The organism is Saccharopolyspora shandongensis, assembly GCF_900106995.1.
Lineage (GTDB): Bacteria > Actinomycetota > Actinomycetes > Mycobacteriales > Pseudonocardiaceae > Saccharopolyspora > Saccharopolyspora shandongensis.
This window is the reverse complement of sequence record NZ_FNOK01000031.1, coordinates 55,588-107,806: the sequence shown is the minus strand read 5'-3', so window position 1 is coordinate 107,806 and position 52,219 is coordinate 55,588. Positions and strand designations below refer to the sequence as shown.

Sequence of the window (52,219 nt, the reverse complement as noted above, 5' to 3'; positions counted from 1 at the left end):
ACCGCACGCCGCGCCAGATAACCGATACCCAGCACAAAAACGAAGTACAACGCCAACAACGCAAAATCCACCGCGTTGGCGTCCAGCAGCTGACCCCGGGCTAGCAACACCGCCACGCCACCTCCAGACCCAACAAAGTCAAACGACAACCACCACACTCGCGACAGCAGCCGGACAGTACCGCACAGCGGGGCGGATCACATTGCTCCGATATCATTTCGTTGGAACTCGACACTAAATCGATCAGGCGACTCCCGCCGGACGGGCAGCCCGTTCGCACGCCGCGCGACACACGGGGCGTGACGAGCGGCGCGACCCGGCAGGGCCATGCGAGTGATATGCGAAAATCCGCTCCCCACAACGGAATGTGACCGGTACCGTCACTGTTGGCACATGCGCAGCGACGGGGGTGGAGCTGTGAACGCCCGGATCGATCTGGCGATCATCGACGGACTGGCGACGGACCCGAACGACCGGCCCGAGAAGGACGCGCAGCGCGTCCGCGACCGATCGGACCAGTTCTGGCGGAACCTGGCCCGGCTGCTGACGCCGTGGACCACCACGCGGCTGCGGCCGTGCTGCCACGGCAAGTCGGACCGCGGCTGACGCGAATCCGCTACGCGCCAACGCCTTTCAGCAGGGTGTCGACGACGAGTGCGGCCATCTCGTCGGTGCCGGCGCCCGCCTTGCCCTCCTCAGCGGCCTCGTGGATCAGCGCGTAGTAGACCCGCCGCACCCACTCCAGGTCGACGTCCGCGCGCAGCACGCCGGCGTCCCTGGCGCGTTCCATCAGCCCGATGCAAGCCTGCCGCACCTCTCCGTGGATGCGCTCGACCTCGCCGGTGACCGCCCGGCTCATCGCGAATCCCCAGTCCACCTTCACCCGCAACACGTTCGCGGTGACCTGGTGCAGCGCGACCAGCGGCGGCGCGGCGGCCGGGCGCGAGGCCTCGACCGCGTCGCGGAACTGCTCGGCCGCCCAGGTGGCCATCGCCTCCACCAGCGCCTCCCGGCTGGCGAAGCGCCGGTGCACCGTCGTGCGCGCGACCCCGGCCGCCTCGGCGATCTGCCCCATCGACGCCGCCGGGTCCTCGCGGAGCACGCGCTGTGCCGCCTCCAGGATCCCCCGCGCGGTCCGCTCGGAGTCCGCACGCATCGCTTGTGCCACAGCCACCTCCCAGAACCACCGAAACACTACACGGGAGTACTAGTTCAGAAGTTACTTGCGACAGTTATGTCGCATCTATATGGTCTGTTGCGTCACCAATGACGCAACAGGGAGTCAGGGCTATGGACCTGCAGTTGACCGGGAAGACCGCGCTCGTGACGGGCGCCAGCCGCGGCATCGGGCTGGCGGTCGTGTCCGCGCTCGCCGCCGAAGGCGTGCGGGTCGTCGCCGCGGCGCGCACGATCACGCCGGAACTCGCGGCGACCGGCGCGATCGGCCGCACCGCCGACCTGTCCACACCGGACGGCCCGGCTAGCCTCGTCGAACAGGCCCTCGCCGACGTGGGCGACCTGGACCTGCTCGTCAACAACGTCGGCGGCGGCGACGGCGGACTGGTCGCCGGCTTCGCCGACCTCACCGAAGACGAGTGGCAGCGGACCTTCGACCTGAACTTCTTCAGCGCGGTCCACACCACCCGCGCGGCGCTGCCGAGCCTGCTGCGCCGCCGCGGCTCGATCATCAACATCTCGTCGATCGGCGCCCGGGTGCCGCACTCCGGACCGATGCCCTACACCACCGCCAAGGCGGCGCTGACCGCCTTCGGCAAGGCGCTCGCCGCAGAGATCGGGCCGCAGGGCGTGCGGGTCAACACCGTCTCCCCCGGACTGACGCGCACGGCGATGTGGGAAGCGGCGGACGGGCACGGCGCGGCGATGGCCGAAGCGCTAGGCGTCCCCCTCGACCAACTGCTCGCCCAGCTCCCCGCCGAAGCGGGCATGGCCACCGGCCGGTTCGTCGAACCGGCGGAGGTCGCCGCGCTGGTCGCCTTCCTGGCCTCCCCGCACGCGGCGAGCACCGCGGGCGCCGACCACTTCGTCGACGGCAACGCGATCAAAACCGCCTGATCAAGGCCGCCTCGCGCCGGGTGAGCATGGGAACCTTCCTGTCACCCGCGGGCCAAGAACGCCCGCGGGTGACCCGAAAGATGCAGATCAGAACAGCCGGTACTCGTCCGGCTCGATGCCGCGCAGCTGGTCGTAGTCCAGCACCACGCAGCGGATCCCGCGGTCCTCGGCCAGGGTGCGGGCCTGCGGCTTGATCTGCTGCGCCGCGAACACCCCGGCCACCGGCGCCAGCAGCGGATCCCGGTTCAGCAGCTCCAGGTAGCGGGTCAGCTGCTCGACGCCGTCGATCTCGCCGCGCCGCTTGATCTCGACCGCCACGCTCGCCCCGGCGGCGTCCCGGCACATCAGGTCCACCGGGCCGATCGCGGTCGGGAACTCGCGGCGCACCAGCGACCAACCGTCACCGAGGGTCGTGACGTGCGCGGCGAGCAGCTCCTGCAGGTGCGCCTCGACGCCGTCCTTGACCAGGCCCGGCTCCACGCCCAGCTCGTGCTTGGAGTCGTGCAGCACCTCTTCGATGCTGATCACCAGCTTCTCGCCGGCCTTGTTCTGCACGGTCCACACGCCGGGATCCTCGATCAGCCAGCACGGCGGGCTCATCCAGTTCAACGGCTTGTAGGCGCGGTCGTCGGAGTGGACCGACACCGACCCATCGGCCTTCACCAGCAGCAGGCGCTGCGCCATGGGCAGGTGCGCGGTGAGCCGGCCGACGTAATCCACCTGGCAGCGGGCAATGACAAGTCGCACCCGGCACAGAGTACGGGCGTCGATCCAGAAGTCGAGCACCCCCGGGGCGGACCGGGCCGGACCTCGATCTTCCCACTGAGCGAGATACCGTTACGCCCCGTGTCATTCGCCCGAACCCTGCTGCGCGTCAAACCCGCCGAGCAACTCGCCGACGACGGCTCGCACTCCCAGCTGCGCCGGACCCTCGGCCTGGTACCGCTCGTGGCGCTGTCGGTCGGCGCGACCCTCGGCACCGGGATCTTCGTGGTGCTCGCCGAAGCCGCGCCCGCCGCAGGTCCCGCCGTGGTCGTCTCGTTCGTGCTGGCCGGTGTGGCCGCGCTCTGCTCCGCGCTGTCCTATGCCGAGCTCGCGGGCAGCGTGCCGGTGTCCGGTTCGGCCTACTCCTACACCTACGCCACGCTCGGCGAGCTCGTCGCCTGGATCTGCGGCTGGTGCCTGCTGCTGGAGTACGGGGTGTCGGTCGCCGCGGTCGCGGTCGGCTGGGGCGGCTACCTGAACGAGTTCCTGCAGGGCACCATCGGCGTCACCATCCCCGAGATCTTCGCCGCGCCGCCCGGCGACGGCGGCGTGTTCAACTTCCCGGCGGCGCTGGTCGTGCTGCTCGCCATGGGCGTCCTGCTGCTGGGCGTGCGGGAGAGCGCCCGAGCCACCACGATCACCACCCTGCTGAAGATCGCGGTGCTGGTGTTCTTCTTCGCCGTGGCGATCACGGCGTTCCGCTCCGAGAACATGACGCCGTTCGCCCCGGCCGGATTCGCCGGCATCTCCGTGGGCGCCTCGGCGGTGTTCTTCTCGTTCATCGGCTTCGACGCGGCGTCCACCGCCGGCGAGGAAGCCCGCAACCCGGCCCGCGACCTGCCCCGCGCGATCATCCTGTCACTGGCCATCGTCACCGCCATCTACGTGCTGGTCGCCTTCGCCGCCGTCGGCGCGGTGGGCGTCGGCGCGCTCGGCGAATCCGACGCCTCGCTGGCCGCCGCGCTGCGCATCGTGACCGGCCAGGGCTGGCCCTCGGTGGTGCTCGCGTTCGGCGCGGTCGTCGCCATCGCCTCGGTCGTGCTGACCGTGCTGTACGGGCAGACCCGGATCCTGGTGGCGATGTCCCGCGACGGCCTGATGCCGGGAACGCTGTCCAAGGTGAACCGGCGCGCGGTGCCCGCCCGCAACACCGTGGTGGTCGGCACCGTGGTGGCGCTGCTCGCCGCCGTCGTGCCGCTCAACCAGCTCGCCGAGGCCACCAGCATCGGCACCCTGGTCGCATTCGGGCTGGTCAACATCGGCGTGCTGGTGCTCCGCCGCACCCGGCCCGACCTGCCGCGCAGCTTCCGCACCCCGCTGATGCCGGTGGTGCCGCTGCTCGGCCTCGCCCTGTGCGTGTACCTGATCTTCGGCCTCGACGCGGTCACCTGGGTGACCTTCGCGATCTGGTCGGCCATCGGCCTGGCGGTGTACTTCGGCTACGGCCGCCGCAGGTCCCGGCTCAACGAGAGCGACACCGAACCCGCGAAGTGAGCAGCCATGCTCTCGTCAGGGCAGGCGTAGCCAGGCGGTGGTGTCGGCGGGGAGGAAGCCCGCTTCGAGCGGGGCGCTCGACAGCAGGCCCTCACCCGGCGGGAGCGGGACGGCCGTGGGGCCGGTGTTGACCAGGACCAGGACGTCGCCGCCCCGCCGGAACGCCAGTACGTCGCCGGCGTCGTGGCGGTCGTCCCAGCCGAACCTCTCATCGCCGCTGAACCCGCGCCGAAGCCGCAGCGCGGCGCGGTAGAGCTCCAGCATCGAGCCGGGGTCACCGCGCTGCGCCTCCACCGAGTAGCCGCCCCAGTCTGCGGGTTGCGGAAGCCACGGCGGCGCGTCACCGAACCCGAAGGAAACCCCGCCGCGGGTCCACGGCAGCGGCACCCGGCAGCCATCGCGCCCCTTCACCTTGTGCCGGGAATGCGCCCACTTCGGGTCCCGCAAGACCTCCGCGGGCAAGTCCGCGACCTCCGGCAGCCCGAGCTCCTCGCCCTGGTACAGGAACGCGGAACCGGGCAAGGCGAGCGCGAACAAGATCGCCGCACGGGCCCGTCTGGTGCCCAACTCCAGGTCCGCGGGCGGTTCGGTGCCGCCCGACGCCAGCCAGACCCGCGGGTCGACGTCGGCGGGCAGCCCCAGCGCGGACACCTGCCGCACCACGTCGTGGTTGGCCAGCACCCAGGTCGCCACGGCTCCCACCGACGATGCACCCGCGATCGACCCCGACACGATCCGCCGGTACTCCGACGCCCGCCAGCGCACCCGCAGGAACTCGAAGTCGAAGGCCTGCTGCAGTTCGCCAGGCCGGATGTAGCGGATCCGCCGGTCGCTGCGCGCCCACACCTCGGCCACCCCGACCAGCGGCGGGTCGAACTCGTGGAACACCCGGTTCCACTCGCGATACACGTCGTGCACCTCGGGCCGGTCCAGGAACGGGTGGTCGGGGTTGGCGGCGAAGTCGTCCAGCCCGGTGCTGCCCTCCCCGCCGACGACCTCCCGCAACGGCTCGCGCAGGTCCTTGACCAGCGCCGCGGCCACGTCCACCCGGAAACCGTCGACACCGCGGCGCCCCCAGAACCGCAGGATGTCCAGGAACTCGGCGCGCACCTCCGGGTTCGCCCAGTTGAGGTCGGGCTGCTCGGGGGCGAACAGATGCAGGTACCACTGGCCGTCCGCCACCCGCGTCCAGGCGCTGCCGCCGAACCGCGACTCCCAGCCGCTCGGCGGACGCGTTCCGCCCGGTCCCCTGCCGTTGCGGAAGACGTACCGGTCGCGCTCCGGGGAACCGGGCCCGGCGGCCAGGGCTCGCCGGAACCACTCGTGTCGGTCCGAGGTGTGGTTCGGCACGAGGTCGATCAGCACCCGGATGCCGAGCTCGTGCGCGGCGGCCACCATCCGATCGAAGTCCCGCAGGCTGCCCAGGCTCGGATCGATGTCGCGGTGGTCGGTGATGTCGTAGCCGCCGTCGACCCACCGCGACGGGTAGCAGGGGGTCAACCAGATCGCGTCCACGCCCAGCCAGGCGAGGTGGTCCAACCTGGACGTCAGCCCCGGGAGATCGCCGATCCCGTCGGCGTTCGAGTCGGCGAAGCTGCGGGGGTAGATCTGGTAGGTCACCGCGCTTCGCCACCAGGAGTGGGGCACTCGGGCTCCTCTTGGCTCGGGTCGTGGTCCGAGGTTCTCAGCTCGTCGTTCGGTTCGCCGGGTTTGGGGTGGGGTGGGGACCTTTGGAGGTTCGGCGTGTTCTGGGGCCATCCCCGCGATCGGTGGAGGGTGGGGGCTGCGTTCCGGAGGTCAAGCCCGGCCTGGCGGCCGCCCCTTCGGGGTTTCAGGCTTGACATCCGGCCCGCAGCCCCGGTTCGGCTTTTTATCGCGGGGATGGCCCAGAGTGGGCTGGCTCGTTCGCGGCTTGCGCTGCCGGACGGGTTTTTCGGAGCGGCTGGGGCTGGTGGGGTTTGGCTTCGGGTTGATCCGTTGCTGGGCTCGGGCCGCGCGGGGATGGCGCGATTTCGTTGGGAACTGGCCCCTGGTCGTCGGGTATGGCGCGCATGGTCGGGGTTTGGTGGTGGCTGTGGTGGCCTTCGGCGTGTCGTGACCCTTTTCCTTGACATGGCGCGGCTTTCGCTTCCTGTGGCCGTGGGTTTCACCTGATCAAGCGACCTTAAAAAACGTGCGAACGCGTGTTCGAGTTCGGGACAATGGAGGCATGACACCGCTGACTCATATCCAGGATTCGACCGGGGACCTTGCTGGTCCGTGGTCGGCGGTGTCCTGCACCGACGCCGAACTCGCTGCCCGCATCCAAGAACTGGAGAAGGAGATGCGGGTGCTGATGTGGGAACAGCTGCAATGCATCGCCGAAGCCGACCACCGCGCCATCCACACCGACACCACCGCCCGATCACTTCAGGTCTGGTTGCAGGGGCTGCTCAACATCGATCCGCGTGACGCGAAAACCCGCGTCACGGTCGCCCGGAACGTTGAAGACCGGCGGAGTTTGTATGGCGAGACCATGCCGCCCGACATGCCCGAGACGGCTCACGCCATGTCTGAGGGTGCGATCGGGCTGGAGCACGCGCGTGTCATCGTCAACGGCATCCGGCGCCTACCCGAGTACGCCCGCTGTCACCAGGTCGCCGAGGTCGAGGCGACTCTCGCCGGGTATGCGCGGACGATGTCGCCGAGGGAGCTGGAGAAACTCGCCGAACGCATCCGTTACCTCCTCGACCAAGACGGCGCCTACCGCAACGAGGAAAACCAGCACGAAGCACGCGAACTTCACTACGCGACCGCCCGGGATGGCATGACCGTCATCAAAGCCAAACTGGACCGCGAAACCGGAGCGAAGTTCGCCGCACTGATCGAGCCCCTTGCCGCACCCCGCCCTGAGATCGACGGGGAGAAAGACCCCCGCACTGCGGGGCAGCGGAACGCCGACGGCTTCGCCGCACTGCTGGACCTCGCGCTGGACCACGACGGGACGCCGCGTACTGGTGGGCAGCGTCCGCAGATGACCATCTCTATCGACTTCGACGACCTCAAACAGAGCCTCGGGTTCATCAACGAAGATGGCATGCCCGGCACGCTGAACACCGAACGTGCCATCACCGCGCAGAACGCACGCCGCATCGCCTGCGACGCCGAGGTACTGCCGATCGTCCTCGACGGCGACAGCCTCCCACTGGACGTCGGCAGGGCGAAACGCACCGCACCCACCCACATCCGCACCGCACTACTCCGACGCGACGGCGTGTGCGCATTCCCCGGATGCGACCGGCCGCCGGGAACACCCGAGGCGCACCACGTCCAGCACTGGGCCGACGGCGGCGCCACTGATCTGGACAACATGGTCATGCTCTGCGGTCACCACCACCGCACGCTCCACAACCAGCGATGGGACATCACCATGCACGACGGGAGACCCGAATTCATCCCACCACCCACAGTGGACCCTAGACGAACACCCAGACCAGGCGGCAGAGCACTACCCGCCCAGCACCGCGCGATCGTTGACCGGCACCTGGCGTCGTCGCGTGGTCATGCGAGCGCGCCCTCAGGTTGATCCGGGCTGCCGGGATCCTGCGTGGGGCATCATGGGCTCATGCAGCAGACGAGCAGCCGCGAGGTTTACGCCAACTCGTGGATGACCGTTCGCGAGGACGGCATTCGCCGGGCCGACGGCTCGGACGGGATCTACGGCGTGGTCGACAAGCCCAACTACGCCTTGGTGATCCCGCTCGACGGCGATCGGCTCCACCTCGTGGAGCAGTTCCGCTACCCGTTGGGTTTGCGGCGTTGGGAATTCCCGCAGGGCACCGCTCCGGACCGGCTCGACGTCGCGCCCACCGAGCTGGCCGCGCGGGAGCTGCGCGAGGAAACCGGCCTGCGGGCCGAGACGCTCGTCGACATCGGCGTCCTCGATGTGGCTCCCGGGCTCACCAGCCAGCGAGGCCGGGCGTTCCTGGCCACCGGGCTCACCTCCGGCGAGCACGAGCGCGAACTGGAGGAGCAGGACATGCGCGCCGCCTGGTTCTCCCGGACCGAGTTCGAGGCGATGATCGCCGCAGGCGAGATCACCGATGCGCAGTCGATCGCCGCCTACACCCTGCTTCTCCTGCACGAACGCCGGAACCAAGCCTGACCGTCACAACCCCACGCCGCCGAGCGTGGTCAGGTCGATGCGCTCCGGTGGCTTCGCCAGCATTCCCAGCACCGCTTCGATGCTGACCGGGCCGGTGGTGTTGGCCGCTGCCGCCAGCGCGGCGTCCGCGCTGGCCTCGTCCGCCCACGCCTCGACCACCCGGACAGTGTCCGGGTCGCCGGAATCCTGGCTGATGACGTAGAGCTCGCAGCCGGGCACCTGCCGGAGAGCCTCCGCTACCTGCAGCATCGCAGCCGCGAGGTCGCCGCCCTTGCCCGGCTTCGCGGTGAAGGCCATCAATCGGCCGACCTTCGTCGACGTGGTCATCGGCGTCCTCCCGACTGCTCCGGAACCTGCCGCGGACCTTAACCACCGGCTCCGGCAAGGACCGGTCAGGCCTCGTCGAGCACCGACCGCAGGAACGCTCGGGTTCGCTCCTGCTCCGGATTCTCGAACAGCTCGGCGGGCGGCTTGTCCTCGACGATCTTGCCCGCGTCGAACATCAGCACCCGGTGCGAGACGTCTCGGGCGAACTTCATCGCGTGCGTCACGCACAGCATCGTGATGTCGCTGGTGCGCGCCAGATCCCGCAGCACGTCCAGCACCTCGGCGGCCAGCTCCGGGTCCAGGGCCGAGGTGATCTCGTCGAGCAGCAGCACGTCCGGGCTCATCGCCAGCGCCCGCGCGATCGCCACCCGCTGCTGCTGGCCGCCGGAAAGCTGCGTGGGATAGGCGTCGATCTTGTCCGCCAGGCCCACCACGTCCAGCAGTTCCCGCGCTCGCCGCTCCGCGTCCTCAGTGGACCGGCCCAGCACGTGGACCGGTGCTTCGGTGATGTTGCGGAGCACCCGCATGTTCGGGAACAGGTTGAACTGCTGGAACACCATGCCGATCCGCCTCCGCACCTTCCTCAGGTGCTTCTCGTCGGCGGGCACCAGCCGTCCGCCCCGGCGCACGTGCGTCAGGCAGTCCTCGCCGACGTGGATGGTGCCGCCGTCGACCCGTTCCAGCGTCATCAGCAGCCGCAGGATCGTCGTCTTGCCCGAACCGCTGGGCCCGATCAGCGTGACCCGCTCGCCCGGGCGCACCGCGAAGTCCAGCTCGTCCAGCACCACGTTGTCGCCGAACCGCTTGACCACTCGGTCGAACCGGATCATGTCGTGGCCCGCATCAGATCCCGACACGGCTCTCCAACCTCCGCACCAGCAGCGACGACGGGTAGCTGAGCAGCAGGAAGCAGATGCCAGCCAGGGTCAGCGGCTCGACGTACCGGTAGGCCTCCGCCCCGGCTTCCTGCGCCGCCCCCACCAGGTCGAGTACCCCGATCGCCAGCAGCAGCGGCGTTTCCTTGAACATCGAGATCGTGCAGTTGCCCAGCGCAGGCAGCACCCGTGGGATCGCTTGCGGCAGGATCACGCTCGTCCACACCCGGCGGGTGGGCAGGCTCAACGCCGTCGCCGCCTCCCACTGGCCTCTCGGCACGCCCTCGATCCCGGCTCGGTAGACCTCCGCGGTGTAGCAGGCGTAGTGCACGCCTAGGCCGATCACGCCGGTGGTCAGCGAGGAGAACCTCAGGCCGATTCCGGGCAGCACGTTGAACAGGAAGTACAGCTGCACCAGCAGCGGCGTGCTTCGGACGAACTCGATGAACGCCCAGACTGCCCCGCTGACCAGCCGGATCCGGGATCGCCGCAGCAGCGCCAGGGCGAGGCCGAGCGCGAAGGCCACGATCGAACCCAGCAACGTCGCCTCGAACGTCACCACCAGGCCGCCCAGGATGTCCGGGATGATCCGTCCGGTGAACTCCCAGTCCCAGATCACCTAGACCGCCCCGCCTTCGGCTCGGCCGAGCGCCTTCGAGGGTGCGACGGGCTCGCGGCCGACGGCCGCCGCGGCCCGCTTCTCCAGCACCCGCATCACCGCCGTGATCAGCAGCGACAGCACCAGGTACAGCGCCAGCATCAGCAGGTAGATCAGCGCGGTCTGGCCGGTGAAGTTCGGTTCGAGGACGTCCCGACCCTGGTAGGTGATGTCGTGCACGAAGATCAGCGACAGCAGCGCGCTGCCCTTCAGCAGCTGGATGAACAGGTTGTTGAACGGCGGGATCATCTCCACCACCGCCTGCGGCAGGATCACCCGCCACATCCGCTGCGCCGGGCCGAAGCTCAGCGCGACCGCGCACTCGTGCTGTTCCTTCGGCACCGCCCGCACCGCGCCGCGCACGATCTCGCCGCCGTACGCGCCGTGGTTCAGGCCGAGCACGAGGATTCCCGCCCACAGCGGGAGGAGCTCGAAGCCGACCAGCAGCGGCAGCGCGAAGAAGATCCAGAACAGCTGCACCACTTCGGATGTGCCGCGCCAGACTTCGACGTAGCTGCGGGCGATGACGCGCACCCACCGCCAAGGCGACAGCATGCCGAGGCCCGCCGCGAACGACAGCACGACGCACAGCGCGATGCCGCACAGCGTCGCGATCACTGTCGCCGGCACACCTTGCAGCAGGACCGAGAGGAAGTGCGAGACGTTCCCGGACATGTCGCCTCCCGTCGCCGGGATCAGCTACCGGCGCACAGCGCCTCCGTGGTCACATCGGCCGGCGGCAGGTTGTCGCGGGTGAAGCCGAACGGCTCGGTGATGCGCAGCCATTCGCCGCTGTCGTGCAGCTTCTTCAACTCGGTGTTGAACGCGTCTCGCAGCGCGGTGTCCGGCGAGCGGAACACGAACGCACCAGCCTGCACCTCGGCCTTGCCGTTGATCACCGGCGTGAAGCCCTTGGTGACCTCGACCTGCGCGCCCGGGTTCTTCTTCACCACGTCGTTGAGCGAGATGTTGGTCAACGCGGCGCAGTAGGCGCGCTTGTTGAGGACCGCCTGCAGCAGCGCGTTCTGCGTGTCGAAGACCTGCACCTGCGAGTCGGGCACGCCCAGCCGCTGCGCGTAGTCCTTCTCCACCGCTCCGCTGAGCACCGCGAGCTGGAGCTTCTTCCTCGCCACGTCTTCGAACGTGGCGACGCCCTCCGGGTTTCCCCGCGGCACCAGGAACGCCGTCGGCGCCAGGTAGTCCGGGATCGAGAACGCCGCGTTCTTGCAGCGTTCCGGGGTGATGAACATGCCCGCCGCGACCACGCTGAACTTGCCCGCGTTCAGCGCCGGGATCAGCTGGTTGAAGTCGACCTGCGACGCCTGCACGTCGTTGACGCCCAGGCTCCGGAACGCCGCGCGCGCCACCTCCGGCGCCTCGCCGGTGACCCGGCCCGATGCGTCGGTGAAGCCGTAGGGCGCCTCGCCGGCGATGCCGACCTGGATGGTGCCGGAGCTGCGGGCCGCTTCGAGCGGATCACCGCCGGCCCCTCCTCCGCCGGTGCGCGCGCACCCGCCCAGCACGAGTGCGCCCACCGCGGCGCAGGAGCCCTTCAGGAAATCTCTTCGCGTCCACCCGCTGCTCGCCATGACCATCGCCCCTTCAACGCGGGAGCAGGGTCCTCGCCCATGGTCACGCCCGAACGGGTGAACTGCAGCTCAGTCGGTCACGCGTTCGATCTCGGCGCCGAGACCGCGCAGGTTCTCCACGAAATTCGGGTATCCGCGATCGATGTGGAACACGTCCCACACCTCGGTCGAACCGTCCGCGCACAGCCCGGCGAGCACCAGGCCCACCCCGGCACGGATGTCGGTCGCCCAAACCGGGGCGCTGGACAGCCGCTCCAGGCCGCGCACCACCGCGTGGTGTCCGTCGGTGCGGGCGTCGGCGCCCATCCGGACCAGCTCCTCGATGAACCGGAACCGGGACTCGAACAGGTTCTCGGTGATCATCGACGTGCCGTCGGCGACCGCCGACAACGCGAGCGCCATCGGCTGCAGGTCTGTCGGGAAGCCCGGGTAGGGCAGCGTCACGAAGTCCACCGCGTGCGGGCGGCCGTCCATCACCACGCGGAAGCTCTCCTCGGACGTGGTGACCTCCGCCCCGGCGCTGCGCAGCTTCTCCAGCACCAGGTTCACGTGCCGCGGATCGACGCCGCGCACCGTGATGTCGCCACGGGTCGCAGCGGCGGCGAACGCCCAGGTCGCGCCGACGATCCGGTCCCCGATCACGCGGTGCTCGACCGCCTTGAGCGAGGACACCCCGTGCACCGTCAGCGTGGAGGTGCCCGCGCCTTCGATCTTGGCGCCCATCTGCTGCAGCATCACGCAGAGGTCGATGATCTCCGGCTCCCGCGCCGCGTTGTCGATCACGGTGGTGCCTTCGGCCAGCACTGCGGCCATCAGGATGTTCTCGGTCGCGCCCACGCTGGGGAAGTCCAGCCAGATCTGGGCGCCGCGCAGGTTCTCCGCCTCGGCCACCACAGCGCCGTGCTCGATGTGGCTGGTCGCACCGAGCTGCCGCAGCCCGTTCTGGTGCATGTCCAGCGGGCGGGAACCGATCGCGTCGCCGCCGGGCAGCGTCACGACGGCACGACGACACCGGGCGACCAGCGGCCCCAGCACGCACACCGATGCGCGCAGCTTGCCCATCGACGGGGACACGGCCTCGTGGCTGATCGCCGCCGGAGTCGTGATGTGCACGGTGCCGCCGTCGATCGACACCTCGCAGCCGAGGCTGCGCAGCACGTCGGCCATCAGCGGAACGTCGAGGATCTCCGGGCAGTTGACGATTGTCGTCGTGCCCTCCGCCAGCAGCGCCGCGGCCATCAGCTTCAGCACGCTGTTCTTCGCCCCGACGACGTCGACCTCGCCGACGAGGCGCGCCCCGCCGTGTACCCGGAAGTGCTCACTCACGAGCATCGAGGTTACGGCCCACCCCCCACCGCCATCGGAGCGGGTTGCATCGGAGCGAGCATGGGAACCTTCCTGTCACGCCCGACCGGGCCCCACCGGCTCCGCCTAGGCTGACGGCATGGCTGTCCACCTGACGAAGATCTACACGCGGGCCGGCGACTCGGGCACGACACGGTTGTCGGACAACTCCAAGGTGCACAAGACCGATCCGCGGCTCATCGCCTACGCGGACGTGGACGAGACGAACTCCGTGCTCGGCGTGGCGTTGGCCACCGCGCAGCTCGCCGACGACGTCGTCGAGGTGCTGCGGGCGGTGCAGAACGACCTGTTCGACGTGGGCGCGGACCTGTCCACCCCGGTGGTCGAGAGCCCGAAGTACCCGCCGCTGCGCATCACCCAGGCCTACGTCGACCGCCTCGAAGGCTGGTGCGACGAGTTCAACGCGCGCCTGGGCAAGCTGGACTCCTTCATCCTCCCGGGCGGCACCCCCGGCGGCGCGGTGCTGCACCAGGCCCGGTGCGTGGCCCGGCGCGCCGAGCGGTCCGCGTGGGCGCTGCAGGAGGCCGACGGCGAGCGCACCTCGCCGCTGCCCGCCAAGTACCTGAACCGGCTTTCGGACCTGCTGTTCATCCTCGCCCGGGTGGCGAACCCGGATGGCGACGTGCTCTGGCGCCCGGGCGGCAACGCCTAGAGGTCCTTGCCGAAGCACCTGCTCAGCGGGTCGTCGCGGTACACCCCGAACTTCTCGATCTCGGTGTAGCCGGAGGAGGCGTAGAGGCCGATCGCCTCCGGCTGCTGGATGCCGGTCTCCAGCACGATGCGCTTGCGGCCCGCCAGCGCGGCGGTGTTCTCCAGTTCGGCGAGCATCCGCCGCGCCAACCCGTTCCCGCGCGCATCGGGCGCGATGTACATCCGCTTGAGCTCGGCGTCCCCGTCCCGGAAACCGGGCCCGTCGCCGTCCTGGGCCCGCCACCCGCCGGAGGCGACCGCGCGGGCGTCGACGTAGCCGAGCAGGAACAGGCCACCGGGCGACCGGAACTCGGCGGGGTCCACCGGCGTCAGGTCTTCCTCGCCGTAGCGCACGACGTGCTCCTGTTGGAGCTCGTCGATCAACCGCTTGGCGTCGGGGTGGTCGTACGCGACCGGCTCGATGCGCATTCCCGCAGCTTAGAGTCCTGGTCAGCGCACCTGTTTCGCGAACCAGTGCTTGGCGTACTGGTTGTCGTTGTACGCCGGGATCTCGCGGTAGCCGGCCGAGTCGTAGAGCGTGCGGTCTTCGTGCAGCTCGGCGGCGGTATCCAGGCGGATCAGCGAGCATCCAAGCAGTCGCGCGCGCTCCTCCAGCGCCGCGAGCAAGGCCCGTCCCGCGCCCCTGCCGCGCAGCTCCGGCGCGATCCACATCCGCCGGATCTCGGCGATGCCGTCCCCGCTGCGCAGCGCGCCGCACCCGAGCACCCGGCCCTCGGCGCGCACCACCAGGAAGTCCCCCGCCGGCGGCGTGAAGTCGTCCTTCGCGGGCGGGGCGGCGCGGCTGGTGTCGAACCCGTCCGGGAACCGGCCGTTGAGCTCCTCGATGTAGCGGCCCAGGGCCAGCTGGGCCTCGGGGCTGTCGATGGGTTCGGGTTCGATCGTGAAACTGGCTTGCTCGGTCACGCCGCCAAGTCTTCTCCGCGCACTGATTCACTTCCAGTTACCGAACTTCGGTGCGCGTAAAGTAAAACTTCATGCTCGACCCGTCGCGTCTGCTGGTGCTGCTGGCCCTCCGGGAGCAGGGCAGCGTCACCCGCGCCGCCGAACAGCTCCGCCGGACTCCCCCGGCCGTGTCGCAGCAGCTGGCCCGGCTGGAGAACGAGGTCGGCGCACAGCTCGTCGAGCGGCACGCCCACGGCGTCCGCCTGACACCGCTGGGCACCCGTCTCGCCGAACAGGCCGAGCGCATCGCCGCGGCGCTCGACGACGCAACGGCCGACGCCGCGCGATTCCGCGACGAACACCGCAACCGGCTGCGCCTCGGCGCCTTCCCCACCGCCGGGCTAGCGCTGCTGCCGGAGACGCTCGCCGCGCTGCGCCACCGGCATCCGGGGGCGGAGCTCTCCGTGGTGGACCTGGGCCCCGCGGAAGGCATCGATCGGGTCGCCGCGCACCAGCTCGACCTGGCGCTGGTCGGCGAGTACGACGAGGCGCTCGACGTCCCGCCCGGTGTGCGCCTCGTGCACCTCCTGGACGATCCCGTCCACGCCGTGCTGCCCAGCGACCACCCACTCGCCGAGAGGGCCGAGCCGCGGCTCCACGACTTCCGCGACGACACCTGGGCCTGCGCCCCGCGCAGCCTGCCGAACCGGCGACAGCTGGAGGCCGCCGCCCGAGCCGAGGGCTTCAGCCCGAAGGTGGCCTTCGAGTTCGAGTCCTACGCCGTCGCCGAAGCGGTGGTCTCGGCCGGGGTCGCGGTCTCGTTCATCCCCCGCCTCGCCATCGGCGAGGCTGCGGGCACCGTGCACCGACCGCTCGCGTCCGGACTGCACCGCCGCATCCACGCCGCCGTGCCCACCAGCACCCGGCACGCCCCGCTCACCGACGTCTTCCAACAGCTCCTGCACGACATCTGCGCCGACCTAGGTCGCCGGATGTGAGCATGGGAACCTTCCTGCCACCCAGATGACAGGAAAGTTCCCATGCTGTCAGCGCACGAAAAAGCGGGGCCCGATGTCGGACCCCGCTGGTCGTTTCAGGATGCCCAGGGCACCGACCGGCCCGGTGGGGCCGATTCGAGCCAGGACAGGAAGCCGGTCAGGGCGTCGGTGCTCATCGCCAGCTCCAGCTCCGGACCGGTCAGGTCGAGGACCGTCGATCCGGTCGGCATCGCATAGGCCTCGGCCACCGACGGCTCGCGGCGCCGCGCGATCTCCACGTTCCGGCGGTTGATCACCCAGTTCGGCCCGGATCGCAGGCTCAGCACGCGGTACCAGGCGAACTCCTCGCCCCGGTAGTGCGCGACGCCCAGGTGCCAGCCGCGGCCACCGCCGTCCTTGCTGGCGCGCAACGCCACGTCGATGCCCCCGACGCGCAGTTCCCGCAGCCGCCGCCACGCGAGCGCCCCGATTACCAGGGCAGCGATCAGCAGCAGCCCGAAGGCCACTGCCAGCAACAAGACCGGGGAACCCATGCGCGGCCCGGATCAGGCCGAGTGGCCGGCTGCTCGCAATCGGCTCAAGGCCCGTGCTCGGGCCTGTTCGTCGGCGCTCTTGACGTCCGCGCGGGCCTGCTCCACGTCGATCTCGGAGGCGAGCTCCGCGGTCTCCGCCAGCACGCTCACCCCGTCCGAGGTGACCGACAGGAAACCACCGTGCACCGCGGCCGTGACGGTCTCCTTCTCGGTGGTGGTGATGCGCACCACACCACCCTCGATCAGCTCGCCGAGCAGCGGCTCGTGCCCGGGAAGGATGCCGATCTCTCCCTCGGTGGTCTGCGCGACCACCGCGGTCGCCTCCCCGGACCACAGGCGGCGCTCGACGGCGACCAGTTGGACGGACATGTTGGCCACGCGCGTCTCCTTTGTCGGGTGTGTTCCCGCAGTCTATCCGGTGCCACCAGGGCGATCGTGACTGGCCGGGCTGATAATGCCTTGTCGGGGTGCTTTCGCAAGCGGGGTCGGGGTCCGCGCGGACCCCGACCCCGTTGCCGGTCTGCCGACCCCTTCAGCGGGGCCCGGCGCTCACTTCTCGGTGAGCTTCTTGTACGCCTGCTCCAGGTCGTCGAGACCACCGATGGAGAGGAACGCCTGCTCCGGGTAGTGGTCGAAGTCGCCCTTGCAGAGCTTGTCGAACGCCTCGATGGTCTCCTTCAGCGGAACGAAGGAGCCCTCCTGGCCGGTGAACTGCTTGGCCACGAAGAAGTTCTGCGACAGGTAGCGCTCGATGCGACGCGCCCGCTGCACCGTCACCTTGTCCTCTTCGGACAGTTCGTCCATACCGAGGATGGCGATGATGTCCTGCAGTTCCTTGTACTTCTGCAGGATCCGCTTGACCTCGTGCGCCACCCGGTAGTGCTCCTCGCCGACGATGGTCGCGTCGAGGATGGTGGACGTCGAGGACAGCGGGTCCACCGCCGGGTAGATGCCCTTCTGCGAGATCGCACGGGAGAGCTCCGTGGTCGCGTCCAGGTGGGCGAACGTGGTCGCCGGGGCCGGGTCGGTGTAGTCGTCCGCGGGCACGTAGATCGCCTGCATCGAGGTGATCGAACGACCCCGGGTCGAGGTGATCCGCTCCTGCAGCTCACCCATCTCGTCGGCCAGCGTCGGCTGGTAACCCACCGCGGAGGGCATGCGGCCCAGCAGGGTCGAGACCTCCTGGCCGGCCTGGGTGAACCGGAAGATGTTGTCGATGAACAGCAGCACGTCCTGGTTCTGCACGTCGCGGAAGTACTCCGCCATCGTCAGCGCGGACAGCGCCACCCGCATACGGGTGCCCGGCGGCTCGTCCATCTGACCGAACACCAGCGCGGTGTCGGCGAGCACGCCCGACTCGTCCATCTCGACCCAGAGGTCGTTGCCCTCACGGGTGCGCTCACCGACGCCGGCGAACACCGAGGTGCCACCGAAGTTCTTGGCGACCCGTCGGATCATCTCCTGGATCAGAACGGTCTTGCCGACACCGGCACCACCGAACAGACCGATCTTGCCACCCTGCACGTACGGGGTGAGCAGGTCGATCACCTTGATGCCGGTCTCCAGCATCTCGGTCTTGCCCTCGAGCTGGTCGAAGTTCGGCGCCTTGCGGTGGATCTCCCACTTCTCGGCGTCCGAGGCGTAGCCCGGCTCGTCGAGGCAGTGGCCCAGCGCGTTGAACACGTGGCCCTTGACGACGTCGCCGACCGGCACCGAGATGCCGCCGCCGCTGTCGGTGACCACGACACCGCGGACCAGGCCCTGGGTGGGCTGCATCGAGATCGTGCGCACGACGCTGTCACCCAGGTGCTGGGCGACCTCCAGCGTCAGCGTCTTGGCCATGCCCTCGGCGGTGATGTCCACCGTGAGGGCGTTGAACAGGTCCGGCACCTGGCCGCGCGGGAACTCGACGTCCACGACCGGGCCGAGCACCCGGACGACGCGGCCCGTGCCAGTTGTGGTGGCAGTAGCAGCAGTCATGTCACTCACTTCCTGCGGACGAGAGCGCCTCGACACCGCCGACGATCTCGCTGATTTCCTGGGTGATCTGGGCCTGGCGGGCCTGGTTGGCCTCACGGCTGAGGTTGCGGATCAGCTCGTCGGCGTTGTCGGTGGCCGACTTCATCGCCGTCCGGCGGGCCGCGTGCTCCGAGGCGGCCGAGTCCAGCAGACCCGCGAACAGGCGGGTCTTGATGTACTTCGGCAGCAGTGCGGCGAACAACGTCTCGGCGTCCGGTTCGAACTCGTACGTGGACTTGAGCGTCTTCACCGGCTCGTCGGAGTACTCGACCTCCAGCGGAGCGACCCGGCGGACCTCCGGGCGCTGGGTGAGCATCGAGACGAACTCGGTGTGCACCAGGTGCAGCTCGTCCACGCCCAGCTTACCGTCCGGCCCCCCATCGTCGAGGTAGTCGTCGGCGCCGGCCAGGAACGCCTTGACCAACATGTCGCCGATCTCGGCCGCGTTGGCGTAGTCGGGGCGGTCGCTGAACCCGGTCCAGCTCGCCTCGATCTTGCGCTGCCGGAACCGGTAGTACGTCTCGCCCTTGCGGCCGATGACGTACAGCACCGGTTCCTTGCCCTGCTCGCGGAGCAGGGCCTGCAGCTCCTCGGCCGCTTTGATCACGTTCGCGTTGTAGCCGCCGCAGAAACCCCGGTCGCTGGTCACGACCAGTACACCGGCGCGCTTCGGATTCGTGCGCTCGGTCAGCAGCGGGTGGTCCAACGTGCTCACGTCGGCCAGCGCGGACAGGACGTTGGTGATCTCCTCGGCGTACGGCCGCGAAGCCTCCACCCTGGCCTGCGCCTTCATGATGCGCGAGGTAGCGATCAGCTCCTGCGCCTTGGTGATCTTCCGGGTCGATTTGACCGACCGGATGCGGTTCCGGAGTTCCCGAAGTTGAGCCATAACGTCACTTCTTCGGCGCGGGGCGGTTGATCTTCACGGTCTCCTGCCCCACCTCATCGGCGGCCAGCGCCTCGGCGTCGGGCTCGCTCGGGACCACGGAGACACCGCCAGAAGCCGTGAACTGCTTCTTGAAGTCCTCGACCGAGTCCACGATCGCCCTCTCGCCGTCCTCGGACAACTTGCCGGTCTGGGCGATGTCCTTGAGCGTGGTCTCGTGGGTGCGCCGCAGGTGCCCGAGGAACTCGCTCTCGAAGCGGCGCACGTCGGCGACCGGCACCGAGTCCAGGTGACCCTTGGTGGCGATGTAGAGGGACACAGCCTCTTCCTCGACCGGAAGCGGCTCGCCCTGGCCCTGCTTGAGGACCTCCATCAGGCGGGCACCGCGGTCCAGCTGGGCCTTCGACGCGGCGTCCAGGTCCGAGGCGAAGGCCGAGAAGGCCTCCAGCTCCCGGTACTGGGCCAGGTCCAGACGCAGCGAACCGGTCACCGACCGCATCGCCTTGATCTGCGCGGAACCACCGACGCGCGACACCGAGATACCGACGTCGATGGCGGGGCGCTGACCCGAGTTGAACAGGTCCGACTGCAGGAAGCACTGCCCGTCGGTGATGGAGATGACGTTCGTCGGGATGTAGGCCGACACGTCGTTCGCCTTGGTCTCGATGATCGGCAGACCCGTCATCGAGCCGGCGCCCATCTCGTCGGAGAGCTTCGCGCAGCGCTCCAGCAGGCGCGAGTGCAGGTAGAACACGTCGCCCGGGTAGGCCTCGCGGCCCGGCGGGCGGCGCAGCAGCAGCGAGATCGCGCGGTACGCCTCGGCCTGCTTGGTCAGGTCGTCGAAGATGATCAGGACGTGCTTGCCCTGGTACATCCAGTGCTGGCCGATGGCCGAACCGGCGTACGGGGCCAGCCACTTCAGACCCGGCGAGTCGGAGGCCGGCGCGGCGACGATGGTGGTGTACTCCATCGCCCCGGCGGCCTCGAGGGACCGCTTCACGCCGGCGATCGTGGAGCCCTTCTGGCCGATCGCGACGTAGATGCAGCGGACCTGCTTGTCCGGGTCACCGCTGGCCCAGGCCTGCTTCTGGTTGATGATCGTGTCGACCGCGACCGTGGTCTTGCCGGTCTTGCGGTCGCCGATGATCAGCTGGCGCTGGCCGCGGCCGATCGGGGTCATCGAGTCGATGGCCTTGATGCCGGTCTGCATCGGCTCGTGCACGCCCTTGCGCTGCACGACCGTGGCGGCCTGCAGCTCCAGGGGACGCTGCTCCTCGGCGACGATCTCGCCGAGGCCGTCGATCGGCTCACCCAGCGGGTTCACCACGCGGCCGAGGAAGCCGTCGCCGACCGGGACCGAGAGGACCTTGCCGGTCCGCTTGACCTCCTGGCCTTCCTCGATCTTCTCGGATTCACCCAGGATGACCGCACCGATCTCCTGAGCTTCCAGGTTCATCGCGACACCGTAGATGCCGCCCGGGAACTCCAGCAGCTCCTCGGTCATCACCGAAGGCAGACCCTCGACATGGGCGATGCCGTCACCGGTATCAGTGACGACCCCGACCTCCTCGCGGCTGACCTCCGGGGAGTAGCTGGAGACGTACTTCTCGATCGCACTGCGGATCTCGTCCGACGAGATCGTCAGCTCCGCCATGTCTCGTTCCTGCCCTCGGTTAGTTCTTGGAAGGGAGTTGGTTTCGGCGCCGCGCCGGTTGCCCGGGCCGACGGCCCGTGGTCTTAGTCGGCGAGGTCGCGCCGCAGGGACTGCAGGCGTCCCGTGATGCTGCCGTCGATGACCTCGTCGCCGATCCGGATCAGCAGCCCGCCCTCGACCGCGGAGTCGACCTCCAGGTGCAGGGCGATCGGCCGCGAGTAGATCCGCTGCAGCGTGCGCGACAGCCGCTGCTGCTGCTCATCGCTGAGCGGGATCGCGGACCGGACGTGCGCCACCGAGCGCTCGCGGCGCTTCGCCGACAGCTCGGCCAGCTCTTCCAGCCCCTCGCTGACCCGCCGGCCGCGCGGCCGGGCCACCAGCTGGCGGACCAGGTTCAGGGTCACCGGCTCGACCTTGCCCTCGATGAGCTGGTCGACGACGGCGTACTTGCCCGCCTCGTCGCCGGTCGGGTCCGACAGCAACCGCTCCAGGTCCACCTGGGAGCCGATGATGCGGCCCAGCCGGAACAGCTCGTCCTCGACGGCGTCGAGCCGGCCGGCCCGCTCGGCCTGCACCAGCAGCGCGGTGCGGGCCAACCGCTCCAGCCCGTCGACCAGGTCCTTCGGGCTGGACCAACGGGCCCGGACGGCCTCGGCGACGACCGGCAGCGCCCGCGCGCCGAGCTTGTCCGCCAACAGCCCGCGGGCCAGGTCTTCCCTGGACCGCGGGTCGGTGGAGGCGTCGGCGAGCGCCCGCCGCAGCGTGGACTCGCGGCCCAGCAGGGCGGCCACGCCGAACAGCTCGTCGGCGAGCCCGGTGATCTCCGCGGCCTGGGCCCCATCGGTGGCCTGCAGCAGCTGCAGCTCGGTGGCTGCCAGCGCCTCACGGCTCGCGGCGTTCACGAGGGTGCTCAACTCTCAGCGCCTTTCACTCGGTTAGGCCTTGGCCGATTCGGACGACGCCGGGGCCGAGGTGGCCTCCAGCTCGTCGAGGAACCGGTCGACGGTGCCCCGCCGACGGGCCTCGTCCTCCAGGGACTCGCCGACGATCCGGCCGGCCAGGTCGACCGCCTGACGGCCGAGGTCCGACCGCAGCTCGGCGACGATCTGAGCCCGCTGGTGCGCCAACTGGGTCTGGCCCTGGTTGATGATCCGCTCGGACTCGGTCTGCGCCTGGGCGCGCATCTCTTCCAGGATCTGCTGGCCTTCGGCGCGGGCGTCATCGCGAATCCGGGCCGCTTCCGCGCGGGCCTCGGCCAGCTGCGACTTGTACTGCTCCAGCGTCCGCTGGGCCTCGGCCTGCGCGGCCTCGGCCTTGCGGATACCGCCTTCGATCCGCTCGCTGCGCTCCGCGTAGATCTTCTCGAAGCGCGGGACCGCGTACTTCCACAGCACGAACAGCAGCAGCAGGAACGCGATCAGACCGACCACGATCTCCGAGGGTTCCGGAATGATCGGGTTGTGCTCGCCTTCGGCGGCAAGCAGCATCTGCGTCTTCACCACAACGTCTCCCAACGCGTTGAGCCGTTACTGAGCAGCCGACGCGATGAAGTAGACGACCAGGCCGATCAGCGCCAGCACCTCGACCAGAACGAAGGAGATCCAGGCGATGCCCTGCAGCTGGCCCTGGGCCTCCGGCTGGCGGGCGGTGCCGTTGATGACGGCGGCCCAGATCAGGCCGACACCGATACCGGGGCCGATGGCGCCCAGGCCGTAACCGATCGCGGCCAGACCGGGGTTGATGCTGCCCGCGGCTTCGGCGGCCTGCGCGAGAACGATGTTGCTCACTGTCACTACCTTTCACTCGGTCCGCTTCTCGGCGCGGATCGACAGGTCCTTTGTTGGGAACGAAGTCTCTTGTTCAGTGGCCTTCGGACAACGCCGCGCCGATGAAGCTCGCCGTCAGCAGCGCGAAGATGTACGCCTGCAGCACCTGGATCAGGGCCTCGACGAAGGTCAGCGCGATGGCGAAGGCGAACCCGACGAGCGAGATCGGCTTCAGCGCGGCGCCGGCCTCCATCAGCAGGAACTCGCCACCGAGCGTGAACACCAGCAGGATCAGGTGACCGGCGAACATCGCGGCGAACACTCGGATCGCCAGCGCCGCCGGCTGCGCGATGAACTTCTGGAAGAGCTCGATCGGCGACAGCAGGATGTAGATCGGCTTCGGCACCCCGGGCGGGAACATGATGTGCTTGAAGTAGCCCAGGAATCCGTGCCGCGCGAAGCCGACACCGTGGAACACCAGGTACACCACGGCGGCCAGCGCGAGCGGGAATCCGATCCGCGACATCGTGGGGAACTGGATGATCGGGATGATGCCGAAGATGTTGTTCACCAGGATGAACGTGAACAGCGCGAAGATCAGCGGCACGAACGGACGGAAATCCTTGGCCCCGATGTGTTCCCGCGCGATCTTGTTGCGGCTGAACTCGTAGACGAACTCCGCGACGAACTGCCCCTTGCCCGGAACGAGCTTCAGGTTCCGGGTGGCGATCACGAAGTACGCGGCCACGATGATCGCCGAGAGAACGACGAGGACCATCGGCTTGGTGACTCCGCCGAAGATCGGCGGAAGGATAAAGCTATCGGCACCCGGCGGTTGGAATGTTCCGCCCTCGGCCAGCATCAGCGCGCCCAACTGGGCTCCTTCCGGTTCTCCCGGTGAACTTCACTCTGCCGGGGGAATCGTCACGTTTTGCACTTAACGTACCTGATACGCGATCTGGCACGCGGAGGGGCCCTCCCCACCCGGTGGGACCTAGGGGCCTCGGTGCACCCCTTGGACCCGCGCTGCGCAGGGAAGGCTTCTGCGGCGGGACGATACCAGCGGGTAGGTAGTCTCCCGACATGTGGTCCGCTTCCACTCGTCCGGCGCAGCGGCCGGGTGCCTGGAAACCGCGTCGAGGCGAATCAGCTTCCCGGCACGATCGTGGGAATCTTGGTGCGCTTGAACGCAACCACCTCGGCGCCCGCCCACACCATCACGGTGGCCAGCATGGTGAACGCCAACGATTCCCGGTGGATCGCCTCGACGCCGCCGAGCAGCGTCATCACCACCAGCAGCACGATCATCTTCCCGACGTAGCCGCCGAGCGCGGCCACCATCACGAAGTGCGGGCTCATGCCGCCGGTGAACCGCATCAGCCAGATCGTCAGCAGCGACGAGGCGAACGCCACAACGCCGCCGATCAGCGCCCCGACCAGGCCGGGCACACCGACCAGCACGGTCGCCACGACCGCCCCGATGGCCACCGTCGCCACACCCGGCCACAAGGCGGTGCGAAGCATCGCCGCGGCGAGCCGGCGCACGATTTCGGCGTGCGGGTTCACAGCGGGCTCGGCCGGCTCGGCGGGGTTCGGCGTGTCGGTCGCTTCGCTCATCGGGACTCTCGATCGGCTCGGGTGCGCATACGCGGAATCACCGAAATGATAGCCGCCAGCAGCACCCCCAGGCCTACGACCCATGCCACAACGACCGCGTTGAACAGCGTCAACGACACCGCGCCGAAGGCTATGACGGACGCCCACAAGTAGATCAGCAGCACCGCGCGGCGCTGCGAATGCCCGATTTCCAGCAGCCGGTGGTGCAGGTGCATCTTGTCGGCGTGGAACGGGCTCTTGCCCGCCCGGGTGCGGCGCACCACGGCCATGATGAGGTCCAGCAGCGGCACGAACAGCACCGCCGCGACGACCAGCAGCGGCGACAACAGCGCGATGCTGTCGGTCGGGTTCAGGCGGGTGTAGTCCATCCGGCCGGACGCGGACGTGCTCGCGGTGGCCAGCATCAGGCCGATCAGCATCGAACCCGAGTCGCCCATGAAGATCTTCGCCGGCTGGAAGTTGTGCGGCAGGAAGCCCAGGCAGGCGCCCGCGATCGCGGCCGCGATCAGCGCCGGCGGGTAGGCCTGGACGTCGCCGTTCTGCCGGTCCAGCACGCCGAGGCAGAACACGAACGTCGCGGTGGCCGACACCAGGCCGATGCCGGAGGCCAGGCCGTCCAGCCCGTCCACGAAGTTCATCGCGTTGATCATCGCCACGACCAGCAGCACCGTCAGCAGCTGCCCCTGGTTGCTGCCCAGCACCATGAGCTGCCCCAGGTGCCCCTCGGCGCCGCCCCACGGCACCCAGAACACGAACCACTGGACGCCGAAGAGGACCAGTATCCCGGCCGCGGTGACCTGGCCGGCGAGCTTCGTCAGGGAATCCAGCTCGAAGCGGTCGTCCAGCGCGCCGACGAGGACGATCAGCCCGCCGGCGATGACCACCGCCAGGATGTCGTTGGAGTAGGTGAACCCGCGCGACAGCGCCGGCAGGTTGGCGGCCAGGAACATGGCCACCAGCACCCCGCCGTACATCGCGACCCCGCCCATCCGCGGCATCGGCTTGACGTGCACGTCGCGCTGCCGCGGGTACGCGACGGCGCCGACGCGGAAGGCCAGCAGCCGGACCAGTCCGGTCAGCAGGAAGGTCGCCGCCGCGGCGGTGAGCATGACGAGCAGGTACTCACGGGCGGGAAGCCCGGCCGGGGCCCAAGGTGCGTTGTCCATACCGGTGGCTCACCCGCGCGGGGCCGAGGCCCGCGTGATTTCGAACTTCAGCCCCCAGAACGGATTGCTCAAACCCCGGCGCTCCTCATCGCTGTTCACGTTGCGGCTGGCGGAGTCAACGCTATCGGCCCCCGCCCGGACGGATTTCACCGGTCCGCTTCGAGGTCCTCCCCGAGCACCTCGGACAGGTCGGCGAGGCTCACCGCGCCCTCCCGCAGCACCCGCGGCGTGCCCTGGGTGAGGTCGACGATGGTGGAGGCCACCGGTTCCCCGGACGGGCCGCCGTCCAGGTAGACCTGCACCGAGTCGCCGAGCTGCTCGCGCGCCTGGCCGGCGCTGGCGGCCGGCGGCTGGCCGGTGCGATTGGCGCTGGAGACGGCCATCGGGCCGACCTCGCGCAGCAGGTCCAGGGCCACCGGGTGCAGCGGCATCCGCAGGTTCACCGTGCCCCGGGTGTTGCCGAGGTCCCAGGACAACGACGGCGCCTGCGGCAGCACCAGCGACAGCCCGCCGGGCCAGAACGCCTCGATCAGCGCCCGCGCCTGCTGCGGGACCGACATCACCAGCCCATCCACAGTGGACCAGGAGCCGACCAGCACCGGCACCGGCATGTCCGGGCCGCGCCCCTTGGCGGCGAGCAGGGCGTGCACTGCGTTGGCGTCGAAGGCGTCCGCGCCGATGCCGTAGACGGTGTCGGTGGGCAGCACGACCAGTCCGCCCGCGCGAACCGTGTTGGCCGCGGCGGCCAGGCCCTCTTCGCGGCTGTCCGGACTGGTGCAGTCATAGACGGTGCTCACACCCGAATCCTGGCACGCCCCCCGTTCGACCCGTTCGAGTGGTGCCGTCGATCCCCGTCCGGGAATATTCGACCCCAGTAACACCGGGTCGCTCGACCAAGATCCGTTGGGTGTGCCCGCACCGGGCAACGCCGGTGGCGTTCGGGCGCCTGCCGGAAGCGGGCACGGAACTGCGACGAAATGCGAGGAGAGCGAATGACCGCCCCACCCCAGGGTGTCGAGGTCGACCAGATCGAGTTCCCGGCCGGGAAGATCCGCTTCTACCGGGCGGGTTCCAGCGGCCCGGCGATCGTCCTGCTGCACGGCGGCGGGCCGGACAACGCGATGCTGGCCTGGCGGCACGCGATCGGCGTGCTGGCCGCCGACCACCGGGTGTTCGCGCCGGATCTGCCCGGCCAGGGCGGCAGCATGCCGTGGCGCGGCAGCGCCAACCAGCGCACCTTCGAAGAGGTGCTGCGCTGGCTGCTGGACGCCTGGCGGGTGCCGGACGCCGTTCTGGTGGGCCTGTCGATGGGCGGCAGCATCGCGGCCGGCTTCGCGCTGCGCAATCCGCAGCGGGTGCGCGGACTGGTGCTTGTGGACAGCACCGGCATGCAGCACAAGATGCCGCACCACTTCCTGACCTACGCGCTGCTGCGCACCCGGTTCGCCGGGCCGCTGGCCGCGAAGTTGTTGCGGCTCAACCGATCCTTCGCCCGGCTGGCGCTGACGCGGGGTTTCTTCGCGGGCGCGCAGGCCGTGCCGGACCTGGAGTCCATTGTCGACGAGGTCGTCGCCGAGGCCGGCGCGCGGGGCTCGGTGTTCGCCGACTGGCACGCCGACGCCGTCGACCGGCGGGCGATGCGGATCAACCACCTCCCGCACCTGGACCGCATCCAGTGCCCGGTGATGGTGATCCACGGCGAGCGGGACGCCATCGTGCCGGTGTCGGCGGCCCGCGACGCCGCGGACGCGATCCCGGGCTCGTCGCTGCGGGTAATCTCCGGCGCCGGCCACTGGCCGAACCGCGAGAAGCCCAACGAGTTCAACGCCCTGCTCCGCGAGTTCGTCAACGCCCACTGACCCCTGCGGGGTGGCGGGAGCATGGGAACCTTCCTGTCAAACCGCAGGTCAGGACGTCGGCGGCGGGGTGCGGCGGGCGGTGGCGAAGCGGGGGCGACCGGCCAGGTCGGTGTGCTCCTGCACGTCTTCGAGGACGCGGCGGGCGCGCAGCAGGGCGGGCACCGAACCGCCGTGGGTGTCGTCGTGCTCGATCGCCACCCCACCGCCGGGCCGCAGCAGCCGCGCCGCGCAGCCGACGACGTGCCGGACCACGTCGAGGCCGTCGCGGCCGCCGAACACCGCCTCGTGCGGGTCGTGGTTGCGGACCTCCGGCGGCACCGGCGTGCCCTCCGGCACGTAGGGCGGATTGCAGAGGACCAGGTCGACCAGGCCCTCCAGCTCCATGAACACCATCGGGTCGGTGACATCGCCCGCGTACAGGCGGATCGGGGTGTCACCGGCCTGCGCCTGCTGGTCGGCGTTGCGACGCGCCCAGGCCAGCGCGGCGGGTTCCTTCTCCACCGCGTGCACGGTGGCGTCCGGGCGGGCGTTGGCCATCGCCAGCGCCAGCGCCCCGGACCCGGTGCAGAGGTCCACCACGACCGGCCGGTCCACGCCCTCCAGCGTCGCCAGGCCCCACGCGAGCAGCAGCTCGGTCTCCGGCCTGGGCACGAACACCCCGGGCCCGACGCTGAGCGTCACGTTGCCGAGCGAGGCGTCGCCGGTGAGGTGCTGCAGCGGCACCCGCGCCGCCCGGCGGCGCACCAGCTCGTGCAGCGCCTGGACCACCGGTGGATCCACCAGCGGCACCATCATCAGCTTGGTGCGTTCGACGCCGAGCAGGTGCGCGGCCAGCAGCTCCGCATCGGTGCGCGGGCTCGCCACGCCCGCAGCGGCGAGGATGCGTTCCGCCTCGAGGATGGCCAGGCGCAGGGGCTGTCGCGTCACGCGTTCAGCTTAGAGCGCGAGTCGCTCTTTCCTGTCGGCGGCGAGGAGGGCGGTCACGACCGCCTCCAGGTCGCCGTCCAGGACCTGGTCCAGGTTGTAGGCCTTGTAGTTCACCCGGTGGTCGGAGATGCGGTTCTCCGGGAAGTTGTAGGTGCGGATGCGCTCCGAACGGTCCACTGTGCGCACCTGGCTGCGCCGGGCCTCCGCGGCCTCCCGCTCGGCCTCCTCCTCGGCGTGGGCCTGCAGCCGGGCCTTGAGCACCTGGATGGCGCGGTGCTTGTTCTGCAGCTGCGACTTCTCGTTCTGGCAGGACACCACGATGCCGGTCGGCAGGTGGGTGATCCGCACCGCCGAGTCGGTGGTGTTCACGCTCTGCCCGCCGGGCCCGGACGACCGGTAGACGTCGATGCGCAGGTCCTTCTCGTCGACCTCGACCTCGACCTCCTCCGGCTCGGGGTAGACGAGGACGCCCGCAGCAGAGGTGTGCACCCGGCCCTGCGACTCGGTGACCGGCACCCGCTGCACGCGGTGCACGCCACCCTCGAACTTCAGCCGCGACCACACGCCGTCGGGGCTGGTGTCGCCGGCCTTGGCCTTGATCGCGACCGTGGCGTCCTTGTAGCCGCCGAGGTCGGACTCGGTCTTGTCCAGCACCTCGGCCCGCCAGCCCTGGCGCTCCGCGAACCGCAGGTACATGCGCAGCAGGTCGCCCGCGAACAGCGCGGACTCCTCGCCGCCCTCGCCGGATTTGACCTCCAGCAGCACGTCGGAGCCGTCGTGCGGGTCGCGGGGCAGCAGCAGTTCGGTGAGCTTCTCCTCAAGCGGCGGGATCGCCTCGGCGAGCCGGTCGGCCTCCTCCGCGAAGGTGGCGTCCTCGGCGGCGAACTCGCGAGCGGTGTCCAGGTCGGACCGCGTCTGGTCGAGTTCCCGCGCGGTGCGCACGACCGGGGTGAGCTCGGCGTAGCGGCGACCGAGCTTGCGGGCGTTCGCCTGATCGGCGTGCACGCCGGGATCGGCCAGCCGCTGCTCCAGCTCCACGTACTCGGCGAGCAGCCCCTCGAGCTTCGATGTCTCCACTGGCGACCCTCTTCACTTGCTGCGGACGTTCGGACACCAAACGCGGCGACGGCGCCCGTCCCGCGCTGTTCGCGTGGGACGGGCGCCGTCGGTGCAGCTACTTCTGCGTCTTCTGGCGCTTGCCGTAGCGGGCCTCGAAGCGAGCCACGCGACCGCCGGTGTCCAGGATCTTCTGCTTGCCCGTGTAGAACGGGTGGCAGTTCGAGCAGACCTCGACGGTGATCTGGCCGGTCTTGCGGGTGCTGCGGGTCGTGAAGCTGTTACCGCAACCGCAGTTGACCTGCGTCACCACGTACTCGGGGTGGATGCCACTCTTCAACGGCTTGTCCTCTCTAGTTGGCCGCCGGGTCCACGCGGCCGCTGCCGCGCGGTGAACCGGTGCCGGATCAACCCTGCATTCTGCCAGACCAGGGCTCGTGACCTGCAACGCAGGGTGCCCGTCCGGTATTCCGGCGGGCCCCGGGCAACCGTCCAACGCACCAGAGGAACCGCCTGGCGAGCAGCCCCGAGCCGGGGGTGCAACCGGGGCGGTCCGCCGTTCATCCTCTACGCGTGCTGCTCTGTTCGGTCCTGGGAAAGCTCACGCTGCGGACGTGGGTTTCCCTCCCCCTGCTCTTCCTCTGCAGCGCAGCCGGCGTCGCCGCCCTGCTCGACGTGCTGCTCGTGCAGCACGTGAGCTTCGACCAGGACCTGGACCTCTCCGCTCCACTGCTGTTCGGCTCCGCCGCCGCGCTGACCGTGCTCAGCGCCAACCACGTCCGCTGGACCTCCGGGTGGCGGCGCAGCCTGCGGTTCGGCTACCCGCTGCTGATGGTGGCCGGCGCCCTCGCCCTGGACGGGCTGCGGATGCCGGTCTTCGCCGCGCTCGCCATCGGCCCGGCCGCCGCCGCGCTGCTGGCCACCCTGCTGGTCCGCGCCCACCGCGACCGCGACGCCCCGGAGTGCGCCCGGGCCTGACGCTCCGCAGGTGCGAGCATGGGAACTTTCCTGTCAAAGCGGTGACAGGAAAGTTCCCATGCTCGCGTCCCGCGCCCGGAAATGCGGCAGGGCCCGCACCGGGGTCGGTGCGGGCCCTGCCGTCGGTCGAGGAACCGGGCTGGCGGTCGGAACCGTCAGTCGTCGTCCTTGCCCGGGGTGGTCTTGGCGACCTGCATCAGGAACTCGATGTTGGTGCGCGTCTTGCGCAGCCGGTCCTGCAGGAGTTCCAGTGCCTGCTGCGCGTCGAGCGCGGCGAGCACCCGGCGCAGCTTGTGCGTGACGGCCAGCTCGTCGGGCGAGAGCAGGATCTCGTCCTTGCGGGTGCTGGAGGAGTCCACGTCCACCGCCGGGAACAGCCGCTTGTCCGCGAGCTTGCGGTCCAGCTTCAGCTCCGCGTTACCGGTGCCCTTGAACTCCTCGAAGATGACCGTGTCCATCGTGGATCCGGTCTCCACCAGCGCCGTGGCGAAGATGGTCAGCGAGCCGCCGTTCTCGATGTTGCGGGCCGCGCCGAGGAACCGCTTCGGCGGGTACAGCGCCGTGGAGTCCACACCACCGGACAGGATTCGCCCGGACGCCGGGGCCGCCAGGTTGTAGGCGCGGCCCAGCCGGGTGATCGAGTCCAGCAGGACGACCACGTCGTGGCCCATCTCGACGAGCCGCTTGGCCCGCTCGATGGACAGCTCGGCGACCGTGGTGTGGTCCGACGGCGGCCGGTCGAAGGTGGAGGCGATGACCTCACCCTTGACCGAGCGCTGCATGTCGGTGACCTCTTCCGGACGCTCGTCGGCGAGGACGACCATCAGGTGGCACTCGGGGTTGTTGGTGGTGATCGCGTTGGCGATCGCCTGCAGCACCATCGTCTTACCGGCCTTCGGCGGCGAGACGATCAGCGCGCGCTGCCCCTTGCCGACGGGCATCACCAGGTCGATGATCCGGCCGGTCAGGTTGTGCGGCTCGGTTTCGAGGCGCAGCCGCTCGTTGGGGTAGAGCGGGGTCAGCTTGTGGAACTCGGGACGGTTCTTCGACGCGTCCGGCTCCAGGCCGTTGATGGAGTCCACCCGCACCAGCGGGTTGAACTTCTGCCGCTGCTGCTCGCCCTCCCGCGGCTGCCGGATGGCGCCCTTGATGGCGTCGCCGCGGCGCAGCCCGTACTTGCGGACCAGCGACAGCGACACGTAGACGTCGTTCGGGCCGGCCAGGTAGCCGGAGGTGCGCACGAAGGCGTAGTTCTCCAGCACGTCCAGGATGCCGGCCACCGGCAGCAGCACGTCGTCCTCGCGGACCTCCGGCTCGCCACCGCCGCCCTCGCCGCGGCCGCGGTTGCGGCGGCGGTCGCGGAACCGGCGGCCACGACCCCGACGACCACCCTCGTCGTCATCGTCGTCCTGCTGCCGGTTGTCGCGGTCCCGGTCCTGCCGGTTGTCCCGGTCCTGCCGGTTGTCCCGGTCCTGCCGGTTGTCGCGGTCCTGCCGGTTGCCGCGCTGCTCCTGGCGGTTGTCCCGCTCCTGGCGCTCCCCCCGGTCCTGCCGGCTGTCGCGCTCCTGGCGGCTGTCCGACTTGCGCTCGCGCTGCTCTTCACCGCCCGACTCGGCGGCCGTGCCGGCCCGCCCGGACGAGCGGCGGCGGCGGTTGCCGCTGCGACGGCTGTCGTCCTCGCCGCCGGCGGCCGGCTCGGCGGCCTGCGCGCGGCGGCCGCGGCCGCGGGTGGGAGCGCCGTTGGTGCCGGACTCGGCCGCGGTCTCGCGCGGGGCGGCCTCGGTCTCGGTCTCGTCCAGCGCCGGCTGGTGGGCCTTGGCGGCCGGGGCCTCCTCGGCGCGGGCCGGGCTCTTCTTGGTGGCGCGGGTCTTCGGCGCCGTGGTGCCGCCCTGCTTCTCCTTGATGGCGGCGATCAGGTCACCCTTGCGCAGGCCACCAGTCTCGATCCCCAGTTCCCCCGCGAGTTGGCGCAGTTCGGCAAGGACCATGCCGGAGAGTCCGCCGCGTCGCCGCGGGGTTCCGTTGGCCTCGGATTCCTGCTGGCCAGCCGAAGAGGCGTTGGTCGCCTCGCTGCTCAACAGTTCGGTGTTGCTCACGAATGTCCTTCCTGACCGGACCGCGCCTCCTACGCGACCCAGCGGATTGCCCGCCCGCTCTGGAGTGCGGGCGGCCGGTGTGTGCTACCAGCCCTCTGTGCCGGTGTGGTCAGCTCCGCGCACGCGGCGCGACCGATTTCGGCGATGGCTCGGGGACCCAGCAGCACCGGGCGGTGGGAGGTACCCGGCGCGCGTGGTCCATGTGTGACGCATCCACTCCGATCCACACGTGCCGATGCACGCCCTGCTGCCGCCTCATTCCAGGAGCCCCCCGGCTCAACTTCGTGCCCCGGTGGTGAACCGGGAAGCTACGGGACATCGAGTCGGCGTCATGGTCACCTTGGGGGCCACACCGTGGAACTTAAAGCCCCCACCCCGACATCGGCAACGGATGCGCACCGCCGATCGTCCCGAAGCGAACTCGATTGAGTTGAGAACTCCTGCCTCGGTCACCGCGTTCGCCGACCCGCTAAGTTGATCTTCACCCGTGGCGGGTGGAGTTCAATTCACAGCGGGAGATGCGTCCCGGAAAACGATGTTCCGGGCACGGCACCGGCGCTCTGAGCGCGGTGACTGATTGACCTTGAGGGTAGACGCCCCGTAGTTCGGGTGCAACAACCCCCCTGGGCGTGTGGCACGCCCGCTCCGATCACGTCCTCGGTAGCCGGCCAGCTGCTGTCGCTGTTGGCGACCGGTGACACTTCCTTTGTACCACTCTGCGCGAATGCGCTTGCTCCGGGGCCGTGAACAGGGTTTTTCCGGCCCCGTTCACGGCCTCGGGTCATGCCTGCGGCTCGACCCGCACGCCGGCTCGATCGACCGGAAGGCGCAGCTCGTCGAAGCCGTTCGGCGCAATGTCGGCGGGGAGCTCGCCGCCCGGCGGAAACGCCAGTACGGTCGGTCCCGCACCGGACACGGCGGCGGCGACGCCGGCCGAGCGCAACCGGCGGACCAGCGCGATGGTCTCCGGCCACGCCGACTCGCGGTAGTCCTGGTGCAGCCGGTCGTCGGTGGCGGCCAGCAGCAACGCAGGATCGCTGGTGACGGCGTGCACCGCCAGCGCCGCACGCCCGGCCGCGAACGCCGCGTCGGCGTGCGGAACCCGTTCCGGCAGCAGGCCGCGGGTGGTGTGCGTCGACGACTCCTCTTGGGGGACAAGGACGATCGGTGACACGTCCGGGTGCGGATCCATCCGGACCGCTTGGAAGCGCCCGGAATCCTGCCAGGCGACGACGAAACCGCCGAGCAGGCTCGCTGCGGCGTTGTCCGCGTGCCCCTCGCGGACCGCGGCCATCTGCAGCACGCGGTCGGCGTTTTCCTTGTCCCGCAAGTCGAATCCGGCGAGCCCGAAGGCGGCGGCGACCCCGGCGACGATGGCCGCCGCCGAGGAGCCCAGCCCGCGGGAGTGCGGAATCGCGTTCTGGCAGTGCAACCGCAGCGCGGGCGCCGGGAAACCCAGTTCGGCCAACGCCTTGTGGATGACCCGCACCACCAGGTGACGCTCGTCGGCGGGCAGGGCGGCGGCGCCCTGCCCCTCCACCGCCACCTCGGCCGTGCCCGCGGCGCCGTCTACGACCTGAACGGAAACCTTGTCGTACAACGACAAGGCCATGCCCAGGGCGTCGAACCCGGAGCCGAGGTTCGCGGTCGAGGCGGGCACCGTCACCCGGACGGCCGATACCGGCAGTGCGGTCATGCCAGTTCCAGCGCGGTGGCGACCGCGCCCGGGTCCACCGGCAGCGGCTCCACCTCGACCATGCCGGACAGCGCGGTGTCCGGGTCCTTCAGGCCGTGGCCGGTGACCGTGCACACCACGACCGAGCCCGCCGGGAGGCGGCCGTCGGCGGCGGTGGCCAGCAGCCCGGCGACGCTCGACGCCGAGGCGGGCTCGACGAAAACGCCTTCCCTGGAGGCCAGCGTCCGGTAGGCGGCGAGGATCTGCTCGTCGGTCACCGCTTCGAACAGCCCACCGGACTCGTCCTTCGCGCGCACCGCGCCCGCCCACGACGCCGGGCTGCCGACCCGGATGGCGGTCGCGATGGTCTCCGGCTGCGCGATCGGCTGGCCGTGCACCAGCGGCGCGGCACCGGCGGCCTGGAAGCCGAACATGCGGGGCGTCCGCTCGATGACGCCGTCACCGGCGTACTCGGTGTAGCCCTTCCAGTAGGCGGTAATGTTGCCGGCGTTGCCGACCGGCAGGCAGTGCACGTCGGGCGCCCGGCCGAGCACGTCGCAGATCTCGAACGACGCGGTCTTCTGGCCCTCCAGCCGGACCGGGTTCACCGAGTTGACCAGGGTCACCGGGTGCTCGGCGGAGGTCTTGCGGGCCAGCTCCAGGCAGTCGTCGAAGTTGCCCTGGACCTGCAGGATCTTCGCGCCGTGCACCACCGCCTGGGCGAGCTTGCCCAGCGCGATCTTGCCCTGCGGCACGAGCACCGCCGAGGTCAGCCCGGCGCGGGCGGCGTAGGCCGCGGCCGAGGCCGAGGTGTTGCCGGTGGAGGCGCAGATGACGGCCTTGCTGCCCTCGGCCAGGGCGTGCGTGATGGCCATGGTCATGCCGCGGTCCTTGAACGACCCGGTGGGGTTGGCGCCCTCGACCTTCAGGTAGACGGTGCAGCCGGTGAGCTCGGAGAGGTGGTGGGCGGGCACCAGCGGGGTGTTGCCCTCCTGGAGCGTCACGATGCGCGCCCCGTCCGGGACCGGAACCCGGTCCCGGTACGCCTCGATCAGGCCGGGCCATCCGGCGCCGGACCGCACCGGCGCACCCTGGATGTTCGTCACGACGATTCACCTTCCACGCGCATCACGCTGACCACCTCGCGCACCACCGGTAGCTGCGCGATCTTGTCCACTGTGGACCTTAGTGCCGCGTCGGGGGCCGTGTGGGTGACCACCACGAGGCTGGCCTCCGCGCCCCGGCCCTGCTGACGCACCACCGAAATGCTCACATCGTGCTCGTTGAACATGGCCGCGACCTGCGAGAGCACGCCAGGTTTGTCGGCCACGTCGAGGCTGATGTGGTAGCGGGTGGGGGTCTTGCCCATCGGGCGCATCGGCAGCTGCGCGTGCGCCGACTCCCGGGGCCCCCGGCCCGCCACGACCAGGTTGCGCGCGACCGCGACGAGGTCGCCGAGCACCGCGCTGGCGGTCGGCGCGCCACCGGCGCCCTGACCGTAGAACATCAACTGCCCTGCGGCCTCCGCCTCGACGAACACCGCGTTGAAGGCGTCGCCGACACCGGCAAGCGGGTGGCTGCGCGGAATCATCGCCGGGTGCACGCGGGCGGACACCGATTCGGCGCCGTTCTCGTCGACCACCCGCTCGCAGATCGCCAGCAGCTTCACCGTGCGGTCCAGGGTGCGGGCGGCGGCGATGTCGCCGGGCGTCACCGCCGAGATGCCCTCCCGGTGGACGTCGCTGGCGGTCACCCGGGTGTGGAACGCCAGCGACGCCAGGATCGCGGCCTTCGCCGCCGCGTCGAAGCCGTCCACGTCCGCGGTCGGATCCGCCTCCGCGTAGCCCAGCCGCCCGGCCTCGTCCAGCGTCTCGGAGTAACCGGCGCCGGTGGAGTCCATCGCGGACAGGATGTAGTTCGTGGTGCCGTTGACGATGCCCATGACCCGGTTGATCCGGTCCCCGGCCAGCGACTCGCGCAGCGGGCGCAGCAGCGGGATCGCGCCCGCCACGGCCGCCTCGAAGTAGATGTCGGCGCCCGAGGCGTCCGCCGCCGCGTACAGCTCGGAGCCGTGCTCGGCGAGCAGCGCCTTGTTCGCGGTCACCACCGACTTGCCGGACTTCAGCGCGGTCAGCAGCAGCGAGCGCGCCGGCTCGATGCCGCCGATGAGCTCCACGATGACGTCGACATCGCCCTCCACCAGCGCGTGCGCGTCGGTGGTCAGCAGGTGCTGGGGCACGTCAGGGTGCTTGTGCGGGCGGCGCACCGCCACCCCGGTGACCAGCATCGGCGCGCCGGTGCGCGCGGCGAATTCATCCGGTTGGTCCTGCAACAGGCGCAGCACCTCGGTTCCGACGGTCCCGCACCCCAAGAGTGCGACCCTGATCGGTTCACGGTCCTGGCTCACTCACACCTCCAGCCGGAGCAGGTCGTCCTCGGTCTCCCTGCGCAGCAGCAACCGCGCCTGACCATCGCGAACCGCAACGACGGGCGGCTTGGGCAGGCGGTTGTAGTTGCTGGCCATCACGTAGCAGTAGGCGCCGGTGGCGGCGACTGCCAGCAGGTCTCCTGGAGCAATGTCCTCCGGCAACCAGCAGTCGCGCACCACTACGTCACCGGACTCACAGTGCTTGCCCACGATGCGGGACAGCACGGCGGGCGCCTCGGCGGTGCGGGACACCAGCCGGCAGTCGTAGACGGCGTCGTAGAGCGAGGTGCGGATGTTGTCGCTCATGCCGCCGTCCACGCTGACGTACTTGCGGTGCGCGTCACCGCCGAGCGCCACGTCCTTGATGGTGCCGACCTCGTAGACGGTCACCATGCCGGGGCCGACGATCGCGCGGCCGGGCTCGACGGCGATCTTGGGCACGGGGATGCCCGCGTTGTCGGCTTCCTTGCCGACGATCTCGTGCAGCCGGATCGCCAGCTGCTCGGGCGGCAGCGGATCGTCGTCGGAGGTGTAGGCGATGCCCAGCCCGCCGCCGAGATCCACGGTGGAGGCGCTGGCCAGCGCCTCGGCGCCGTGCTCCTCGCGCAGCTCGGCGAGCAGCCGGACCACCCGGTGCGCGGCCAGCTCGAAGCCGTCCACGTCGAAGATCTGCGAGCCGATGTGGCTGTGCAGGCCGGCCAGCACCAGCGAATCGGCCTTGAGCACCCGGTGCACCGCCTCGGCGGCCTGCCCGTTGGCCAGCGAGAAGCCGAACTTCTGATCCTCGTGAGCGGTCGCGATGAACTCGTGGGTGTGCGCCTCGACGCCGACGGTGACGCGCACCAGCACGTGCTGGCGGACGCCGCGCTCGGTGGCGATGTGGTCCAGCCGGGCGATCTCGTGGAACGAGTCCAGCACTACGGAGCCGACCCCGGCCTCGACGGCGGCGGTCAGCTCGGCGACGGACTTGTTGTTGCCGTGGAAGGTGATCCGCTCGGCGGGGAACCCGGCGCGCAGCGCCACGGCCAGCTCGCCGCCGCTGCACACGTCCAGGCTCAAGCCCTCTTCGGCGACCCACTTGGCGACCTCGGTGCACAGGAACGCCTTCGACGCGTAGTGCACGGTGGCCGGGTCTCCGAACGCCTCGGCGTAGTCGCGGCAACGCGACCGGAAGTCGTCCTCGTCGAGCACGAACAGCGGTGTGCCGAAGCGTTCGACGAGCTCTCGGACGTCAATGCCGGCGAGCCGGACGACTCCGTCGACGCCGCGCTCGCAGTTGCGCGGCCAGACGTTCGGGTGCAGCAGGTCGACTTCGTCCGCGGTCGCCGGGAGGGGTCCCGCGGTGTTGCCGGGCAGCACGACATCGGCGTGCCGCGGCCCGGCGGGATGGGCGCGCATTTACAGCTCCTTCGCGCGGCCTGCCGATGGGCAGGCCGTTGTTGCATTCATCTGCCCCGCGTGCGCCCTACATCTTGTCCGGGGCGCTGACCCCGAGCAGGCCGAGGCCGTTGGCGAGGACCTGGCGGGTCGCCTCGCACAGCTGCAGCCGGGCGATGGTCAACGGGCTCGCCTGGTCGTCACCGGGCTGCAGCACGCGGCACGCGTCGTAGAACTTGTGGTACGCGGCGGCCACGTCCTCCAGGTAGCGGGCCACCCGGTGCGGTTCACGCAGCTGGGCGGCCGACAGCACCACGCGCGGGAACTCGCCCAGGGTGCGGATCAGGTCGCCCTCACGTTCGTGGGTGAGCAGCGACAGGTCGGCTTCGTCCACCGGCCCGCGCTCGATGCCGAGCGAGGCGGCGTTGCGCTGCAACGAGGCCAGCCGGGCGTGCGCGTACTGCACGTAGAAGACCGGGTTCTCGTTGGTGCGCTTGCTGATCAGGTCCAGGTCGATGTCCACCGCGGAGTCCGCGGAGGACCGGATCAGCGAGTAGCGGGCCGCGTCCACGCCCACGGCGTCGACGAGGTCCTCCATTCTCACGACGGTGCCCGCGCGCTTGCTCATCCGCACCGGCTTGCCGTCGCGCACCAGGTTCACCATCTGCCCGATGAGCACCTCGACGACGGCCGGGTCGTCGCCCAGCGCCGCGGCGGCGGCCTTCAGCCGGGCGATGTAGCCGTGGTGGTCGGCGCCCAGCATGTAGATGCACAGGTCGAAGCCGCGGCCGCGCTTGTCCCGCAGGTAGGCGACGTCGCCGGCGATGTAGGCGGGCGCGCCGTCGCTCTTGATCAGCACCCGGTCCTTGTCGTCGCCGTACTCGGTGGAGCGCAGCCACCAGGCGCCGTCGGCGAAGTACACGTGGCCGGACTGCTTCATCTCCTCGACGCACGCGGCGACCGCGCCAGAGGTGTGCAGCGAGTCCTCGTGGAAGAACACGTCGAAGTCGGTGCCGAACTCGTGCAGGCTCTGCTTGATCTCGTCGAACATCAGCCCGACGCCGATGCGGCGGAACGCCTCGTTCCGCTCCGCCTCGGGCAGTTCCAGGGCGTTCGGCTCGGCCTTGAGCACGGCCGCGGCGATGTCGGCGATGTAGTCGCCGCCGTAGCCGTCCTCCGGCGCGGGCTCGCCCGTGGCGGCGGCGACCAGCGACCGCACGAACCGGTCGATCTGCGCGCCCGCGTCGTTGAAGTAGTACTCGCGGGTCACCTCGGCGCCCTGCGCGGCCAGCACCCGGCCGAGCGCGTCGCCGACCGCGGCCCACCGGGTGCCGCCCAGGTGGATCGGGCCGGTCGGGTTGGCGGAGACGAACTCGAGGTTGACCTTCAGCGCCGAGTACAGCTCGCCGCGGCCGTAGCCGGCGGACTTGGTGAGCGCCTCGCGCACGATCTGGCCCTGCGCGTCGGCGGCGAGCCGGAGGTTCAGGAAGCCGGGCCCGGCGACGTCGACCGATTCGATGGCGTCCTGCCCGGTCAGCGCCTCGGCGAGCCAGCCCGCGAGATCCCGCGGCGACACGCCGACCTTCTTGGCGACCTGCATGGCCACGTTCGTGGCGTAGTCACCGTGCTCGGGGTTGCGGGGTCGCTCGACCGTCACCGCCTCGGGCAGCACTGAAGTGTCCAGGTCCCTTGCGGAGAGGACCTCGACGGCGGTGTTGCGTACCAGTTCTGCGAGCGCGGCGGGAGTCACCTTATGCAGTCTAAGGAAGCGTCCGCGCTGCTCAGCCAACGGGTTGGAGACGAGCGAACAGGCGATAACACGCCGCGTGATCGACTCGTCACTCTGGTGTGAGAACGTGGTGGCGAGCATTGGACGCACGGCCACCCGCGGCGCCCGCAATCTCTACACTGGCGGGCCGGATCCCCCGGTGGTTCTCGGCGAGACGAGGTTTGCGAAGAGCATGGCGAACAGGAAGAGCAAAGCGGTGCGCGGCGCCGTGGTGCACCAGCGGTCGATCCCCTGGATGCTGATCTCCGGCGTCACCGTCGTGGTGGTTTTCGCGGCCGTGATCTTCGGGTACGCGTACAGCCGGTGGTCGGGGCAGGAGACGATCCGGCAAGCCCAGGCCGAGGCTGAGAAGGCCACCGAGGCGTTCAAGCCGTCGCCGCAGAACCCGGACCCGTCCAAGACCATCCCCGGCGTCACCGTCGTCGACTACCCGGGCCAGATCCACGTCCGCCCGGACCAGCGGGTGGCCTACGACCACGCGCCGTCGTTCGGCGGCCCGCACGACGGCATCTGGGCCGACTGCACCGGCGTGGTCTACCCGGAGGCGGTGCGCACCGAGAACATGGTGCACTCGCTGGAGCACGGCGCGGTGTGGATCGCCTACAACCCGGATCGGGTCGACGAGCCCGGCCTGGAGCGACTCAAGGCCCGCGTCGACGGCAAGCCCTACTCGATGATGTCGCCGTTCCCGGGCCTGGACAGCGCGATCTCGCTGCAGTCCTGGGGCCACCAGCTCAAGGTCGACAAGGCCGACGACCAGCGCATCGACCAGTTCATCACCGCGCTGCGGCTGAACAACAACGGCGTCTACCCGGAGATCGGCGGCTCCTGCCAGGCCTACCCGGGGGCGTTCGACACGAACAACCCGCCGAAGTTCGACCCGACCCCGCCCGGCCCGGACGCGATCCCGATGGACGGCCGCGGCGCCAGCGCCGCCACCGGCGAGATGGGTCAGTGACCCGTGTCGGTTGAGGCACGGCGGCCGCTGCCGGTCCGCATCTTCGTGGCCGTTGCGGCGGCGGTCGTCATGCTGCTGCTGGGGGCGGCGCTCGGTCTGCTCATCCGGGTGCCGTCCTTCGACAGCGCCGAACCGCAGCCGGCGGCGGTGGACGTCGGCTTCGCGCAGGACATGTCCGTGCACCACCAGCAGGCGGTGACGATGGCGACGCTCGCGCGGGAGCACGCCGCCGACGTCGCGGTGCGCCAGCTGGCGTTCGACATCGAGACCAACCAGCGCGACCAGATCGGCCGCATGCAGGGCTGGCTCAGCCTGTGGGGCCAGCCCGCGCAGGCCGTCGGCCCGCTGATGACGTGGATGACGGAGGATGGCGGCCACCAGCACAGCGCCCCGGCGGCCGCGCAGTCGGAGTCGGGCGGGCTGATGCCCGGCATGGCCACCAGCGCGGAGATGTCGCGGCTGCAGTCGCTGCGCGGGCCGGACTTCGACGTCTACTTCCTGCAGCTGATGCTGCGCCACCACGAGGGCGGCGCGCCAATGGCGGACTACGGGGCGACGCACGCGGGGGTCCCGGCGGTCCGCGAGCTGGCGAAGAACATGCTCGGCTCCCAGCGCAGCGAGAGCGATCTCATGCGCTCGATGCTCGCCGAACGAGGCGCCCAGCCGCTGCGCTGAGGCGCGAGCATGGGAACCTTCCTGTCACCCGGCGGCCCTCACCAGGTCAAAGCCTGGCAGCGCTTGGCGCATTCGGCGGGCTCGACCTGCAGGGTCGCGTGGTCGATCTGGTAGCGCTCGGCCAGGACTCGCTGGGCCGCCACCAGCACGCCGCCGTGGTCGGCGCCGGCCTGGGTGGTGAGGTGGGCGGAGGCGACCTCCATGCCGGAGGTGAGGGTCCACACGTGCAGGTCGTGCACCTCGGTGACCGACGGCAGCGCGGCGAGATCGTCCCGTAGCTCCTGCACGTCCACCCCCTCCGGCGCCTGCTGGACGAGGATCCGCAGCGCCTGCCGCGCCAGCTTCCAGGTGCGCGGTAGCACGAAGAGGCCGACGGCGACCGCGACGATCGGGTCGGCCAGGTACCAACCGAAAGCCCAGGTCACCGCGCCACCGATCAACACGCCGACGGAGCCGATGGTGTCCGCGAGCACCTCGAGGTAGGCGCCGCGCACGTTCAGGCTCTCGTTCGCGCCGCGCCGCAGCAGCGCGAAGACGACGAGGTTGGCGGCCAGCCCGGCGGCGGCGGTCAGCATCATCGGCACGCCGGCGACCTCCGGCGGCTCCTGGAACCGGGCGATGGACTCGTAGAGGATGTAACCGGCGACGCCGAACAGCAGCACGGCGTTGGCGAGCGCGGCGAGCACTTCCATGCGGTAGAGGCCGAAGGTCCGCTTGCCCTCGGCCGGTCGCCGGGCGGCCGTGATCGCGGCGAGCGCCATGCCGACGCCGAGCACGTCGGTGAGCATGTGCCCGGCGTCGGAGAGCAGCGCCAGCGATGACGTGAGGAACCCGACCACCGCTTCCAGAACGAAGAACGCGAGCAAGATCGCGAACGAGACGGCCAACCGCCGCACGTAGCGACCGGATGCGCTGACCGCGTCGGCAGCCGAGCCGTGCCCATGCCCCTGACCCATTGACCGTCCTCCTCAGGCCTCTCTCCGATACATAGTGAAGTATGCATGAGTGCACGTGTCAAGTCCGGCCGCCTCGGCCACCGGGTTGCGAGCATGGGAACTTTCCTGTCGCCGGTGACAGGAAAGTTCCCATGCTCCAACCTCGCCACGAAGACGCGGTGAACTGGGGGGCAGTGACAAACGGACCCCCGTCGAAGAGTGCCCGCCGGGTGCGCTAAGCTAACGATCGTCCGCAGCGACAAGCCCTCGTAGCTCAGCGGATAGAGCACTGCCCTCCGGAGGCAGGTGTCACAGGTTCGAGTCCTGTCGAGGGCGCACAGCAAGACCAGTCAGATCCGCCCCTGAGCAGCAGAGATGCCGCCAGGGGCGGATCTGTTTGTGCGTCACCGTCTGCCAGCGGCGGGCACGATCTGCCGTGGTTTACGTGCAATGCACGTACACGGTCGTCCGAGGTGGGCGTCAGCCCTTCCAGCCGAAGAACTCGTCGATCCGCTGGCGGGAGATCACGTCTTGCCCGTGCAGGCATGCGGCGTAAATCTCCAGCAGCACGGCCACGGATTGCCCAGCCCACCGGGCGACGGTCGCCGGGTCGACGCCGGCGGTGAGCCACGAACTCACCGCGGCATGCCGGAGGGAGTACGGGCGCCGGCAGAGTCGTGACGCCGCGACTTCCTTGGAGAAGGTCGCCGTACGCCCGGCTCGCCAGACTCGCATGTACGTCATCTTCGGGACGTCCTCCCCTCGTTCTCCGGTGAACACCAGGCCTTTTTCGCCGGGCTTGTACTTGGTGAGGTGGCGATGCAGCAGTGCGGTGAGTTCGGGTGGGCATGGAACAAGCCGACCTTCGCCTCGACTTCTGCTCTTGAGACCTCGGACCTCACGGGCCTGGTCCGTCCCGGTCCAGTGCCGCCCGGCATGGGGATGTGCCTCTTCTACGTAGATCTCGCCCCACCCTTTCTTCGGCAGGTCCAGATTGGACACCGGGAGCGCGGCGGCCTCTTCCGGGCGCAGTGCGGCGAAGTACATCGCGCCGAAGAACGCCTCCAGTCTCGGGCCGCTTCGCTTGATCTCGCGGATTCCAGCCAGCAGGGTTCGAGCCTGCACCGGGTTCGGCACAGTCCGCGGATCGATCGTGCGATTTCCCTTCGGCATGGACGTCCACTTCTCATCGCCGAGCGGGTTAGTGTCGAGTACTTCCTGCTTCACGGCGTAGGTCAGGAACCCCGACAAGACCGATCGGGTCTTGCGTGCCACCGAGGGCGCGTACTTCTCCCCCGACAACTTCGTCGTGACCGCCTTTTCGAGCGCGTCCAACATTCGACGCTCTTGCACCATGCTCACCGGCAAGCTGTTGCGCGAGCACCAGTCAAGAACTTCCTTGACCACAACCGGAACTTCCTCCGAACGCTTCGGCGGATTGAAGGCCCACCCCCGAAGCGCGGACCGGATGTCGCGATCGTCAGGCTTCCCCCGGCCGCCTTGGAGGAACACGGGAGTCACCCGAATCAGCGCTTCCGCCAGGGTTTGACGGGTCGTCGCGGCGGCGTCTGGCCACTTCCTGTCGATGTATTCACACGCGAGGTCAACCCACGGTTCGTCACGAGTCCTGCGCTCCATTGACGCCGGGAGCCCGGTTATCGTATCGAACGATTCCCCCTTGTTTTGAGCCGAAATCAGGTCGGAGCGGAAGCTGTCGGCTTGCGCCCGAACCTTGAACGACTCGTAGAACTCCTCGCGAACGACGCGCCAACGAACGCTGTAGCTGGTCACCTTGCCCTTCGCGTTCTTGCGCGGAGCGATGTTCCACACGCTCACGTCGAAGCTGGCGGGCATCAGGCGGCCTCCTTGCGGCTTTCGAGCCACTCGTCAAAGTCGTCACGGTCGACCCGGAGATCGCCGTTCGGCAGCTTGGTGCAACGCGGAGCCGTCTTTTTATTGCGCCACTTGTAGAAGGTGTCTCGGGTGATATCGAGCTCTTCACAGACCTTCGTGATCGTGAGGTACTCGCGCCGTCGTGGCATGCAACTCCCCCTTGGTGTTGGAAGTGGACAGAAGGTCGCTCCGGCACGGCCCCGGCTACAGAGCTCCCCGAGAGTTGGGAGCAACTGGCTGGAGTGGCTACGCGTCGTGACGATCGTGGCGGTGCCGGGTGGCCTTCGGGTTGGGCTGGTGGTCCGGGAAGTTTTCTCAGGCTCGGGAGGCGGCGTTTTAAACCCCGCAAACCCCGCAAACGACGGATGACCTGGGGTTTTGATTGCGGTGATGGTGGTTTGAGCTCCGGTTTTCAAACCCCGCAAACACCGCAAGGTTGCGGGGTTTGCGGGGTTTAGTGGTGGCCTTGCGGAGTTTGAACAGGTCCGAATACTGGGGGTGTCTTTGCTGGTCATGGCTGTTCTTGCGGGGTTTGCGGAGTTTGCGGGGTTGTTTCGGGAAGGGTGGGTGCGTCGGGTCGATGTTCGACCCAGTAGACGTACAGTTTGGTGTGCTTGTCTTTCGCGCTGCGTAGTGCGACGTTGCCGCGCCATCGGCCGGTCTGCCCTGTCAGGCGGTGTCCTAGGGACTTCGGACTGAGCAGCTTGCCGGTGGCGGTGGTGGGGAAGCTCCCAACCCAGGGGTCGGGGGTTCCGTATTCAGGTTCGGCGCTTGCGCGGAGTTCGTTGGCGGTCATGGGTTTGGTGCCGTGGAGTGCGTGCCAGCGCAGTAGGAAGGCCTGCCATTCGGTGTCGTCGTCGTCGAGTTCGCGGGATTCTTCGGCGTTGGACAGGAACCCGGGGATGTCGTGGTGTTCGAGGAATCCGCCGATGTGTTGTGCCCAGCGGGTGAACTGGCGCATCTGCGGCACCCGCGTCGAGATGGGTGCGCCGGCGGCGGTCCAGTCCAGGATCAGGGTGAGGACGTGGCGGAGGACGGTGGCTTGGTTGGCGGGGTCGAGGATCCAGCTATCGAGGTTGGGGATGGTGAACCCGCTGCGGGCTTCAGGCCTGGGACAGTCGGGGTCGAGGCGGACCCACACCGTGCGGCTGGCCATGTCCCCGCCAACGCGGAGGTTGTTGCCGGTGGCCAACCAGAGCCGGTCGTTGGGGAACGTCGAGGCGGTGTTGGAGCCGAGTTTGCGGTCGGTCCAGGTCCGTTCGGTCACCAGCCGTGCGAGCACGGCGGAGTTGATGACGGCGCCTTCTTCGAGGTTGTCGAAGACGATGACGCCGACCTGGTCGGCGAGCACGGTGGTGATGGCCTTGCGGAGCTCGTCTTCGGAGTCGGTCCAGGTCAGCACTCGCTGCCCGACGAGCAGGCCGACGCAGCCGGAGAGGATCGTTTTGCCGCTGCCGGGCATGGTCGCGTCGATCACCCCGAACGGGCTGAGTGCGCGGGTGAACGGGCGGATGATCGGCGTGATCAGCAGGCCGAGGTAGTTGGCCTGGTCTGCCGGAGTGCGCCACGGGAAGTCGTGCAGGAACCGTTCCAGCAGGAACTCCCGCGCGGTGGCGACCTGTTCCGGGGTGGGTTTCTCCGGAACGGGTTCGAGGTGCGTCCGCCCGGCCAGGAAGTAGCCGGTGGCCGGGTCATAACCGGGCTGCTGCAGCAGGGTTCCGTCCGGGCGTAGGACCGGGGTGGAGATGATCCGCCGCAGCACCGGCAGTTCGGGCCATGAGCGGGGCGCCAGCACCGCGTTGAGCACGGGCCCTGACGGGGACATCTCGATCTCCATCGGTCGTCCTTCCTTGTCGAGTTCGGGTCGGTAGACGTAGGCGTGTTCGGCCAGCAGCCCGGCCAGCAGCGCCGGCCGCAGCAACGAGGCGGTCAGGGGCAGCGCCACGTCGTCATCACCCGCCGTGGGATCACCGGCCCCGGAGACGGCTTCGACGACCACCGGCGCGCCGTCCTGGACATAGGTGTCCGGGAGCAGGCGGTTGCCGACGGCTTGGGTGAGCACGCGGATGGCTTCCGGGTTCGTGCCCACCCGCACTTTGGGGCGGCCATCGGGGCCGACCGGCCACAACGATGACCGGTGCGCCGAGTTGTGTGCTTCGGTCATGCGGCACCGCCGAGCCCGCGCAGGCTGTCGGGGCCGTCCTGGGTGCCGCGCTGCCAGCCGCGGGCGGCGTTGCGGCGGGCGGCGGCCTCTTCGACCGGTTTGCCGGTGCGCAGGCGGCGGCGTACCGCGGCCACGGTCAGCGCATCGATCACCTCGGTTTCCGACCATGGGGCGTGGTCGTGAACGGTGAGGTTGGCCAGGCGGCGGGCGGCGTTGTAGACCAGCCGCCACCGCTCGCCGTCGCGGGTCTCGACTTTGGACATCTCGCCGTCCCAGACCTGCTGCCAGTACCCGGGTGCGTGGCTTCCGGGCTGGAGCCCTGCGAAGCGCCCCCGGTTGACCGGCTCGACGATCCGGGGTGGCGGGGTGACGCGTGGCCGCAGCCAGTCCGGCAGTGGTGCGATGGCGGTGGTGGTCGACACGCGGGTGTAGGTGCCGGTGACGTCCTCGGGTGGGGAGGTGACCTGTCCGCCTGGGGCGACGATGTAGCCGCCGATGGCGCGGATGTCGATCTGGTGGCCGACGCGGCCTTTGGCGTCGCTGGTCACCCGCAGATCATCCGGGCGCTGGAACACCAGGTGCCGCCCGTCGGACGGGGTGGCGATGGTGAGGGTGTCCGGCCACGGCACGCCTTCGACGCCGGTGATCGCGTCCAGGGCTGCCAACCCGTCGGTGACCAGGGTGGGCACGTCATGCGCGGCCGAGCCGGCGGGTTTCGGTTTGCGGTCCAGGTCGAGCGCCACCAGGTCGGACAGCTCGGTGTTGATCCCGACGTTGGCGCCGGGGTGACGGATCAGCCAGCGGCGGATCTGGGCGGCGTCGAGGGTGGCGGCCAGCAGACCGTGGCACGGTCGGTCGGCGGTGAGGCACGGGCACTCGGCAGGCTGGCACTGCCCGGCCTTGCAGCGCGGGCAGTTTCCGAACGGGCGCTTGCTGTTCGGGCGCAACGGGAAGACGTGCATGCCGTGGCCGGCCAGCCACAACGCGACGTCCAAGGATGCGGACACGGCGCACCTCCAAACAGGACACAAGGGGCAGGAACGGGGACCTCGCCCGGCACCCGGTAGGCACCGGGCGAGGCCAAGGGGGGATGGATCAGGCGGCGGCGTGTTGCTCGGCGGCGGGCGGCCGGATGGGCATGACGACGTAGCGGAAGCAGCTGCCGTCGGGCTCGGTGTCGCCCACCGGTTGGAAGATCCACGGCCGGTGCGTCGGCCGGGTGGGGATGGAGATGCGGGTCAGATCCGTACCCAGGGCGTGGAGCGCGGAGGCGAGGTAGCTGGTGTTGATGGTGGTTTCGACGAGCTCGCCGGCGTAGTCGATGGCGAGGGTTTCGCTGCTGTGCCCGGCGCTGCTGCTGATCGACAGCCGCAGCGTGTTCTCCTCGATGGCCAGGTGCGCGCCGGGGTGTTCTTTGTGCAGGGCCAGGCGTTTGACCGCGCCCGCCAGTTCGCCGACCGGGACCGTGAACTCCCCCGATGACTCGATGTTCATGTGGTGCTCGTAGTCGGGGGTGCGGGTGTCGATCTCGGCGAGCACGATCGTGCGCTGCCCGTTACTCAAACCCACCCGTCCCGGAACGGGCCCGGCGGACAGCCGCACGGTGTCCGGGCCTGCGGTGAGGAGTTCGGCGGCGTCACGCAGCTGCCAGGCCGGGACGAACAGCCGCCGGGGCTCCACCTCGGTATCGAGGGTGGGTTGCCACGCCACGACGGCACGGGCGAGTCGGTAGCGGTCCGTGGCGTACAGCCGCAGCGGCTCCCCGGGCGCGGGCAGGTCCACCGCCACCCCGGAGAATTGAGGCACTGTCTCGTCGCTCCCGGCCGCCGAGGTCACCTTCGCGACCGCGGTGGCGAACACGGCGGCGTCGGTCTCCCCGATCACCTCCGGGGCTTCCGGGACGGCGGGATAGTCCTCGATCGGCAGCAGCGGCAGGGTCGCCCGACTACCGCCGGCGGTGATGGTCACCTGCTGCTCGTCGGCGGCCAGGTCGATCGCCTGCCGGGGCAGTAGGCGGGCGATCTCGGACAGCAGCCGCGCCGACACCAGCACCCGCCCCGGCTCGGGCACCTGCGCGGGCAGGTGCAGGCGGGTCGCGGTGTCGTGGTCGAACCCCGACAGCGTCAGCCCGTCATCCTCGGCGTGCACCACCGCCCCGGCCAGGACCGGATCCACCGGCCCGGAAGCGAGGAGTCGGGCCACGCCGCGGGCGGCGTCGGCGAACGCCGCCCGGTCCTCGATACGCACACGCATCACGCGACCTCCATCCGGTTCGGGTGGGGCGAGCACCCCGGGTCGGCGACGGGCCATGCCACGGTCACGTCCTCGCCGGTGGTGCAGCGCCGCAGACCGGTGGTGGCGTGCACCCACACCCTCGGATCGGCGGGCACGCGCCGGATCGGCGAACGGCACTCCCGGCACGCCCACGACGCCCTTCCGGTGGTGAACCATTCGGCGAGACGGCTGGATCGGGTACTCATCACGCGGCCTCCTTCGAGGTGGTGGCGGTGTGGCCGAGGGCGCGGGCGACGGCGCCCAGCAAGAACTCGGCGGCGGGTGGGGTGACGGCGTTGCCGAGCTGACGCACCTGTTCGCGACGGGTGCCGAGAACCTGGTAGTCGTCCCGGAAGGCCATGGCGGACTGGATCTCGGCGGGCGTGAGCATCCGGAACCTGCAGTCCTCCACCCGCGCCCGCTGCGGCGGCACATCGGCGGCCGGCTGGGGCTCGACGAGTCCGTGGTGATTCCCGGCGGCGGTGACCGTCGCCAGCGGATCGCGCACCGGGCGGGCCGTCGACCCGCCACCCCGGAGTTCGGCGATGAACGCCAGCCCATGCCGGTCGTGGCTAGTGACGGTCGGCAGCGGTTCGGCGGTGGGCCGGGCGGTACCGGTGCGGTAGTAGGGCACCACCAGCGCGGTCTCCAGCCGGGTGGTCTGGGTCCGCAACGGCCACGAGGCCGGGCGGGCTTCCTTCCCGGTGCGGCCCTCGACCGGCACCAGCAGACCCTCGGTCTCGCGGGTCGTGCGGGCCCGCATCGGCACATCGACCGGCGAGCTCGTCAGGTTCCAGGTGCCGCCGGCGGGCACCAGCTGCGGCATGACCGCGAACTTCTCCAACCCGGCCTCGATCCGGCGCAGCGTCGCCGGTTTCAGCGGTGCGGTCCGGTCGCCGATGCGCTGCCCCTGAAGGGTCCAGTCGATCGCCGCCGCCGCGGGCAGGGCGTAGGGCTCGACGATGCGGCGGCGGCACTCGCTACGCGGGCACCGGTAGACGTACTGCGCCTTGTACCGGCCCCAGGGCTTGTCCGGCTTCTTCCAGGACTGCACCGCCTCGACGTCCCGCCCGCAGTCCTGGCACCACGCCAGCGGGCGAGGCGTCACCTCCGGAACCGGGTCGCCCTCACGCGAAAACACCACATACAAGCGATCCCGGCTCTGCGGGGCACGCGGGGCGGCCACAGCGGGGGCGTGCATCGAGTTGAGCATCACGACCTGGTGCCGGTAACCCAAGCACGACATGGCGTGCAGCCACGCCGGCCACATCGACCACCGCACGGCGTCCACCACGTTCTCCACCACGATCGCCCGGTAGTGATGGGACTCGGCGAAACGCGGGACATCCCACATCGTCGCCCGGCTGCGCTCGGCGGCCTCCAAAGGCAGGGTCTCGCCGAACAGATCCGGCTGCTCCCACCTCTTCCGGCCCTGGGCGATGGAATGGTTCGTGCACTCGGGACTGGCCCACAGCAGATCCGTGGTCGGGAAGCGGCGGACGTTGACCTGGGAGATGTCCGCGCAAGCGTGGTCGGCGTCGGGAAAATTGGCCTGGTGGGAATCAACGGCGGTCTGCCAGTGGTTCGCGGCCATCCGCAACTCAAGCCCAGGCACCGCGGTCGCGCCCAGCGCGGAACCACCGGCCCCGCAGAACAAATCGGTGATGGTCAGCATCAATCCTCCTCAAGTCGTCACTGCTCGGGCCGTGCTGCCCTGCGGAGTGCAACGTCCTTTCCTTGCAGGGCTTGGGTTTCGAGGCTCAGTCGCTGCCGTCGACCAGGCGGCACAACGCGCAGCCGTTCGGAGTGCCCTGGCTGTCGCACTCGGGGCAGATCCCGTCGGGCGTGGCGCCCCGGAACAAGGGGTTGCAGGTGCGGCACAGCAATCGGCGGGCGTCGAGCTGCCGCCAGCGCTGTCCTTCGGCGACGGTGACCAGCACCTGGCGGTCGGCGTCGTGCTCCGGTTCCTCGTACTCGTCGTCAAGCAGGACGCTGTCGCAGCCGCGGCGGGCGCAGTGCAGCTCCCACAGCGGATCGGGCAGGCGGCTGATCGTGACTTCCTTGCGCACTCCGGCGAGCAGTCCGAGGTCGCGGCCGAGCTCGATCGTGAGGCGTTCGGCCGAGTCGTAGCTCGGGCAGTAGTAGCTCTCGATCCACTCGCCGTCGGCGTGGGTGATGTCGACCAGCCACGGCGGCGGAACCTGCCGCCAGCTCGTCGTGTGCAGCAGCACCGGGCGGTCCTCGCGGATCGCGGCCCCCACGTGCCTGCTGGTTTCGCGTTGTACGTCGAGCGCCAACGGGTCGGCGGAAAGCACCTCGGCGGGCCGGGTCCAGTTGACCCAGCCGCGGGCCAGCAGCTCGACGGCTTCACGAGCGTGGCCCAGGCCGGCGCCCCGGCAGGCGAGCACCAGGACACCCGAGGTGGCGTGCCGGACGCACCACCCGCCGGTGAAGCGCCACTGCCCGGTGCGGTAGTCGGGCTCGATCTGCGGGGTCACGACCAGCCCCGGGATCGGGGTGGGCTCGGCGATGCCGTGCACCGAGCGCGGTGCCCGGCGCGGGCCGAAGGCGTACTCGGTCTCGGTGATGGTCGTGGTGGTGGGCGTGTGCATCGTGGTTCTCCCTTCGGGAGTCAGCGGTTTCGGCGGCGGGCGGCGTCGATGGCTCGGCGGCCGACCCGTAAGCGGAGTCCCGTGCCGGTGCAGGTTGGGCAGTAGCGGATGCCGACGAGGCGGGCGCGAAGCTGGCCGCGGCCCTGGCACGTGCGGCAGACCTTGTACGGCCACAGCACGCAGGTGCCGAGGTAGCCGGCGGTGGCGAGCGCGGTGAAGACGACGATGTGCAGCAGGGTCACGCGAACTCCAATGTAACTGTGTGTAGTCGAATGTGGGTGTGGCGACAGGAGGGAGGGAGGTGGAGCGGCCGGTGTCACGGGCGTGTTTTTGCTGGTTCTGGCCCGGTTTTGGGCGCGCGTCCCCGCTGCCTCCCTTGCGGGGGTTGTTGCTGGTGGTGTTGGGGAGGGAGGGTTCGGGGAGGGGGTTAGGGAGAACTCCCCGGCTCCCCGGCGGCTCCCTTACTCGCCGGACTCGTCGAGATCCGTCTCGTTGTCACGCTCGGTGATGGCTTGGTGGACGGCGTCGGCGGAAACGACCATGTTGCCGCCGGACTTGTAGGGCTCGGCGTCGGCCTCGCGCAGGAGGGCGCGCAGGTCGGCGAAGGTCCAGCCCCGGTAGACGGCGGGGTTGTGCTCGGTCAGCCGTTGCAGGACCTCTTGGGTGCGCATTCGTGGGGTGTCGCCGAGCACGGTGGCGATATCGGCCAGCGGGTCGGCCTGCTCGTCCTCGGCCGGGGCCACGCCGGTGGCGGGGGGCTGCTGGCCTTCACGCAGGGCCAGGGCTCGCTGCACGACCGGGGTCACCTCATCGATGCCCTTTTCCTTGCGGATGTGGAACGACCTGATCAGGCCCGGGACCTTGGCGAAACCAGCGGCCATCGCGGTCCCGATGTCCTCTCCCGCAACGAGCGTGGTGGCCGAGTAGCCGCGCTTGTGCATCCCCGTCCCCAAGATCGCGTCGTTGCCCTGGTGGTCATTGATCGCGTACGCCACCCGGTT

General features: G+C 69.9%; 54 protein-coding genes and 1 tRNA gene (1 of these 55 cut by a window edge). 12 read left to right on the top strand and 43 right to left on the bottom strand.

Going from position 1 to position 52,219, the window contains the following annotated elements:
- The first annotated feature begins 417 nt into the window (after nt 1–417).
- Nucleotides 418–606, top strand: coding sequence for a hypothetical protein (locus tag BLW84_RS28020; protein ID WP_093271138.1), 189 nt, complete (start codon nt 418–420; stop codon nt 604–606).
- Nucleotides 607–616: 10 nt separating this feature from the next.
- Here BLW84_RS28020 and BLW84_RS28015 read toward each other — a convergent pair whose 3' ends face one another.
- Nucleotides 617–1,168, bottom strand: coding sequence for a TetR/AcrR family transcriptional regulator (locus tag BLW84_RS28015; RefSeq protein ID WP_342743180.1), 552 nt, complete (start codon nt 1,166–1,168; stop codon nt 617–619).
- A 122-nt stretch (nt 1,169–1,290) separates the two neighbouring features.
- Here BLW84_RS28015 and BLW84_RS28010 point away from each other — a divergent pair, with 122 nt between their 5' ends.
- The gene (locus BLW84_RS28010; RefSeq protein ID WP_093271133.1) at nt 1,291–2,073 is read left to right on the top strand and encodes an SDR family oxidoreductase; all 783 of its coding nucleotides are present in this window, start codon (nt 1,291–1,293) and stop codon (nt 2,071–2,073) included.
- Between the two features lie 87 nt (nt 2,074–2,160).
- Here BLW84_RS28010 and nucS read toward each other — a convergent pair whose 3' ends face one another.
- On the bottom strand, nt 2,161–2,820 hold the full coding sequence (gene nucS / locus BLW84_RS28005) for an endonuclease NucS (RefSeq protein ID WP_093271168.1): 660 nt from the start codon (nt 2,818–2,820) through the stop codon (nt 2,161–2,163).
- A 99-nt stretch (nt 2,821–2,919) separates the two neighbouring features.
- Between nucS and BLW84_RS28000 the strand changes: the two genes are divergently transcribed.
- The gene (locus BLW84_RS28000; protein ID WP_093271131.1) at nt 2,920–4,332 is read left to right on the top strand and encodes an amino acid permease; all 1,413 of its coding nucleotides are present in this window, start codon (nt 2,920–2,922) and stop codon (nt 4,330–4,332) included.
- Nucleotides 4,333–4,347: 15 nt separating this feature from the next.
- On the opposite strand, the gene BLW84_RS27995 is transcribed toward BLW84_RS28000, so the two are convergent.
- A complete protein-coding gene (locus BLW84_RS27995; protein WP_093271128.1) occupies nt 4,348–5,979 on the bottom strand; it encodes a glycoside hydrolase family 13 protein in 1,632 nt (543 codons plus the stop codon).
- A 460-nt stretch (nt 5,980–6,439) separates the two neighbouring features.
- On the opposite strand from BLW84_RS27995, the gene BLW84_RS27990 reads away from it, so the two are divergent.
- Together BLW84_RS27990 and BLW84_RS27985 are read left to right on the top strand one after the other, a co-directional pair.
- On the top strand, nt 6,440–7,897 hold the full coding sequence (locus BLW84_RS27990) for an HNH endonuclease signature motif containing protein (protein WP_245761432.1): 1,458 nt from the start codon (nt 6,440–6,442) through the stop codon (nt 7,895–7,897).
- 39 nt (nt 7,898–7,936) lie between these two features.
- Nucleotides 7,937–8,476, top strand: a complete 540-nt coding sequence (locus BLW84_RS27985) for an NUDIX domain-containing protein (RefSeq protein ID WP_093271123.1) — start codon at nt 7,937–7,939, stop codon at nt 8,474–8,476.
- 3 nt (nt 8,477–8,479) lie between these two features.
- On the opposite strand, the gene BLW84_RS27980 is transcribed toward BLW84_RS27985, so the two are convergent.
- The 6 genes from BLW84_RS27980 to murA all read right to left on the bottom strand — a co-directional run bounded on the left by BLW84_RS27980 (nt 8,480) and on the right by murA (nt 13,251).
- On the bottom strand, nt 8,480–8,803 hold the full coding sequence (locus tag BLW84_RS27980; protein WP_093271120.1) for a putative quinol monooxygenase: 324 nt from the start codon (nt 8,801–8,803) through the stop codon (nt 8,480–8,482).
- Between the two features lie 65 nt (nt 8,804–8,868).
- Nucleotides 8,869–9,633, bottom strand: a complete 765-nt coding sequence (ehuA, locus tag BLW84_RS27975; protein ID WP_093271119.1) for an ectoine/hydroxyectoine ABC transporter ATP-binding protein EhuA — start codon at nt 9,631–9,633, stop codon at nt 8,869–8,871.
- A gap of 13 nt (nt 9,634–9,646) precedes the next feature.
- Nucleotides 9,647–10,297 (bottom strand): ectoine/hydroxyectoine ABC transporter permease subunit EhuD, encoded by a 651-nt coding sequence (ehuD, locus tag BLW84_RS27970; RefSeq protein WP_093271117.1) that lies wholly within the window; start codon nt 10,295–10,297, stop codon nt 9,647–9,649.
- Nucleotides 10,298–11,011 (bottom strand): ectoine/hydroxyectoine ABC transporter permease subunit EhuC, encoded by a 714-nt coding sequence (gene ehuC, locus BLW84_RS27965; RefSeq protein ID WP_093271115.1) that lies wholly within the window; start codon nt 11,009–11,011, stop codon nt 10,298–10,300.
- A gap of 20 nt (nt 11,012–11,031) precedes the next feature.
- Entirely contained in the window at nt 11,032–11,925 is an 894-nt protein-coding gene (gene ehuB / locus BLW84_RS27960; RefSeq protein ID WP_093271165.1) for an ectoine/hydroxyectoine ABC transporter substrate-binding protein EhuB, read from the bottom strand.
- A gap of 69 nt (nt 11,926–11,994) precedes the next feature.
- Nucleotides 11,995–13,251: a UDP-N-acetylglucosamine 1-carboxyvinyltransferase gene (gene murA / locus BLW84_RS27955; RefSeq protein ID WP_093271112.1), complete on the bottom strand. Its 1,257-nt coding sequence runs from the start codon at nt 13,249–13,251 to the stop codon at nt 11,995–11,997.
- A 118-nt stretch (nt 13,252–13,369) separates the two neighbouring features.
- Between murA and BLW84_RS27950 the strand changes: the two genes are divergently transcribed.
- Nucleotides 13,370–13,942 (top strand): cob(I)yrinic acid a,c-diamide adenosyltransferase, encoded by a 573-nt coding sequence (locus BLW84_RS27950; RefSeq protein ID WP_093271110.1) that lies wholly within the window; start codon nt 13,370–13,372, stop codon nt 13,940–13,942.
- On the opposite strand, the gene BLW84_RS27945 is transcribed toward BLW84_RS27950, so the two are convergent.
- Both BLW84_RS27945 and BLW84_RS27940 read right to left on the bottom strand, forming a co-directional pair.
- Entirely contained in the window at nt 13,939–14,409 is a 471-nt protein-coding gene (locus tag BLW84_RS27945; protein WP_093271107.1) for a GNAT family N-acetyltransferase, read from the bottom strand. The genes BLW84_RS27950 and BLW84_RS27945 overlap by 4 nt on opposite strands.
- A gap of 21 nt (nt 14,410–14,430) precedes the next feature.
- Nucleotides 14,431–14,904 (bottom strand): GNAT family N-acetyltransferase, encoded by a 474-nt coding sequence (locus BLW84_RS27940; RefSeq protein WP_245761431.1) that lies wholly within the window; start codon nt 14,902–14,904, stop codon nt 14,431–14,433.
- A gap of 71 nt (nt 14,905–14,975) precedes the next feature.
- Here BLW84_RS27940 and BLW84_RS27935 point away from each other — a divergent pair, with 71 nt between their 5' ends.
- Nucleotides 14,976–15,881, top strand: a complete 906-nt coding sequence (locus tag BLW84_RS27935; RefSeq protein ID WP_093271102.1) for a LysR family transcriptional regulator — start codon at nt 14,976–14,978, stop codon at nt 15,879–15,881.
- Between the two features lie 95 nt (nt 15,882–15,976).
- Here BLW84_RS27935 and BLW84_RS27930 read toward each other — a convergent pair whose 3' ends face one another.
- The 12 genes from BLW84_RS27930 to BLW84_RS27875 all read right to left on the bottom strand — a co-directional run bounded on the left by BLW84_RS27930 (nt 15,977) and on the right by BLW84_RS27875 (nt 26,319).
- A complete protein-coding gene (locus tag BLW84_RS27930; protein ID WP_093271099.1) occupies nt 15,977–16,414 on the bottom strand; it encodes a DUF2550 domain-containing protein in 438 nt (145 codons plus the stop codon).
- A 12-nt stretch (nt 16,415–16,426) separates the two neighbouring features.
- Nucleotides 16,427–16,792: a F0F1 ATP synthase subunit epsilon gene (locus tag BLW84_RS27925; protein WP_093271097.1), complete on the bottom strand. Its 366-nt coding sequence runs from the start codon at nt 16,790–16,792 to the stop codon at nt 16,427–16,429.
- A 171-nt stretch (nt 16,793–16,963) separates the two neighbouring features.
- Nucleotides 16,964–18,394: a F0F1 ATP synthase subunit beta gene (gene atpD / locus BLW84_RS27920; RefSeq protein WP_093271094.1), complete on the bottom strand. Its 1,431-nt coding sequence runs from the start codon at nt 18,392–18,394 to the stop codon at nt 16,964–16,966.
- A gap of 1 nt (nt 18,395) precedes the next feature.
- A complete protein-coding gene (locus tag BLW84_RS27915) occupies nt 18,396–19,322 on the bottom strand; it encodes a F0F1 ATP synthase subunit gamma (protein ID WP_093271091.1) in 927 nt (308 codons plus the stop codon).
- A gap of 4 nt (nt 19,323–19,326) precedes the next feature.
- Complete coding sequence (gene atpA / locus BLW84_RS27910) at nt 19,327–20,973, bottom strand: F0F1 ATP synthase subunit alpha (RefSeq protein ID WP_093271087.1); 1,647 nt, start codon at nt 20,971–20,973, stop codon at nt 19,327–19,329.
- An 83-nt stretch (nt 20,974–21,056) separates the two neighbouring features.
- Nucleotides 21,057–21,887 (bottom strand): F0F1 ATP synthase subunit delta, encoded by an 831-nt coding sequence (locus BLW84_RS27905; RefSeq protein WP_093271085.1) that lies wholly within the window; start codon nt 21,885–21,887, stop codon nt 21,057–21,059.
- 21 nt (nt 21,888–21,908) lie between these two features.
- On the bottom strand, nt 21,909–22,472 hold the full coding sequence (locus tag BLW84_RS27900) for a F0F1 ATP synthase subunit B (RefSeq protein ID WP_093271163.1): 564 nt from the start codon (nt 22,470–22,472) through the stop codon (nt 21,909–21,911).
- Nucleotides 22,473–22,499: 27 nt separating this feature from the next.
- On the bottom strand, nt 22,500–22,760 hold the full coding sequence (locus tag BLW84_RS27895; RefSeq protein ID WP_093271082.1) for an ATP synthase subunit c family protein: 261 nt from the start codon (nt 22,758–22,760) through the stop codon (nt 22,500–22,502).
- A gap of 73 nt (nt 22,761–22,833) precedes the next feature.
- On the bottom strand, nt 22,834–23,613 hold the full coding sequence (gene atpB / locus BLW84_RS27890) for a F0F1 ATP synthase subunit A (protein ID WP_093271080.1): 780 nt from the start codon (nt 23,611–23,613) through the stop codon (nt 22,834–22,836).
- 272 nt (nt 23,614–23,885) lie between these two features.
- The gene (locus BLW84_RS27885; protein ID WP_093271077.1) at nt 23,886–24,356 is read right to left on the bottom strand and encodes a Cg1360 family ATP-synthase-associated protein; all 471 of its coding nucleotides are present in this window, start codon (nt 24,354–24,356) and stop codon (nt 23,886–23,888) included.
- On the bottom strand, nt 24,353–25,522 hold the full coding sequence (locus BLW84_RS27880) for a glycosyltransferase family 4 protein (RefSeq protein ID WP_093271075.1): 1,170 nt from the start codon (nt 25,520–25,522) through the stop codon (nt 24,353–24,355). The genes BLW84_RS27885 and BLW84_RS27880 overlap by 4 nt, the downstream gene beginning before the upstream one ends.
- A 146-nt stretch (nt 25,523–25,668) precedes the next feature.
- Nucleotides 25,669–26,319 carry an L-threonylcarbamoyladenylate synthase gene (locus BLW84_RS27875; RefSeq protein WP_093271072.1) on the bottom strand — a complete coding sequence of 217 codons (651 nt, stop codon included), beginning with the start codon at nt 26,317–26,319 and terminating at the stop codon, nt 25,669–25,671.
- A 195-nt stretch (nt 26,320–26,514) separates the two neighbouring features.
- Here BLW84_RS27875 and BLW84_RS27870 point away from each other — a divergent pair, with 195 nt between their 5' ends.
- Nucleotides 26,515–27,381, top strand: a complete 867-nt coding sequence (locus BLW84_RS27870; protein WP_093271069.1) for an alpha/beta fold hydrolase — start codon at nt 26,515–26,517, stop codon at nt 27,379–27,381.
- A 48-nt stretch (nt 27,382–27,429) separates the two neighbouring features.
- Here the strand turns inward: BLW84_RS27870 and prmC are convergent, their stop codons facing one another.
- The 3 genes from prmC to rpmE all read right to left on the bottom strand — a co-directional run bounded on the left by prmC (nt 27,430) and on the right by rpmE (nt 29,704).
- The gene (gene prmC, locus BLW84_RS27865; RefSeq protein ID WP_093271067.1) at nt 27,430–28,308 is read right to left on the bottom strand and encodes a peptide chain release factor N(5)-glutamine methyltransferase; all 879 of its coding nucleotides are present in this window, start codon (nt 28,306–28,308) and stop codon (nt 27,430–27,432) included.
- A 9-nt stretch (nt 28,309–28,317) separates the two neighbouring features.
- On the bottom strand, nt 28,318–29,385 hold the full coding sequence (gene prfA / locus BLW84_RS27860) for a peptide chain release factor 1 (RefSeq protein ID WP_093271064.1): 1,068 nt from the start codon (nt 29,383–29,385) through the stop codon (nt 28,318–28,320).
- Nucleotides 29,386–29,482: 97 nt separating this feature from the next.
- Nucleotides 29,483–29,704, bottom strand: coding sequence for a 50S ribosomal protein L31 (rpmE, locus tag BLW84_RS27855; protein WP_093271061.1), 222 nt, complete (start codon nt 29,702–29,704; stop codon nt 29,483–29,485).
- 233 nt (nt 29,705–29,937) lie between these two features.
- Here rpmE and BLW84_RS27850 point away from each other — a divergent pair, with 233 nt between their 5' ends.
- Complete coding sequence (locus BLW84_RS27850; RefSeq protein ID WP_093271058.1) at nt 29,938–30,342, top strand: hypothetical protein; 405 nt, start codon at nt 29,938–29,940, stop codon at nt 30,340–30,342.
- A gap of 155 nt (nt 30,343–30,497) precedes the next feature.
- Here the strand turns inward: BLW84_RS27850 and rho are convergent, their stop codons facing one another.
- From rho to argS, 6 genes are all read right to left on the bottom strand, one after another.
- Nucleotides 30,498–32,438 carry a transcription termination factor Rho gene (gene rho, locus BLW84_RS27845; protein WP_093271057.1) on the bottom strand — a complete coding sequence of 647 codons (1,941 nt, stop codon included), beginning with the start codon at nt 32,436–32,438 and terminating at the stop codon, nt 30,498–30,500.
- Nucleotides 32,439–33,219: 781 nt separating this feature from the next.
- Nucleotides 33,220–34,134 (bottom strand): homoserine kinase, encoded by a 915-nt coding sequence (thrB, locus tag BLW84_RS27840; RefSeq protein WP_093271054.1) that lies wholly within the window; start codon nt 34,132–34,134, stop codon nt 33,220–33,222.
- Complete coding sequence (gene thrC, locus BLW84_RS27835) at nt 34,131–35,195, bottom strand: threonine synthase (RefSeq protein ID WP_093271161.1); 1,065 nt, start codon at nt 35,193–35,195, stop codon at nt 34,131–34,133. The genes thrB and thrC overlap by 4 nt, the downstream gene beginning before the upstream one ends.
- Nucleotides 35,196–35,215: 20 nt before the next feature.
- Nucleotides 35,216–36,520: a homoserine dehydrogenase gene (locus tag BLW84_RS27830; protein ID WP_093271052.1), complete on the bottom strand. Its 1,305-nt coding sequence runs from the start codon at nt 36,518–36,520 to the stop codon at nt 35,216–35,218.
- Nucleotides 36,521–37,939, bottom strand: a complete 1,419-nt coding sequence (gene lysA / locus BLW84_RS27825) for a diaminopimelate decarboxylase (RefSeq protein WP_093271049.1) — start codon at nt 37,937–37,939, stop codon at nt 36,521–36,523.
- Nucleotides 37,940–38,006: 67 nt separating this feature from the next.
- Nucleotides 38,007–39,668 (bottom strand): arginine--tRNA ligase, encoded by a 1,662-nt coding sequence (gene argS / locus BLW84_RS27820; RefSeq protein ID WP_093271047.1) that lies wholly within the window; start codon nt 39,666–39,668, stop codon nt 38,007–38,009.
- Nucleotides 39,669–39,879: 211 nt separating this feature from the next.
- Here argS and BLW84_RS27815 point away from each other — a divergent pair, with 211 nt between their 5' ends.
- The gene (locus BLW84_RS27815) at nt 39,880–40,665 is read left to right on the top strand and encodes a thioredoxin-like domain-containing protein (protein ID WP_093271044.1); all 786 of its coding nucleotides are present in this window, start codon (nt 39,880–39,882) and stop codon (nt 40,663–40,665) included.
- Nucleotides 40,666–40,668: 3 nt separating this feature from the next.
- Nucleotides 40,669–41,340 (top strand): DUF305 domain-containing protein, encoded by a 672-nt coding sequence (locus tag BLW84_RS27810; RefSeq protein WP_093271041.1) that lies wholly within the window; start codon nt 40,669–40,671, stop codon nt 41,338–41,340.
- A 38-nt stretch (nt 41,341–41,378) separates the two neighbouring features.
- Here BLW84_RS27810 and BLW84_RS27805 read toward each other — a convergent pair whose 3' ends face one another.
- Entirely contained in the window at nt 41,379–42,296 is a 918-nt protein-coding gene (locus BLW84_RS27805) for a cation diffusion facilitator family transporter (protein ID WP_093271039.1), read from the bottom strand.
- A 242-nt stretch (nt 42,297–42,538) separates the two neighbouring features.
- Here BLW84_RS27805 and BLW84_RS27800 point away from each other — a divergent pair.
- A tRNA-Arg gene (locus BLW84_RS27800) sits at nt 42,539–42,611 on the top strand.
- A 144-nt stretch (nt 42,612–42,755) separates the two neighbouring features.
- On the opposite strand, the gene BLW84_RS27795 is transcribed toward BLW84_RS27800, so the two are convergent.
- The 10 genes from BLW84_RS27795 to BLW84_RS27755 form a co-directional block, all read right to left on the bottom strand.
- The gene (locus BLW84_RS27795) at nt 42,756–44,129 is read right to left on the bottom strand and encodes a tyrosine-type recombinase/integrase (RefSeq protein ID WP_093271036.1); all 1,374 of its coding nucleotides are present in this window, start codon (nt 44,127–44,129) and stop codon (nt 42,756–42,758) included.
- Nucleotides 44,129–44,317: a helix-turn-helix transcriptional regulator gene (locus BLW84_RS27790; RefSeq protein ID WP_093271034.1), complete on the bottom strand. Its 189-nt coding sequence runs from the start codon at nt 44,315–44,317 to the stop codon at nt 44,129–44,131. Before BLW84_RS27790 ends, BLW84_RS27795 begins: the two co-directional genes overlap by 1 nt.
- A gap of 362 nt (nt 44,318–44,679) precedes the next feature.
- Nucleotides 44,680–46,332: a hypothetical protein gene (locus BLW84_RS27785; RefSeq protein WP_245761430.1), complete on the bottom strand. Its 1,653-nt coding sequence runs from the start codon at nt 46,330–46,332 to the stop codon at nt 44,680–44,682.
- Nucleotides 46,329–47,339 (bottom strand): bifunctional DNA primase/polymerase, encoded by a 1,011-nt coding sequence (locus BLW84_RS27780; RefSeq protein ID WP_093271031.1) that lies wholly within the window; start codon nt 47,337–47,339, stop codon nt 46,329–46,331. Before BLW84_RS27780 ends, BLW84_RS27785 begins: the two co-directional genes overlap by 4 nt.
- Before the next feature lie 88 nt (nt 47,340–47,427).
- The gene (gene dnaN / locus BLW84_RS27775; RefSeq protein ID WP_245761434.1) at nt 47,428–48,585 is read right to left on the bottom strand and encodes a DNA polymerase III subunit beta; all 1,158 of its coding nucleotides are present in this window, start codon (nt 48,583–48,585) and stop codon (nt 47,428–47,430) included.
- On the bottom strand, nt 48,585–48,812 hold the full coding sequence (locus BLW84_RS47750) for a hypothetical protein (protein ID WP_177226725.1): 228 nt from the start codon (nt 48,810–48,812) through the stop codon (nt 48,585–48,587). Before BLW84_RS47750 ends, dnaN begins: the two co-directional genes overlap by 1 nt.
- On the bottom strand, nt 48,812–50,281 hold the full coding sequence (locus BLW84_RS27770) for a DNA cytosine methyltransferase (RefSeq protein WP_093271026.1): 1,470 nt from the start codon (nt 50,279–50,281) through the stop codon (nt 48,812–48,814). Before BLW84_RS27770 ends, BLW84_RS47750 begins: the two co-directional genes overlap by 1 nt.
- A gap of 85 nt (nt 50,282–50,366) precedes the next feature.
- Nucleotides 50,367–51,218, bottom strand: coding sequence for a hypothetical protein (locus BLW84_RS27765; RefSeq protein ID WP_093271024.1), 852 nt, complete (start codon nt 51,216–51,218; stop codon nt 50,367–50,369).
- A 20-nt stretch (nt 51,219–51,238) separates the two neighbouring features.
- A complete protein-coding gene (locus tag BLW84_RS27760; protein ID WP_218157494.1) occupies nt 51,239–51,460 on the bottom strand; it encodes a hypothetical protein in 222 nt (73 codons plus the stop codon).
- A gap of 219 nt (nt 51,461–51,679) precedes the next feature.
- On the bottom strand, nt 51,680–52,219 hold the final stretch of the coding sequence (locus BLW84_RS27755; protein WP_093271156.1) for an FtsK/SpoIIIE domain-containing protein. The gene runs 1,650 nt beyond the window's last position; only the last 540 of its 2,190 coding nucleotides appear in the window; its start codon lies beyond the right edge, outside the window; it ends in the stop codon at nt 51,680–51,682.

Coding starts and splice junctions, on each gene's coding strand:
- BLW84_RS28010 (WP_093271133.1), top strand. CDS start 1,291: ATGGACCTGCAGTTGACCGGGAAGACCGCGCTCGTGACGGGCGCCAGC.
- BLW84_RS27985 (WP_093271123.1), top strand. CDS start 7,937: ATGCAGCAGACGAGCAGCCGCGAGGTTTACGCCAACTCGTGGATGACC.
- BLW84_RS27980 (WP_093271120.1), bottom strand. CDS start 8,803: ATGACCACGTCGACGAAGGTCGGCCGATTGATGGCCTTCACCGCGAAG.
- ehuA (WP_093271119.1), bottom strand. CDS start 9,633: ATGATCCGGTTCGACCGAGTGGTCAAGCGGTTCGGCGACAACGTGGTG.
- ehuC (WP_093271115.1), bottom strand. CDS start 11,011: ATGTCCGGGAACGTCTCGCACTTCCTCTCGGTCCTGCTGCAAGGTGTG.
- ehuB (WP_093271165.1), bottom strand. CDS start 11,925: ATGGCGAGCAGCGGGTGGACGCGAAGAGATTTCCTGAAGGGCTCCTGC.
- BLW84_RS27950 (WP_093271110.1), top strand. CDS start 13,370: ATGGCTGTCCACCTGACGAAGATCTACACGCGGGCCGGCGACTCGGGC.
- BLW84_RS27945 (WP_093271107.1), bottom strand. CDS start 14,409: ATGCGCATCGAGCCGGTCGCGTACGACCACCCCGACGCCAAGCGGTTG.
- BLW84_RS27935 (WP_093271102.1), top strand. CDS start 14,976: ATGCTCGACCCGTCGCGTCTGCTGGTGCTGCTGGCCCTCCGGGAGCAG.
- BLW84_RS27930 (WP_093271099.1), bottom strand. CDS start 16,414: ATGGGTTCCCCGGTCTTGTTGCTGGCAGTGGCCTTCGGGCTGCTGCTG.
- atpD (WP_093271094.1), bottom strand. CDS start 18,394: ATGACTGCTGCTACTGCCACCACAACTGGCACGGGCCGCGTCGTCCGG.
- BLW84_RS27915 (WP_093271091.1), bottom strand. CDS start 19,322: ATGGCTCAACTTCGGGAACTCCGGAACCGCATCCGGTCGGTCAAATCG.
- atpA (WP_093271087.1), bottom strand. CDS start 20,973: ATGGCGGAGCTGACGATCTCGTCGGACGAGATCCGCAGTGCGATCGAG.
- BLW84_RS27885 (WP_093271077.1), bottom strand. CDS start 24,356: ATGAGCGAAGCGACCGACACGCCGAACCCCGCCGAGCCGGCCGAGCCC.
- BLW84_RS27880 (WP_093271075.1), bottom strand. CDS start 25,522: ATGGACAACGCACCTTGGGCCCCGGCCGGGCTTCCCGCCCGTGAGTAC.
- BLW84_RS27870 (WP_093271069.1), top strand. CDS start 26,515: ATGACCGCCCCACCCCAGGGTGTCGAGGTCGACCAGATCGAGTTCCCG.
- thrB (WP_093271054.1), bottom strand. CDS start 34,134: ATGACCGCACTGCCGGTATCGGCCGTCCGGGTGACGGTGCCCGCCTCG.
- lysA (WP_093271049.1), bottom strand. CDS start 37,939: ATGCGCGCCCATCCCGCCGGGCCGCGGCACGCCGATGTCGTGCTGCCC.
- BLW84_RS27815 (WP_093271044.1), top strand. CDS start 39,880: ATGGCGAACAGGAAGAGCAAAGCGGTGCGCGGCGCCGTGGTGCACCAG.
- BLW84_RS27805 (WP_093271039.1), bottom strand. CDS start 42,296: ATGGGTCAGGGGCATGGGCACGGCTCGGCTGCCGACGCGGTCAGCGCA.
- BLW84_RS27795 (WP_093271036.1), bottom strand. CDS start 44,129: ATGCCCGCCAGCTTCGACGTGAGCGTGTGGAACATCGCTCCGCGCAAG.
- BLW84_RS27790 (WP_093271034.1), bottom strand. CDS start 44,317: ATGCCACGACGGCGCGAGTACCTCACGATCACGAAGGTCTGTGAAGAG.
- BLW84_RS27785 (WP_245761430.1), bottom strand. CDS start 46,332: ATGACCGAAGCACACAACTCGGCGCACCGGTCATCGTTGTGGCCGGTC.
- dnaN (WP_245761434.1), bottom strand. CDS start 48,585: ATGCGTGTGCGTATCGAGGACCGGGCGGCGTTCGCCGACGCCGCCCGC.
- BLW84_RS47750 (WP_177226725.1), bottom strand. CDS start 48,812: ATGAGTACCCGATCCAGCCGTCTCGCCGAATGGTTCACCACCGGAAGG.
- BLW84_RS27770 (WP_093271026.1), bottom strand. CDS start 50,281: ATGCTGACCATCACCGATTTGTTCTGCGGGGCCGGTGGTTCCGCGCTG.
- BLW84_RS27765 (WP_093271024.1), bottom strand. CDS start 51,218: ATGCACACGCCCACCACCACGACCATCACCGAGACCGAGTACGCCTTC.